The 56,353-nt window shown below is 71.8% G+C and carries 48 protein-coding genes and 2 pseudogenes (2 of these 50 running past the window's edge); 18 read left to right on the forward strand and 32 right to left on the reverse strand.

All coding sequences use genetic code 11. From position 1 onward, the window contains the following. A protein-coding gene (locus ACWCPI_RS20655) for an alpha-L-arabinofuranosidase C-terminal domain-containing protein (protein WP_451039476.1) crosses the window boundary here: on the reverse strand, positions 1-2,299 show its 5' portion. The gene continues 188 nt to the left of window position 1, outside the view; the window shows 2,299 of its 2,487 coding nt (coding positions 1-2,299); the start codon lies at positions 2,297-2,299; its stop codon lies beyond the left edge, outside the window. Positions 2,300-2,436: 137 nt separating this feature from the next. On the opposite strand from ACWCPI_RS20655, the pseudogene ACWCPI_RS20660 reads away from it, so the two are divergent. Continuing rightward, a pseudogene (locus tag ACWCPI_RS20660) lies at positions 2,437-2,874 on the forward strand (DUF6314 family protein); the annotation flags it as partial. On the opposite strand, the gene ACWCPI_RS20665 reads toward ACWCPI_RS20660, so the two are convergent. From ACWCPI_RS20665 to ACWCPI_RS20675, 3 genes are all read right to left on the reverse strand, one after another. Next, on the reverse strand, positions 2,862-3,455 hold the full coding sequence (locus ACWCPI_RS20665) for a histidine phosphatase family protein (protein WP_451039477.1): 594 nt from the start codon (positions 3,453-3,455) through the stop codon (positions 2,862-2,864). The pseudogene ACWCPI_RS20660 and the gene ACWCPI_RS20665 sit on opposite strands and share 13 nt — an antisense overlap. A gap of 156 nt (positions 3,456-3,611) precedes the next feature. Continuing rightward, positions 3,612-4,046 carry a GNAT family N-acetyltransferase gene (locus ACWCPI_RS20670; protein WP_451039478.1) on the reverse strand — a complete coding sequence of 145 codons (435 nt, stop codon included), beginning with the start codon at positions 4,044-4,046 and terminating at the stop codon, positions 3,612-3,614. A 42-nt stretch (positions 4,047-4,088) separates the two neighbouring features. Continuing rightward, positions 4,089-5,591 carry an aminotransferase-like domain-containing protein gene (locus ACWCPI_RS20675; RefSeq protein WP_451039479.1) on the reverse strand — a complete coding sequence of 501 codons (1,503 nt, stop codon included), beginning with the start codon at positions 5,589-5,591 and terminating at the stop codon, positions 4,089-4,091. On the opposite strand from ACWCPI_RS20675, the gene ACWCPI_RS20680 reads away from it, so the two are divergent. Both ACWCPI_RS20680 and ACWCPI_RS20685 read left to right on the forward strand, forming a co-directional pair. After that, a complete protein-coding gene (locus ACWCPI_RS20680) occupies positions 5,590-6,552 on the forward strand; it encodes a DMT family transporter (protein ID WP_451039480.1) in 963 nt (320 codons plus the stop codon). The two genes, ACWCPI_RS20675 and ACWCPI_RS20680, sit on opposite strands and share 2 nt — an antisense overlap. A gap of 93 nt (positions 6,553-6,645) precedes the next feature. Further along, positions 6,646-6,843, forward strand: a complete 198-nt coding sequence (locus ACWCPI_RS20685; protein WP_019757143.1) for a DUF1918 domain-containing protein — start codon at positions 6,646-6,648, stop codon at positions 6,841-6,843. Between the two features lie 31 nt (positions 6,844-6,874). Here the strand turns inward: ACWCPI_RS20685 and ACWCPI_RS20690 are convergent, their stop codons facing one another. Then, positions 6,875-8,134 carry a glycoside hydrolase family 10 protein gene (locus ACWCPI_RS20690; protein WP_451039481.1) on the reverse strand — a complete coding sequence of 420 codons (1,260 nt, stop codon included), beginning with the start codon at positions 8,132-8,134 and terminating at the stop codon, positions 6,875-6,877. A 194-nt stretch (positions 8,135-8,328) separates the two neighbouring features. Here ACWCPI_RS20690 and ACWCPI_RS20695 point away from each other — a divergent pair, with 194 nt between their 5' ends. Then, positions 8,329-9,201, forward strand: a complete 873-nt coding sequence (locus ACWCPI_RS20695) for a 3-hydroxybutyryl-CoA dehydrogenase (RefSeq protein WP_451039482.1) — start codon at positions 8,329-8,331, stop codon at positions 9,199-9,201. Between the two features lie 193 nt (positions 9,202-9,394). Further along, positions 9,395-9,652 (forward strand): hypothetical protein, encoded by a 258-nt coding sequence (locus ACWCPI_RS20700; protein WP_126390312.1) that lies wholly within the window; start codon positions 9,395-9,397, stop codon positions 9,650-9,652. 21 nt (positions 9,653-9,673) lie between these two features. On the opposite strand, the gene ACWCPI_RS20705 is transcribed toward ACWCPI_RS20700, so the two are convergent. The 10 genes and pseudogenes from ACWCPI_RS20705 to infC all read right to left on the reverse strand — a co-directional run bounded on the left by ACWCPI_RS20705 (position 9,674) and on the right by infC (position 20,570). Beyond that, positions 9,674-10,219, reverse strand: a complete 546-nt coding sequence (locus tag ACWCPI_RS20705) for an NUDIX hydrolase (protein WP_388806921.1) — start codon at positions 10,217-10,219, stop codon at positions 9,674-9,676. An 86-nt stretch (positions 10,220-10,305) separates the two neighbouring features. Further along, positions 10,306-11,646 (reverse strand): transcriptional regulator, encoded by a 1,341-nt coding sequence (locus ACWCPI_RS20710; protein WP_451039483.1) that lies wholly within the window; start codon positions 11,644-11,646, stop codon positions 10,306-10,308. Positions 11,647-11,902: 256 nt separating this feature from the next. Next, a complete protein-coding gene (locus ACWCPI_RS20715) occupies positions 11,903-13,000 on the reverse strand; it encodes a PP2C family protein-serine/threonine phosphatase (RefSeq protein ID WP_451039484.1) in 1,098 nt (365 codons plus the stop codon). A 174-nt stretch (positions 13,001-13,174) separates the two neighbouring features. Further along, positions 13,175-15,688 (reverse strand): phenylalanine--tRNA ligase subunit beta, encoded by a 2,514-nt coding sequence (pheT, locus tag ACWCPI_RS20720; protein ID WP_451039485.1) that lies wholly within the window; start codon positions 15,686-15,688, stop codon positions 13,175-13,177. After that, complete coding sequence (pheS, locus tag ACWCPI_RS20725) at positions 15,688-16,809, reverse strand: phenylalanine--tRNA ligase subunit alpha (RefSeq protein ID WP_019755805.1); 1,122 nt, start codon at positions 16,807-16,809, stop codon at positions 15,688-15,690. The genes pheT and pheS overlap by 1 nt, the downstream gene beginning before the upstream one ends. 147 nt (positions 16,810-16,956) lie before the next feature. After that, positions 16,957-18,093: an ATP-binding protein gene (locus tag ACWCPI_RS20730; RefSeq protein ID WP_451039486.1), complete on the reverse strand. Its 1,137-nt coding sequence runs from the start codon at positions 18,091-18,093 to the stop codon at positions 16,957-16,959. Between the two features lie 52 nt (positions 18,094-18,145). After that, the gene (locus ACWCPI_RS20735; protein WP_451039487.1) at positions 18,146-18,994 is read right to left on the reverse strand and encodes a TrmH family RNA methyltransferase; all 849 of its coding nucleotides are present in this window, start codon (positions 18,992-18,994) and stop codon (positions 18,146-18,148) included. Positions 18,995-19,096: 102 nt separating this feature from the next. Next, positions 19,097-19,480 carry a 50S ribosomal protein L20 gene (rplT, locus tag ACWCPI_RS20740; RefSeq protein ID WP_006141703.1) on the reverse strand — a complete coding sequence of 128 codons (384 nt, stop codon included), beginning with the start codon at positions 19,478-19,480 and terminating at the stop codon, positions 19,097-19,099. 111 nt (positions 19,481-19,591) lie between these two features. Beyond that, positions 19,592-19,786, reverse strand: coding sequence for a 50S ribosomal protein L35 (gene rpmI / locus ACWCPI_RS20745; RefSeq protein WP_004933563.1), 195 nt, complete (start codon positions 19,784-19,786; stop codon positions 19,592-19,594). A 111-nt stretch (positions 19,787-19,897) separates the two neighbouring features. Then, positions 19,898-20,570 (reverse strand): annotated as a pseudogene (gene infC / locus ACWCPI_RS20750) (translation initiation factor IF-3). Between the two features lie 347 nt (positions 20,571-20,917). Here infC and ACWCPI_RS20755 point away from each other — a divergent pair. Next, positions 20,918-21,283, forward strand: coding sequence for a DUF1844 domain-containing protein (locus ACWCPI_RS20755; RefSeq protein WP_388806909.1), 366 nt, complete (start codon positions 20,918-20,920; stop codon positions 21,281-21,283). A gap of 83 nt (positions 21,284-21,366) precedes the next feature. On the opposite strand, the gene ACWCPI_RS20760 is transcribed toward ACWCPI_RS20755, so the two are convergent. Next, positions 21,367-22,098 carry an SseB family protein gene (locus ACWCPI_RS20760; protein WP_451039488.1) on the reverse strand — a complete coding sequence of 244 codons (732 nt, stop codon included), beginning with the start codon at positions 22,096-22,098 and terminating at the stop codon, positions 21,367-21,369. Positions 22,099-22,173: 75 nt separating this feature from the next. Here ACWCPI_RS20760 and ACWCPI_RS20765 point away from each other — a divergent pair, with 75 nt between their 5' ends. Further along, entirely contained in the window at positions 22,174-22,929 is a 756-nt protein-coding gene (locus ACWCPI_RS20765; RefSeq protein WP_451039489.1) for a serine hydrolase, read from the forward strand. 29 nt (positions 22,930-22,958) lie between these two features. On the opposite strand, the gene mycP is transcribed toward ACWCPI_RS20765, so the two are convergent. Beyond that, positions 22,959-24,296: a type VII secretion-associated serine protease mycosin gene (mycP, locus tag ACWCPI_RS20770; protein WP_451039490.1), complete on the reverse strand. Its 1,338-nt coding sequence runs from the start codon at positions 24,294-24,296 to the stop codon at positions 22,959-22,961. Then, entirely contained in the window at positions 24,293-25,618 is a 1,326-nt protein-coding gene (locus ACWCPI_RS20775; RefSeq protein ID WP_451039491.1) for a hypothetical protein, read from the reverse strand. Before ACWCPI_RS20775 ends, mycP begins: the two co-directional genes overlap by 4 nt. A gap of 530 nt (positions 25,619-26,148) precedes the next feature. On the opposite strand from ACWCPI_RS20775, the gene ACWCPI_RS20780 reads away from it, so the two are divergent. Further along, entirely contained in the window at positions 26,149-27,351 is a 1,203-nt protein-coding gene (locus ACWCPI_RS20780) for an amino acid deaminase/aldolase (RefSeq protein ID WP_451039492.1), read from the forward strand. Positions 27,352-27,489: 138 nt separating this feature from the next. Here the strand turns inward: ACWCPI_RS20780 and ACWCPI_RS20785 are convergent, their stop codons facing one another. The 3 genes from ACWCPI_RS20785 to ACWCPI_RS20795 are packed head-to-tail and all read right to left on the reverse strand — an operon-like array spanning position 27,490 to position 31,021. Further along, positions 27,490-28,272 carry a 3-oxoacyl-ACP reductase gene (locus tag ACWCPI_RS20785; protein ID WP_451039493.1) on the reverse strand — a complete coding sequence of 261 codons (783 nt, stop codon included), beginning with the start codon at positions 28,270-28,272 and terminating at the stop codon, positions 27,490-27,492. Then, positions 28,269-29,648 carry an aldehyde dehydrogenase family protein gene (locus ACWCPI_RS20790; RefSeq protein WP_451039494.1) on the reverse strand — a complete coding sequence of 460 codons (1,380 nt, stop codon included), beginning with the start codon at positions 29,646-29,648 and terminating at the stop codon, positions 28,269-28,271. Before ACWCPI_RS20790 ends, ACWCPI_RS20785 begins: the two co-directional genes overlap by 4 nt. A gap of 8 nt (positions 29,649-29,656) precedes the next feature. Beyond that, positions 29,657-31,021 (reverse strand): glutamine synthetase family protein, encoded by a 1,365-nt coding sequence (locus ACWCPI_RS20795; RefSeq protein WP_451039495.1) that lies wholly within the window; start codon positions 31,019-31,021, stop codon positions 29,657-29,659. Between the two features lie 86 nt (positions 31,022-31,107). Between ACWCPI_RS20795 and ACWCPI_RS20800 the strand changes: the two genes are divergently transcribed. The 3 genes from ACWCPI_RS20800 (at position 31,108) to ACWCPI_RS20810 (ending at position 34,177) form a co-directional block, all read left to right on the forward strand. After that, positions 31,108-31,854 (forward strand): FadR/GntR family transcriptional regulator, encoded by a 747-nt coding sequence (locus tag ACWCPI_RS20800; protein WP_451039496.1) that lies wholly within the window; start codon positions 31,108-31,110, stop codon positions 31,852-31,854. Positions 31,855-32,022: 168 nt separating this feature from the next. Then, on the forward strand, positions 32,023-33,465 hold the full coding sequence (gene eat, locus ACWCPI_RS20805) for an ethanolamine permease (protein ID WP_451039497.1): 1,443 nt from the start codon (positions 32,023-32,025) through the stop codon (positions 33,463-33,465). Positions 33,466-33,490: 25 nt separating this feature from the next. Continuing rightward, positions 33,491-34,177, forward strand: a complete 687-nt coding sequence (locus tag ACWCPI_RS20810) for a gamma-glutamyl-gamma-aminobutyrate hydrolase family protein (RefSeq protein ID WP_451039498.1) — start codon at positions 33,491-33,493, stop codon at positions 34,175-34,177. Positions 34,178-34,298: 121 nt separating this feature from the next. Here the strand turns inward: ACWCPI_RS20810 and ACWCPI_RS20815 are convergent, their stop codons facing one another. After that, the gene (locus ACWCPI_RS20815) at positions 34,299-35,222 is read right to left on the reverse strand and encodes a LysR family transcriptional regulator (RefSeq protein WP_451039499.1); all 924 of its coding nucleotides are present in this window, start codon (positions 35,220-35,222) and stop codon (positions 34,299-34,301) included. Positions 35,223-35,292: 70 nt separating this feature from the next. Here ACWCPI_RS20815 and ACWCPI_RS20820 point away from each other — a divergent pair, with 70 nt between their 5' ends. Next, positions 35,293-36,417, forward strand: coding sequence for a TDT family transporter (locus tag ACWCPI_RS20820; RefSeq protein ID WP_451039500.1), 1,125 nt, complete (start codon positions 35,293-35,295; stop codon positions 36,415-36,417). On the opposite strand, the gene ACWCPI_RS20825 is transcribed toward ACWCPI_RS20820, so the two are convergent. The 4 genes from ACWCPI_RS20825 to ACWCPI_RS20840 all read right to left on the reverse strand — a co-directional run bounded on the left by ACWCPI_RS20825 (position 36,329) and on the right by ACWCPI_RS20840 (position 41,041). Next, the gene (locus tag ACWCPI_RS20825; protein WP_451039501.1) at positions 36,329-37,048 is read right to left on the reverse strand and encodes a helical backbone metal receptor; all 720 of its coding nucleotides are present in this window, start codon (positions 37,046-37,048) and stop codon (positions 36,329-36,331) included. The genes ACWCPI_RS20820 and ACWCPI_RS20825 overlap by 89 nt on opposite strands. Next, positions 37,048-37,617: a helix-turn-helix domain-containing protein gene (locus ACWCPI_RS20830; RefSeq protein ID WP_019759881.1), complete on the reverse strand. Its 570-nt coding sequence runs from the start codon at positions 37,615-37,617 to the stop codon at positions 37,048-37,050. Before ACWCPI_RS20830 ends, ACWCPI_RS20825 begins: the two co-directional genes overlap by 1 nt. A gap of 528 nt (positions 37,618-38,145) precedes the next feature. Then, positions 38,146-39,972 (reverse strand): ABC transporter permease/substrate binding protein, encoded by a 1,827-nt coding sequence (locus ACWCPI_RS20835; RefSeq protein ID WP_451039502.1) that lies wholly within the window; start codon positions 39,970-39,972, stop codon positions 38,146-38,148. Beyond that, positions 39,965-41,041 carry a quaternary amine ABC transporter ATP-binding protein gene (locus ACWCPI_RS20840; RefSeq protein ID WP_451039503.1) on the reverse strand — a complete coding sequence of 359 codons (1,077 nt, stop codon included), beginning with the start codon at positions 41,039-41,041 and terminating at the stop codon, positions 39,965-39,967. Before ACWCPI_RS20840 ends, ACWCPI_RS20835 begins: the two co-directional genes overlap by 8 nt. Positions 41,042-41,241: 200 nt before the next feature. Between ACWCPI_RS20840 and ACWCPI_RS20845 the strand changes: the two genes are divergently transcribed. The 4 genes from ACWCPI_RS20845 (at position 41,242) to ACWCPI_RS20860 (ending at position 46,175) form a co-directional block, all read left to right on the forward strand. Then, positions 41,242-42,171 carry a 5'-3' exonuclease gene (locus ACWCPI_RS20845; protein ID WP_451039556.1) on the forward strand — a complete coding sequence of 310 codons (930 nt, stop codon included), beginning with the start codon at positions 41,242-41,244 and terminating at the stop codon, positions 42,169-42,171. Between the two features lie 168 nt (positions 42,172-42,339). Next, positions 42,340-43,191 carry a siderophore-interacting protein gene (locus tag ACWCPI_RS20850; protein ID WP_451039504.1) on the forward strand — a complete coding sequence of 284 codons (852 nt, stop codon included), beginning with the start codon at positions 42,340-42,342 and terminating at the stop codon, positions 43,189-43,191. 869 nt (positions 43,192-44,060) lie between these two features. Next, positions 44,061-45,086: a terpene synthase family protein gene (locus ACWCPI_RS20855; RefSeq protein WP_451039505.1), complete on the forward strand. Its 1,026-nt coding sequence runs from the start codon at positions 44,061-44,063 to the stop codon at positions 45,084-45,086. A gap of 147 nt (positions 45,087-45,233) precedes the next feature. Further along, entirely contained in the window at positions 45,234-46,175 is a 942-nt protein-coding gene (locus tag ACWCPI_RS20860) for an RluA family pseudouridine synthase (protein ID WP_451039506.1), read from the forward strand. A gap of 18 nt (positions 46,176-46,193) precedes the next feature. On the opposite strand, the gene ACWCPI_RS20865 is transcribed toward ACWCPI_RS20860, so the two are convergent. The 5 genes from ACWCPI_RS20865 to ACWCPI_RS20885 form a co-directional block, all read right to left on the reverse strand. Beyond that, entirely contained in the window at positions 46,194-47,672 is a 1,479-nt protein-coding gene (locus ACWCPI_RS20865; RefSeq protein WP_451039507.1) for a cytochrome P450, read from the reverse strand. A gap of 179 nt (positions 47,673-47,851) precedes the next feature. Then, positions 47,852-48,472 carry a GTP-binding protein gene (locus ACWCPI_RS20870; RefSeq protein ID WP_451039508.1) on the reverse strand — a complete coding sequence of 207 codons (621 nt, stop codon included), beginning with the start codon at positions 48,470-48,472 and terminating at the stop codon, positions 47,852-47,854. Then, positions 48,453-48,854: a DUF742 domain-containing protein gene (locus ACWCPI_RS20875; RefSeq protein ID WP_451039509.1), complete on the reverse strand. Its 402-nt coding sequence runs from the start codon at positions 48,852-48,854 to the stop codon at positions 48,453-48,455. Before ACWCPI_RS20875 ends, ACWCPI_RS20870 begins: the two co-directional genes overlap by 20 nt. Continuing rightward, complete coding sequence (locus ACWCPI_RS20880; RefSeq protein WP_274237698.1) at positions 48,851-49,258, reverse strand: roadblock/LC7 domain-containing protein; 408 nt, start codon at positions 49,256-49,258, stop codon at positions 48,851-48,853. Before ACWCPI_RS20880 ends, ACWCPI_RS20875 begins: the two co-directional genes overlap by 4 nt. After that, positions 49,255-50,847: a sensor histidine kinase gene (locus tag ACWCPI_RS20885; RefSeq protein WP_451039510.1), complete on the reverse strand. Its 1,593-nt coding sequence runs from the start codon at positions 50,845-50,847 to the stop codon at positions 49,255-49,257. Before ACWCPI_RS20885 ends, ACWCPI_RS20880 begins: the two co-directional genes overlap by 4 nt. A gap of 700 nt (positions 50,848-51,547) precedes the next feature. Between ACWCPI_RS20885 and ACWCPI_RS20890 the strand changes: the two genes are divergently transcribed. Further along, entirely contained in the window at positions 51,548-52,795 is a 1,248-nt protein-coding gene (locus ACWCPI_RS20890; protein WP_451039511.1) for a glycosyltransferase, read from the forward strand. 180 nt (positions 52,796-52,975) lie between these two features. Further along, a complete protein-coding gene (gene helR / locus ACWCPI_RS20895; RefSeq protein ID WP_451039512.1) occupies positions 52,976-55,162 on the forward strand; it encodes an RNA polymerase recycling motor ATPase HelR in 2,187 nt (728 codons plus the stop codon). 84 nt (positions 55,163-55,246) lie between these two features. Here the strand turns inward: helR and ACWCPI_RS20900 are convergent, their stop codons facing one another. Beyond that, positions 55,247-56,353: the 3' portion of a DEAD/DEAH box helicase gene (locus ACWCPI_RS20900; protein WP_451039513.1), read on the reverse strand. The gene runs 1,746 nt beyond the window's last position; the window shows 1,107 of its 2,853 coding nt (coding positions 1,747-2,853); its start codon lies beyond the right edge, outside the window; it ends in the stop codon at positions 55,247-55,249.

Consider the following 56,353-nt stretch of genomic DNA (forward strand, 5'->3'; position numbering starts at 1 on the left):
CGATCGCCGTACGCGCCTCGGCCGACCGGGCGTTGACGACCTTGACGATCAGGTCACCGCTCTTCGCGTCCTCGGTGACGACCTGGCGGAACGGCTCGGCCGGCTTGTCGTCCCGGAAGCTGCCCCATTCCTCGCCGTCCAGGAACAGGGTGACCTGGCGGCCGCGCACCTTGATGTCGATGTCGTAGGCGCGGCCCGTCTCGATCGACCCGGGCTTCGTCATCAGGGTGCCCTTGGCGCCGCCCACGGCCTGCTCGATCGCGGACTGGGTGTTGTTCCAGCCGCCGAGGTTCCACCAGTAGTAGTTGCCGGTGTCCTTGACCCCGAAGGCGAGGAGGAAGCCCTCCTTGCCGGACTTCTTGGTGGCCCTCACATGCAGGTCGTAGTCCTTCCAGGCCGGGTCGCCCGCCGTGACCATGGTGTTCTCGGCGGCGGTGTCGGTCTGGACGTAGCTCCCGTCCTGGATGCTCCAGCTGCCCGCGCCGGAGTGCTTCCACTGCGAGGCGTCACCGGAGAAGTCGTCGCTCAGCAGGGTCGAGCCGTCCGCGGAGGTGACCTTCACGTCGTCGTACGCGGCGCTGGTCGCCCATGTGGACAGGCCGACGGCGCCGGAGATCGGGCCGCTGACGTCGGGCGTCGTGGTGGCCCGCGAGGGGACCACGCGGTCGCCGACGTTGGTCATGAACAGCTTCTGGACCTCGTAGTCGGCCGAGTTCCAGGAGGCCCGGTTGTTGAACCAGATCATGTCCGGGCGCCACTGCACATAGTCCTCGTTGGCGAGGAGCGGGGCGTACGAGGCGAGCTTGACGATGTCCGCGTTGCGCTCCAGTCCGGTCATGAAGGCGGCCTCGGCGAGGCCGTTCTTCCAGGCGTTGCCCTGGGAGGCGTATTCGCCCAGGAAGACCTTGGGGCCGTTCCTGTCGTAGGAGTCGTAGCGGTCGTTGTTCTGCAGGAACCAGTTCGGGCTGTTGTAGTAGTGCTCGTCGACCATGTCGACCTTGCCCTCGCGGTTGAGCTGCCAGGCGGTGTCGAAGGTCGCGCCGGCGTCGTCCGGGCCCGAGTTGGAGATGACGGTGATCTCCGGGTACTTCGCTTTGACGGCGGTCCGGAACCGCTCGAAGCGGGCGAAGAACTCGCGAGGCAGGTTCTCCTCGTTGCCGACCCCGAGGTGGGTCAGGTGGAACGGCTCGGGGTGGCCCATCTCCGCGCGGACCTTGCCCCACTTCGAGGTCGCCGGGCCGTTGGCGAACTCGATGAGGTCGAGGGTGTCCTGGATGTGCCGCTTGAGCAGTGCCTCGTCGTCGGTGGCCCTGTTCTGGCCGCAACCGGTCACCAGGGCCGGGACGACGGGCAGCGGCATGGCGCCGATGTCCTCGGAGAAGCGGAAGTACTCGTAGTACCCGAGGCCGTAACTCTGGTTGTAGCCCCAGAAGTTGGCGTTGGTGGCGCGTTCCTCGACCGGGCCTATGGTGTCCTTCCACTGGTAGCTGCGCTTGCGCTGCCAGCCGGAGGCCTCGCTGTAGTCCTGCATGGAACCGGTGTTGACCAGACAGCCGCCGGGGAAGCGCACGAAGCCCGGTTTCAGTGCGGCGATCTTCTCGGCGAGATCCTTGCGCAGGCCGTTCGGCTGGTTCTTGTACGTCTCGCGCGGGAACAGCGACACCATGTCGAGCGCGGCGGCGCTCGTCGCGGCGACGGTGAGACGCCCGCGGCTGCTGGTGCGGGTGGCGGTGAAGGTGGCCTTGTACTTCGCCCAGCCGGCCTTGCCGACGGCGATCTGACGGGCGGTGGCCAGGGTGCCCGCGGAGTCCTTGAGGGAGACGGCGAGCGTGGTGCCGCTGTCGGCGCGGGCCCACACGGAGAAGTCGTACCGCTTGCCCTGCTCGACCCGGATGCCGGTGTTGTAGCCGGCGTTCGTGACGGACGAACCGGCTTTGAGCGAGAGGTAGTTGCGGTTGCGCTCGTTGAGCCGGCCGGCGTCGTCGACGACCTGGGCGGTGCCGCCGACCGTCCAGGAGGTCAGGGGTGTGTAGGAGCCGTTGTCGGCGGTGGAGTACTCGAAGGAGCGGTTCTGCACGAGCTCGGCGTACAGGCCGCCGTCGGCGGCCCGGTTGATGTCCTCGAAGAAGACGCCGTACATCGTGTCGTCGATCGCCGCGCCCTCGGCGGACGGGTCGACGGTGATCGCGTAGTCGGTGACGTCCTCGGCGTGCGCGGGAGCCGGGACGAGGGTGGCCGCCGTCAGGAGGGCGGTGGCCGTGAGACCGAGCCTCCATCGGGTGCGGACGGTGCGTGGCATGGATACTTCGCGCCTCTCTGGTAGAGGAGTGTTCGAAATATCAGACATTGGTCAACATTGCGAACGGCAAGATAGGGAGGGGGCGGAGGCGCGTCAATGGGTCGCGCAGGAGCGGATGCGACGAAGGAGAGGACGCCATGGGCGAGTTCCGGTCAGTGCCCGACGCACTGGACTACCTCGCCGGGAGCTGGCGGGTGGAACGGTCCGTGCGGGATCTCGCGAGCGGGGAGGAAGGGACGTTCTCCGGTACGACGGTTTTCAGCCCGCTGGACGGCGGCGGCCTCCTGCACCACGAGTCCGGCACTTTCGTCTGGCGGGGAGAGCCCAGGCCGGCCGAGCGGACGCTGCGCTTCCTGCCGGGCGAGGCGGACGGCACGGCGGACGTACGGTTCGCGGACGGGCGGCCCTTCCACGGCCTGGACCTGAGTTCCGGGCGGCACATCGCCGACCACCCCTGCTCGGCCGACCTCTACCGGGGCGAGTTCACCGTCCGGGACGAGGACCACTGGCGGACGGTGTGGCGGGTGCGCGGCCCGGCCAAGGACCTGGTGCTGACCACCGACTACGCGCGCGAGAGTCGAGCGGGCGCTCCGTCGAGGCGGAGGTTCCAGCGACCCGCCCGGCCGGACACGGCGATCGTCGACAGGGGACGTACGTCGATGTTCCAGTAGGTGGAGGGCGGCGCCTTCAACGCGTACACCAGGGCGGCGCGGATCACCGAGGGTTCGGCCACGGCGACGATACGGCCGCCGTCCTCCACGGGCCGGGTGTCGAGCCAGCTGCCGACCCGGCCGATGAACGCCAGCAGCGACTCTCCGCCGTGCGGCGCCGAGCGCGGGTTCGCCAGCCAGGCGTCCACCGCCTCGGGTTCCCGGGCCATCGCCTCACCGAGGGTCAGTCCGCGCCAGCGGCCCATGTCGCAGTCGCGCAGGGCGAGTTGGATCAAGGGTGCGTAACCGAGGGCGTCACCGGTGGCCCGGCTGCGCGGGGTCGGGGAGCAGTAGCGCAGTTCGGCCGCCGCCAACGGCAGCAGGTCACGCGCGACACTCTGCACCTCGTCCCAGCCGGCCTGGTCCAGCGGCCGGTCGTCCTCAAAGCGCTCCGCGAGCGGAGAGGCGCTGCGCGCCGCGGCGACGAAGGTGACCCGAAGTGGCATGCGTGGATGGTGTGCCCGGAAAGTGCGCAGGTCAAGAGGTGTTGTGCAGGAGTCACCGAGGGTGGATGACACCTTACTGCCGGGTCAGGACCAGGCGGACATGTCACTGGAAAACGGCTGTTGGACATTCAAGTACAGCCGCCGCGAGGCGAGCGCCTACGAGAAGAGCGCCATGTACTGGTCCGGCTTCTCCAGCGGCGCGAACCCGAGCTTCTCGTAGACCCCGTGCGCGTCGTGCGTGGCGAGCAGCACGCGCTTCACGCCGTACGGCCGCAGTTGCTCGCGCACGGCTTCGACCAGCGCCGTCCCGATGCCCTTGCCGCGCGCCGACGGGTCGACGTACACATCGCACAGCCAGGCGAAGGTCGCCCGGTCGGTGACGACCCGGGCATACGCCACCTGCTCCCCCGAAACCGTCTCGTACACCCCGAAGTTCAGCGATCCGTCGATCGCCTGGTCCTGCTTCTCCCGCGCCCGCCCGATCGCCCAGTACGCGTCGGTGGACAGCCAGCGGTGCACCCGCTCGCGGTCGAGGCGGTGCGGGTCGGTGGAGATCTCGTGGCCTTCGGGGAGCGGGAGGGTGTCCGTCATGCGACGAGACTCGCAAACCGCGGGCGGCGGAGTCGAGCGATTTCAGCGCCCCCGCGGGGCCTGCGTTCGGACCGCGCCGAGGTCGCGCTCCCTGACCCGCCTCGGGAGCACCTCGTCGCACGCCGCACGCAGCCGCCGCACCCCCTCCACGATCTCACCGGCCCCGGCCACCGCCGCGAAGCTCAGCCGCAGGTGCCCCGCCGGCGGCTCCGCGCTGAAGTAGGGCCGCCCGGGAGTGATCGCGACGCCCGCGCGCAGAGCGGCCGACGTCAGGGCCGCCTCGTCGGTGCCGTCGGGCAGGCGCAGCCACAGGTGGTAACCGCCGGACGGGATGTAGGGAAGGGCGAGTTCGGGCAGGTCGAGGCGGAGCGCGGCCGTCATCGCGTCGCGGCGGGTCTTCAGCTCCGCCGAGACGGCCCGCAGATGGCGTGGCCAGGCCGGCGAACCGACCAGTTCCAGCGCCGCCTCCTGCAGCGGTCGCGGGACGAAGAAGGCGTCGACGACCTGGATGGCACGCAGCCGTTCCAGCACCGGACCGCGGGCGGCGAGCGCGCTCAGCCGGAAGCTCGGCGAGGTCGCCTTGGTCAGCGAGCAGACGTGGACGACGACACCGTCCGGGTCGTCGGCGGCCAGCGGGCGCGGCAGGGGACCGGCGTCCTCGTGCACCAGGCGCCGTACGAAGTCGTCCTCGACGACGAAGGCACCGGCCTCGCGCGCGATGCGCAGCACCTCCGCGCGCCGGTCGGGGGCGAGCACCGCGCCGGTCGGGTTCTGGAAGAGCGGCTGGCAGACGAAGACGCGAGCGCCGGTCGCCCGGAAGGCGTCGGCGAGCAGGGCCGGCCGGACGCCGTCCGCGTCGACCGGCACCGGGACCGGACGCTGTCCCGCCGCGCGGGCGATGGCCAGCATCCCCGGGTACGTCGGTGACTCGACCAGCACCGGGGCGCCGGGCGGGGCGAGCGCCCGCAGCGCGGTCGTCAGGGCCGACTGGCCGCCCGCGGCGACCAGCACCTCGGCGGCCGTGACGGATCCCCCGGCGCCGCCGATGCTGCGCGCGAACCACTCCCGCAGCTCCGGCAGCCCCTCCATGGGCGGCCTCCCCCACGCCCCGGGGCGGCGACCGGCCCGGGACAGCGCGGCTGCCATCGCGCGCTCCGGCTGCAGGGACTGGTGCAGATAGCCGCCGTTGAACTCGATCACTCCCGGGGGCGGGGCGGACAGCGAGACCAGCACTCCGGAGGCGTCCACCGAGCGCGGTACGAGTTCGGCGGCCGCCTCCGCGCTGAGGGTCACCTCCTGCCACGAGGTGTCCCCGGCGGTGGCGACCGGCGTCCGCGCCTCGGCTCGGAACGCCCCGGCGCCGGGCCGGGTGACCACGAGCCCTTCGGCCGCCAGCTGCGCCAGAGCCCGGGAGACCGTCACAGGGCTCACCCGGAACCGCTCCACCAGGGCACGACTCGACGGGAGCTTTCCGCCGGGTGAGTAGCGGTCAAGCTCCCGCCGAAGCTGGTTCGCCAGTTCACCCACGCTGCTACGCTCTTGCATGAGAGCCGAGAATAGCGCTACCAGGCCGACCTCGATAGCAGTCACCTCCCCGACCGACGCCCCGGCCGCCCCGGGCGGCACGGTCGCCGCGACCGCCGGCAGCCCGGCCCTGCGGGGCACGATCCAGGCCGCTCTCGGTGTCGCGGCCTTCTCCCTCACCTTCCCCGCCACCGCCTGGGGCCTGGAGGGCTTCGGCCCGTGGTCCCTCGTCGCCGTGCGCAGTGTGCTGGCCGCGCTGATCGCGGGCGGCTGTCTGCTCGCGCTGCGTGTGCCGCTCCCCGCCCGCCGGCACTGGGCCGGCCTCGCGGTGGTCGCCGCCGGAGTGGTCCTCGGCTTCCCCCTTCTCACCACGCTCGCGCTCCAGACGTCCACGACGGCCCACGCGGCCGTGGTCGTCGGTCTGCTTCCACTGACCACAGCGCTGTTCTCCGCCCTGCGCGTCGGCACCCGCCCCTCGCGCACCTTCTGGCTGGCGGCGCTCGCCGGCGCGGCCGCGGTGGCCGCCTTCACCGTTCAGCAGAGCGGCGGCGCCCTGACCACGGCCGACCTGTATCTCTTCGGCGCGCTGCTGGTGTGCGCGGCCGGTTACACCGAGGGGGGCCGGCTGGCCCGGGTGATGCCGGGCTGGCATGTGATCGGCTGGGCGCTGGTGCTGTGCCTGCCGCTCACCGTGCCGGCCGCCGCGGTCGCGTTGTCGTCCGAGCCCGTGCAGCTGACCTGGCACGGTGTCACCGGACTGCTGTGGGTGGCGGCGGGCTCGCAGTTCCTCGGCCTGGTCGTCTGGTACCGGGGCATGGCGGCCATCGGCATCCCGAAGGCCAGCCAGTTGCAGTTGGCCCAGCCCCTGCTCACACTGGTGTGGTCGGTGCTGCTGCTGGGTGAGCACCTGACAGTGGCCGCCCCGCTGACGGCCGCGGCGGTGCTCGTGTGCATCGCCGTGACCCAGCGGGCGCGTGGCTGAGCGGGCCGTACGACCCACTTCCCGCCACCGCTCCACGCCGTAGACTCAAGGCCACGGACCGCTGCTCCCGTACCTGGTGAGGAGGACCGACAGATGCGTGCAACCGTGGGCGACCAGCTTGTCCAGCACGGCAGGGTGGTCGGGCAACACGACAAGGTCGGCGAGATCGTCGAAGTCCTGGGCCAGGAGGGCAATCCCCCGTACCGCGTCCGCTTCGAGGACGGGCACGAGGGGCTGTGCTCCCCCGGCCCCGACACCGAGATCCGTCACCGGGACACGACGACGCGGTAGGGCGTCGCGTGACTCGGCCGCGCGGGAGCCATCAGCGCGGGAGGGCCGCCGGCTTCTGGTAGTGGTCGGCGACGACCTGCGCCATGGCTCCGATCCGGTCGGCCGCCACTTCCTTCGCGGCGAAGAAGACGTGCCCGCGCGCCTGCGCGTGGTTCTTGGCCAGGGTGAGGTGCCGCGACAACTCGCCGGCGTCCTGCCACGCGGCGGGCTGCGCCGGGTCACCGGCCTTGTAGAGCGCCTCGCCGATGTACAGCTGGGTCCTGCTGCCGCGGGCGACCTCCGCCCACCAGGGCAGCAGCTTGGCGTAGTCCGCCGCGGCGAAGCCGATGTTCCAGTACAGCTGCGGGCAGATGTAGTCGATCCAGCCCTCCCGCACCCAGGTGCGGGTGTCCGCGTACAGGTCGTCGTACGTCTGCACACCGGCCCGTGAGTCGGAGCCGAGCGGGTCGGTGGCGGCGTTGCGCCACACGCCGAACGGGCTGATGCCGAACTGGGTCGTGGGCCTGAGCTTCCTGATGCCGGCCGCCATCTCCTGGATGAGCCGGTCGATGTTGTCCCGCCGCCAGTCGGCCCGGGTCGAGAAGCCGCCGCCGTAGCGGTCGTAGGCGTCCGTGTCGTCGAAGGTCTGGCCCGCCACCGGGTAGGGGTAGAAGTAGTCGTCGAAGTGGACCGCGTCGACCGGGTACCTCTCGACCGCGTCGAGCATCGCCCGCTGCACGAAGGCACGGACCTCGGGCAGCCCCGGGTTGTAGTAGAGCTTGCCGCCGTACGCCACCACCCACTCCGGATGCCGGCGGGCGGGGTGGGACTCGGCCAGCCTGCTGCGGTCGGTGTGGTTGGCGACGCGGTACGGGTTGAACCAGGCGTGCAGCTGCAGGCCACGGGCGTGGGCCTCCTCGACGGCCGTGCCGAGCGGGTCCCAGCCCGGGTCGCCGCCCTGGGTGCCGGTCAGGACCTGCGACCACGGCTCGTGCGGCGAGGGCCACAGGGCGTCGGCCGTGGGCCGGACCTGGAGGATCACCGTGTTCAGACGGGCGTCCGCCGCGTTGTCCAGGTGGTCCGTCAGCTCGGCGCGCTGCCGGTCCGCGGTCAGCCCCTGCTTGGAGGGCCAGTCCCGGTTCGCCACGGTCGCCACCCACACGCCGCGCATCTGCCGGGCCGCCCGGCGCCGGTCCGGCCGTCCGCCCGCCGTGGCGGCGCCCGCGGCCAGCGCGCCACCTCCCGCCACGAGCGCCGACAGGGCGGTCACCGCGAACGCCCGTCGTGACAGCCGTGACTTCCGGTGCAGCATCACTTCTTACCTCCGTGTGCCGTGGTCAAGGGCCCACCCCGGGCCGATCCGTCGGCGCGGACCACACCCCGCGCCAGCTTTTCATGAGGCACCCGAACGATCGATCATGCTGCGCCGAAGGTAACGTGCAGGTTTGGAGCAGGCGTCGAACAACGGCGGACCTGCCGCAGTCGTGGATCAGCGAAGGGGACGATGTGACCGGCATCTCCGGAGATATTGCACGCGTCGGTGTGGTGGGCTGCGGCCAGATGGGAGCGGGCATCGCCGAGGTGTGCGCCCGCTCCGGCCTGGACGTGAAGGTCGCCGAGACCACCGGCGAGGCCCTGGAGATCGGCCGTACCCGGCTGTTCAACTCCCTGGCCAAGGCCGCCGAGCGCGGCAAGATCAGCGAGGAGGAGCGGGACGCCACGCTGTCGCGGCTGTCCTTCACCACGGACCTCGGTGAGTTCGCCGACCGTGACCTCGTGATCGAGGCGGTCGTCGAGAACGAGCAGGTGAAGACCGAGATCTTCCAGGTGCTCGACCAGGTCGTGACCCGCCCGGACGCGATCCTCGCCTCCAACACCTCCTCGATCCCGCTGGTGAAGCTGGCGGTCGCCACCTCGCGCCCCGACCAGGTCATCGGCGTCCACTTCTTCAACCCGGCCCCGGTGCAGAAGCTGGTCGAGCTGATCCCCGCGCTCACCACCTCCGAGGGCACGATCGCCCGCGCCCAGGCCTTCGCCGAGAAGCTGCTGGGCAAGCACGCCATCCGGGCCCAGGACCGCTCCGGCTTCGTGGTCAACGCGCTGCTGATCCCGTACCTCCTGTCCGCGATCCGGATGTTCGAGACGGGCATCGCCAGCCGCGAGGACATCGACAACGGCATGGAGATGGGCTGTGCCCACCCGATGGGCCCGCTGAAGCTGTCCGACCTGATCGGCCTCGACACGGTCGCCTCCGTGGCGCAGAGCATGTACGACGAGTTCAAGGAGCCGCTGTACGCCGCTCCCCCACTGCTGCAGCGCATGGTGGACGCGGGCCGGCTCGGCCGCAAGACCGGTTCCGGCTTCTACACCTACGGCTGATTACAGACCGTCAGATTCCGGCCAAGTACACGTGCCCGGCACCGCTGAGGTGCCGGGCACGTGTCTTTCACACACCGTGTGCGCTCCGGGCTCGCATATGCCCCTCGCACACTCTCCCCACGTGTCCACCAGGCGAGTTCACTTTCCCTGCGCATGCAAGGGATGACTGACGACTACGGAAAGGAGCGGACTCGTGACCGCCGATCCCGAGCATCCGGTCGTATCAGGAGAACTCGCAGAGTTACGGCGTCGCCTCGACGTCGCCTACGCCCGCGTGGAGGGCGGGCTGGCTCTGCTCACCCACCGCACCGAGGAGACCGCGAAGGAACTCGACGAGCTGAACACCCGGATCAACACACTGGAACACGCGCGCTGGCCGCTGCCCGCGGTCGCCGCCCTCACCGCCGTGGGTGCTCTCGTCGTGGCGATCTGGCAGGCGGTCGGACACTGAGCACGGGCAGGGTGACGTCCGTCAGGGCAGGACGTCCTGACCCAGCCTGAGGTGGTGCAGCAGCAGTAACGCGGCCGCCATGTTGGCGGCCGGGACCTCCCCACGGGCGACCATGTCGGGCACGAGCTTGAGCGGGACCCACTCCCGGCGGTCCGACTCGAAGTCGTCCACGGGATGTCCGACGTACTCGCCCTCGTCGGCCCAGTAGATGTGGTGCCGGGCGTCGGTGAGCCCGTTGGAGGGCTCCACGCTCATGAGGTGGCGCAGGGGTCCCGGCCGCCAGCCGGTCTCCTCCTCCAGTTCCCTGGCGGCCGCGCGGACGACGTCCTCGCCGTCCTCGACGACGCCCGCCGGGAGCTCCCACCCCCAGCTGTCGGTGATGAAACGGTGCCGCCATAGGAGGAGGACCTCGTTGGCCTCGTTGACCACCGTGGCCACGGCCACCGGCCGCAGCCGTATGAGGAAGTGGTCCAGGTGCCGTCCGTCCGGCAGCTCCACGTCTGCCAGGTTGACGGTGAACCAGCGGTTTTCATACACAGTTTGTTCGTTCTGTTTCGTCCACTGCACGGTTCTGCCACCTTCCGTCGAGTAAGTGGCAATATCGCAGCAGGGACTATGAAGGTGCCTGTGTACGAGTACCAGCCTGCATCCGCCTAGAGCGGTACGCGCAGCGCCCCGTCGATGAGTTCGGCGGCCTCGGCGGTGCCGGCGCAGCCGCTGCGCACCAGGTGCTGGCGTACCGCGCGGAGTCTGTCGCGCAGACGCTGGGACTCCATGCCGCGCGCCTGCTCGGCCATCTGCACCGCGGTGGCCACCGCCTTGTCGGCATGGCCCTGGCGCAGTTCGATCGTGCTGAGCATGGCCAGCCGGTGCACCCGGCCGCGGTCGTGGGCGGGGTTGTCGACGGCGGCCGCGGCGTGCTCCGCCGCGGCCGTCAACTCCCCGAGGCTGAGCAGTGCCTCCGCCACCTGCACGTTGACGAGGCCGGGCTGGACATAACCCGTTTCGTCGGGTTCGTACCCCCGGCGGATGCGTTCGGCGGCCTGCTCGGCACGCCGGATGCAGGACAGGGCGCTCGTGCCGTCGCCGAGGTGGGCGTACGCCTTCGCCTGCATCGCGTACAGGTCGGAGGCGAGGGCCGGGGTGATGTGCTTGCCGGCGGTCCGCAGCGCGGCTTCCGCGAAGGCGACGGCCTGCCGGAACTCCCGCATGAACAGCGACTGGTTGACCAGCAGAGCGATCACATACGCCCCGAGCCCCCGGTCGCCGCTCGCCTTCGCGAGCCGGAGCGCCTGGTGGAAGTAGCGCTGGGCGAGCCCGTGGGCGTCGGAGTCGTACGCGCAGATCCCGGCGACGGCCACCAGTCCGCCCGTGGCGCGGTGCAGTTGCCGGCCGGTGGCGTCGGTGTAACTGCCGCGCAGCAGCGGCGCGGCCTCGGCGTTGAGGAAGCCGACGATCCGGGTACGGGTCGCTATGCCGCCGGCCTTGCGGTACATCTGCTCGTAGTGCGTGCGTGCGGCCCGCAGCATCTCGATGTCGGCGGGGGTGACCCGGTGCCGGCCGCCTCGTGAGACGTCGACGTCCTCGGGCGGGTTCTCCCACTCCCACACGGGCATGACCGCGGGCGTGCCGGTGACCGCGGGCGCGCCGAGGATGTGCGGCCGCTGCTGCTCGTCGGAGCGCCACAGGGCGGTGGCCCGCTCCACGAAACCGGACAGCGAGGTGGTGTGCGCGGCGGACGGATCGCCGGGGACGCCGAGGCCGATGTCGTCGAGCGTGACGGTGCGGTGCAGCCGGGCGGCGAGCACCTCGCAGATCAGGTCGGGCACCTGGCCACGCGGCCGCTGCCCCTTCAACCACCGGGCGACCGCGGTGTGTTCGTACCTCAGCGCGAGACCGCGCGCTCGCCCCGCCTGGTTCACGTGTGCGGCCAGCCCCGCGTGCGAGATCCCGGCCTCGTCCAGGATCGCGTCGAGCAAGGTGTTGGGCTGCATGGATGCCCCCCGGGTGGCTCGGTGCCGTCAGAGTAGTGCCAACCGCTTCACACGGGGTGTGAACGGAGTGCTCGAATCCGTAGCGTGCGCGCGCTGTCGCGCACAGTGGTGATCCGGTTGACTGAAATGCCTCGCAAGAGGCCGGCCGGGCCGCCGGCTCCCCCTCGTACACAGCGGCGGCCCGCATCCGCGCCGTCCGCCCAGCCGCCTGCCCGACACTCCGTGGCTGGGCGGATGGCGACTGAACGCCGTCGCGTCAGGGGTGGTTGGACGGCTGCGGGTTGCGTGCGGCCGCTCGCGCCCCGGCGGCGGAGCCGTCTCGGTCACGGGCCCGCGCCCCTGGGGAGCCGCGGTCGGCCCTTGTCCGATCGTTCCGCAGGACCAGGAGCGCTATGTCGTCCGCCTGCCTTCCTCGCGTGTGGCGGACGAGCGCCGTGAACAGGGTGCGCAGGACCGTCTGGGGGGTGGGCGGGTCGTGTCGTACGACTCCCGTGAGCGCCGCCTGCAAGGAGAAGAACCTGCCCCGTGCGTCCCTCGCGTCCTCGACACCGTCCGTGTACAGGACCAGGGAGTCACCGGGCTGCAGCGGCCCGCACCGCACGGGGGCCAGATCGGCCGGGAGCGGGAACGGCCCCAGCGGCGGGAGAGGATCGGCGCGGGCCAGCGGCTCGACGCCGTCGCCGCTCAGCAGATACGGCCAGGGGTGACCGCAGTTGAGGGCGGTGACCTCACCGTCCCTGCCGATCTCCAGCAGCAGGACGGTGACGAACTCCTCGGCGACCGGGGTGTCCGGCGCCAGGCCGGACGACGGGTGCTCGTCGCGTGCCCGCTCGCGCAGGTGGCGGGCCAGGGCACGGTCCAGTCTGCGCAGTACGCGGCCCAGGTCGGGTTCGTCGTGGACGGCCTCGCGGAAACTGCCGAGGAGGGCGGCGACCGTGCCCAGGGCGGCGATGCCATGGCCGCGTACATCGCCCATCACCGCCCGTACGCCGTGCTCGGTGGCGATGACCTCGTACAGGTCACCGCCGACCGAGGCGCCGCGATCCGCGGAGAGCTGGGCGGCGGCGACGTTCAGCCCGTCGATGCGCGCGGGCAGCGGCCGCAGCAACGCGCTCTGCGCGGCACCGGCGACCTTGCGAGCCTGCCGGAGCTCGCGCAGCAGGGCCTGCCGGACGTGGAGGATGAGCCCCGTCCCCACCGCGAAGAAGACGGCGCTGGTGACGACCCGCGCGCCGAGGCCGTCCTGCTGGGCCAGTGGACAGGCCAGCTTGTACGAGATCGCCATCGCACCCCAGGCGGTGGGCAACCCCATCGCCAGCACCCTGTGGGGAACCCGAGCCTTGATGCGGAACATGCCGATGGCCCCCCAATAGGCCCTGACAACGCAGACGGACCGGCCTCGAAAGGCCGGTCCGATTCTGTCGGCAGATCGTCCGGAAGTACCGGATCACCCGGAGAAGTCACCCTATTGAGTGAGGTGACCTCAACGCCCGAAGAAGTGCGGGGACTTGCACCCGTCAGGGGCGCGCTATCCCCTGAGCACCGCGCCCGTACGCTCGCCCGCCAGGGCGACCGCGGCGTCCCGAGCCGCCGAAGCCTCGTCCACGGTCAGCGTCCGGTCACCCGCACGGAAGCGCAGCGCGTACGCCAGCGACTTCTTCCCGTCGCCGAGCTGCTCGTCATTGACGTACACGTCGAACAGCCGGATGCCCTCCAGCAGTTCACCCGCCCCCGCACGCAGCGCGGCCTCGACCTCGGCGGCCGGCACCGGCTTGTCCACGACCAGGGCGACATCCTGCGTGGCCACGGGGAACGTGGAGATGCTCGGCGCCTGCGGGGTGCCGTCCCCGACCTGCTCCAGGGCGTCCAGGTCCAGCTCCATCGCGCAGGTGCGCGCGGGCAGACCCAGCGTCTTGAGCACCCGCGGGTGCAGCTCGCCGGCGTGGCCGACGACGCGCTCGGCGCCGTCCGCGGTGATCGCCAGCTCGGCGCACCGCCCCGGGTGCCACGGCCCGTACTGACCGGCCTTGACGATCAGCTCGGCCCCGGCCTCACGGGCCACGAGCCGCGCCGTCTCGACCGCGTCGGCCCAGTCGGCCGGACGGCCCTTGCCCCACCAGCCGGCCTGCTCGCGCGCACCGGCGAGCACGACGGCCACATGCCGGGGCTGCTCGGGCAGCACGGCGTTCAGTCCGGCGAGCTCCTCGTCGGTCGGACGCCGGTCGACGGGCAGGTGCCCGGCGGCACCGCGCTCCTCCCTCGGCTGGAAGACCAGGCCGGTCTCGAACAGCGCCAGGTCGTGCGAGCCCCGCCCGTCGTTGCGCCGCAGCGCGCCGAGCAGACCCGGCAGCAGCGACGTGCGCAGCGCGGGCTCCTCGTCGTTGAGCGGGTTGACCAGCTTGACGACGCGGCGGGCCGGGTCGTCGGCCGCCAGAGCGAGCTGGTCGAAGACCTGCTCGCTGACGAAGGGGTAGTTCGGCGCCTCGACGTAGCCGGCCCCGGCCAGCGCGCGGCCGACCCGGCGGTGCAGCCGCTGGCGGTGGGTCAGGCCACGGCCGGACGGCGGCTTGGGCAGCGTGGAGGGCAGGTTCTCGTAGCCCTCCAGCCGGATGACCTCTTCGGCCAGGTCGTTCGGCTCCAGCAGGTCGGGCCGCCAGGACGGCACGGTGACGATCAGCTCGTCCTGCCCGTACACGTCGCAGCCGATCTCCTGCAGCCGCCGTACGACGGTCTCGCGGCCGTAGACGACGCCCGCGACCTTGTCCGGATGGTCAGCCGGGGTCGTGATGGTGTGCGGCGCGGAGGGCGCGATGACCTCGGTGACGCCCGCGTCGGCCGTACCGCCCGCGAGCAGCACCAGCAGGTCCACCGTGCGCTGGGCCGCCGCGGCGGCGGCCGCCGGGTCGACGCCGCGCTCGAAGCGGCGGGACGCCTCCGACGACAGCTTGTGGCGGCGGGCCGTACGCGCGATGGCGACCTGGTCGAAGTGGGCGGCCTCGATGACGACGTCGGTCGTCGCGTTCTCCACGTCCTCGTGGTCGGCGATCTCGGTGTTGGCGCCGCCCATGACGCCCGCGAGGCCGATGGGGCCGCGCTCGTCGGTGATGACGAGGTCCTCGGCGTGCAGCTTGCGCTCGACGCCGTCGAGGGTGACGAGCTTCTCGCCCTCCTCGGCCCGGCGCACACCGATGGTGCCCTGGACCAGACCCCGGTCGTAGGCGTGCAGCGGCTGCCCGAGTTCCATCATCACGTAGTTGGTGATGTCCACGGCCAGCGAGATCGGGCGCATGCCGACCTTCTGCAGGCGCCGCTGCAACCAGATCGGGGAGCGCGCCTCGGGGCTCAGGCCGGTCACCGTACGGGCGGTGAAGCGGTCGCAGCCGATCGGGTCCGAGACCTGCACCGGGTAGCCGAAGGCGTTCGGGCCGGGCACGTCGAGCAGCGCCGGGTCGCGCAGCGGGATGCCGTAGGCGATGGCGGTCTCGCGGGCCACGCCGCGGATGGACAGGCAGTCGCCGCGGTTGGCGGTGACGGCGATGTCCAGGACCTCGTCGACCAGCTCCAGGAGCTCGATGGCGTCCCTGCCGACCTCGGTCTCCGGCGGCAGCACGATGATGCCGTGGGTGCCGTCGTCGCCCATGCCCAGCTCGCTGCTGGAGCAGATCATGCCGTGCGAGACACGGCCGTAGGTCTTGCGCGCGGCGATCGAGAAGCCACCGGGCAGCACGGCCCCCGGGAGCACGACCACGACCTTGTCGCCGACCTGGAAGTTGCGGGCGCCGCAGATGAGCTCCTGGGGCTCGCCGGTGCCGTTGGCCTGGCCGACGTCGACGGTGCAGAAGCGGATCGGCTTCTTGAACTCCGTCAGCTCCTCGATGGTCAGCACCTGGCCGACGACCAGCGGGCCCTTGAGGTCGGCGCCGAGCTGCTCGACGGTCTCCACCTCCAGGCCGGCCGAAATGAGCTTGGCCTGGACGTCGCGGCCGGTCTCCGTCGCCGGCAGGTCGACGTACTCCCGCAGCCAAGAAAGCGGGACCCGCATCAGATCTCCATCCCGAACGGCCGGGTGAACCGGACGTCACCCTCGACCATGTCTCGCATGTCTTCGACGTTGTGGCGGAACATCAGCATCCGCTCGATGCCGAACCCGAAGGCGAAGCCGCTGTACTTCTCCGGGTCGACGCCGCAGGCGGTGAGGACCCGCGGGTTGACCATGCCGCAGCCGCCGAGCTCGATCCAGCCCTCGCTGGAGCAGGTGCGGCAGGGCCGGTCGGGGTTGCCGACGGACTCACCGCGGCAGACGTAGCACACCATGTCCATCTCGGCGGACGGCTCGGTGAACGGGAAGAAGTTCGGCCGCAGCCGGGTCTTCATGCCCTCGCCGAACAGCGACTGGACCATGTGGTCCAAGGTGCCCTTGAGGTCGGCCATGGTCAGGCCCTCGTCCACCGCGAGGAGCTCGACCTGGTGGAAGACCGGGGTGTGCGTGGCGTCCAGCTCGTCGGTGCGGTACACACGGCCGGGGCAGATCACGTAGACCGGCAGCTCGCGGTCGAGCAGGGAGCGGATCTGCACGGGCGAGGTGTGGGTGCGCAGCACGACACCCGACTCGGAGCCGCCGTCCGGGCCCTGCACGAAGAAGGTGTCGGCCTCGCCGCGCGCGGGGTGGTCCGGGCCGATGTTGAGGGCGTCGAAGTTGAACCACTCGGCCTCGACCTGCGGGCCCTCGGCGACCTCGTAGCCCATGGCCACGAAGATGTCCTCGATGCGCTCGGACAGCGTGGTGAGCGGGTGGCGGGCCCCCGACGGTACGCGGTCGTAGGGCAGCGTGACGTCCACGGCCTCCTCGACCAGCACCCGCTGGTCCCGCTCGGCCTCCAGCTCGGCCTGCCGGGCCGCGAGGCCCTTGTTGACCGCGCCACGGGCCTGGCCGACCCGCTTGCCGGCCTCGGCCTTGGCATGCGGGGGCAGGGCGCCGATCTCGCGGTTGGCGAGAGCCAGCGGGGAGGTGCCACCGGTGTGGGCGACCTTGGCCTCCTGGAGCGCGTCGAGAGAGTCCGCGGCGGCGAAGGCGGCGAGCGCCTCGTCCCGCATGCGCTCGATCTCTTCTGGTTTCAGTGCCTCGACCTCGACAGGGTCGTACGACTTATTCGGTGCCGACATCTCTTCCCGTGCTTCCGGTTGGCTGGCTGAAGGTCCCCGTACCGACTCGTGGACGGCTCGTCGCGGTTTTTGGGACACAAAGGTGCCAAAGGCCGAGTCTAACGGGGCTGGGGTAGGCGGATGCGCCCGCGGGGCTCGGACCGGATCTCAGACGAGATACGCCGGTGCCGCCACGGGCAACGTAAATCGGAACCGCGCGCCGCCGCCGGGGGCGCGGCCGACCGTGATGGTGCCGCCGTGGGCCTCGACGATGCCCTTGACGATATAGAGCCCGAGGCCCGTGCCACCGCGCTTGCTGCCCCGCCAGAAGCGGGTGAAGACGCGGTTCATGGACTCCTCCGGGATGCCGGGCCCCTCGTCGCTCACCGTGACCGACGTGCCGGCGTCCTCACCCTCGCGGGGGGACGCCGTGGCCGTGATGTCGATGGTGACGGTTCCGTCGCCGTGGCGCACGGCATTTTCGATGAGGTTGCTGAGCACCTGGTCGATCTTGTCGGGGTCGGCCCACAGGTCGGGAAGGGGCTGTTCGACGCGCAGCAGGAAGCGGTCGGCGGGCTGTCCGGCGGCGACGTACGCCTGGATGTGCCGTCCCACGGCGGCGCCGATGTCGACGGGCTGGCGCCGCACCTCCAGCCTGCCGCTGTCGATCCGCGAGATGTCGAGCAGCTCGGCGATGAGCCGGGTGACCCGGTCGGCGTCGGCGTCGACGGTCTCCAGCATCAGCCGCTTCTGGTCGTCGGTGAAGCGTTCCCACTTGGCGAGCAGCGTGGCGGTGAAGCCCTTGACGGAGGTGAGCGGGGAGCGCAGCTCGTGCGCGACGGTCGCGATCAGTTCGGCGTGGCTGCGCTCGGTTCGACGGCGGGCCTCGGTGTCGCGCAGCGAGACGACGACCCGGCACACCGGGCCGGTGGGTTCCCGGCGGACGTACCGCACCGAGACGAGCAGCTCCCGTCCACCGGGCAGCAGCAGGTTGCGCTCGGGCTGGCGACGGCGGATGGCGAGGCCGCCGTACGGGTCGGTCAGCTGCCACCAGCGCCGTCCGTCCAGATCCTCTAACGGCAGTGCCCGCTCCAGCCGCTGCCCGAGGGCGTCTGCGGCCGGGACGGCGGTGATGCGCTCCGCGGCGGCGTTGAAGCAGATGACGTGCCCGTGCTCGTCGGCGACGACGAGGCCGTCGGGCAGGTCGTCGGGATCGACGCCGAGCTCGGCGAGGTCACCGGGACCGGCCGCGGACGGCGGCCGCACGTCCCGTGCTCCCGGCGCGCTGCTCGTGCCGACACTCATCCCCGTACCCCACCTCTCACCACGGTCTGGGGGCCCCGAGCTGGTCACCCTACTAGCTCGCGGTAACCGTGCGGCACCCTCCCGGCGCGCGCTGTGCACGGGCCGAGGCATAGAGACATACGGCGGCCGCGGTGGCGAGGTTCAGGCTCTCGGCCTTTCCGTGGATCGGTACGCGCACGACGGCGTCGGCCAGCGCGCGGGTCTCCTGCGGAAGCCCCCAGGCCTCGTTGCCGAACACCCAGGCGGTCGGCCCGCCCATGGTGCCCTTGTCGAGCTCGTCGTCGAGGTCGTCCGTGCCCGCCCCGTCGGCGGCGAGGATCCGCACCCCGGCGTCCTGCAGCCCCGCCACGGCCCGCTCGACGGGCACTCCCACGGCCACGGGCAGATGGAAGAGGGAACCGACGGAGGCACGTACGGCCTTGGGGTTGTAGAGGTCCACGGAGGCGTCGGTCAGGACGACGGCCTCGGCCCCGGCGGCATCCGCGCACCGCAGGACGGTGCCGGCGTTCCCGGGGTCGCGTACGTGGGCCAGTACGGCGACCAGCTTGGGCCGGGCGGCGAGGATCTCGTCGAAGGGGGTGTCGATGAAGCGGCAGACGCCGACGAGCCCCTGCGGGGTGACGGTGGTGGAGATGTCGGCGATGACCTGCTCGGCGGCGAGGTGCACCCGTGCGCCGGCCGCGCGGGCCTCACCGATGATGTCGGCGTACCGCTCCGCCGCCTCGACGGTCGTGAACAGCTCGACGAGCGTGGACCCGTACGCCGCCGCCTCCCGTACGGCCTGCGGCCCCTCCGCGAGGAACAGCCGCTCCTTGCCCCGGAAGTTCCGCTTGGCGAGCCGCCGGGCGGCGGAGACGCGGGGGGAACGGGAGGAGATCAGCTCGGGGCTGGCGGGAGGCATGGGGGTCACCTTGAGGTTGTGAGGTTCACGGACACAGCAGGACCCGCAGACCTCGTCGGCCTGCGGGTCCTTCAGTCACGTCTGCTTGAGGCAGCCGGAGCGTCACGCAGCCTTCGGCGCGTTGACGTCGCTCGGCAGCGCCTTCTGGGCGACCTCGACGAGCGCGGCGAACGCGTTGGCGTCGTTGACGGCCAGCTCGGCCAGGATCTTGCGGTCGACCTCGACGTTCGCGGCCTTCAGACCCTGGATGAAGCGGTTGTACGTGATGCCGTTGGCGCGGGCGGCGGCGTTGATGCGCTGGATCCACAGCTGGCGGAAGTCACCCTTGCGCTTCTTGCGGTCGTTGTAGTTGTAGACCAGCGAGTGGGTGACCTGCTCCTTGGCCTTGCGGTACAGGCGCGAACGCTGACCGCGGTAGCCGGAGGCCTGCTCGAGGATCGCCCGGCGCTTCTTGTGGGCGTTGACTGCCCGCTTGACGCGTGCCACTTGTTAACTCCTTGTAGCGGGGCCGTGGTTGGACTCACACGACCCGGTATCGATTGGGTCCCGGTCAGAGATCAGGCGCGAGGACCGAGGTGATGCGGTCCGCGCCCGATGTCACTTGCCGAGAAGCTTCTTGATCTTCGCGGCGTCGCCCGGGGCCATTTCGGCGTTGCCGGTGAGGCGACGCGTCACGCGGGACGACTTGTGCTCAAGCAGGTGGCGCTTGCCGGCGCGCTCGCGGAGCACCTTGCCGGAGCCGGTGACCTTGAAGCGCTTGCTGGCACCGCTGTGCGACTTGTTCTTCGGCATAGCGCCGTTCTCTCCTCGTAGATGGCGCTCCGATGCCCGGTCGTGAAACCGGGCACGGTGGAGCGTCGCTCTTGTATCGATTACTGCCGTGGGGACTCGCGTCCCCCGGGATCACGCCTCGGCGGAAGCCTCGGCAGGGGCCTCGGCGATCTCGGCGTCCGCGGCGTTCTGCGACTTGCCGGGGTTGGCCTTCGCTTCAGCCTTGCGGGCCTCCTGCGCCTGGCGAGCCTCGGCCATCGCCTCGGTCTTCTTCTTGTGCGGACCGAGAACCATGATCATGTTCCGGCCGTCCTGCTTCGGGTTCGACTCGACGAAACCGAGGTCCTGGACGTCCTCCGCGAGACGCTGCAGCAGCCGGTAGCCCAGCTCGGGCCGGGACTGCTCGCGACCACGGAACATGATCGTGATCTTGACCTTGTCGCCCTGCTTGAGGAACCGGACGACGTGACCCTTCTTGGTGTCATAGTCGTGCGGGTCGATCTTCGGCCGGAGCTTCATCTCCTTGATGACCGTGTGCGCCTGGTTCTTGCGCGCCTCACGGGCCTTCATGGCCGACTCGTACTTGAACTTCCCGTAGTCCATGAGCTTGCACACGGGCGGACGGGCGTTCGCCGCGACCTCGACCAGGTCCAGGTCGTACTCCTGCGCAAGCTCCAGGGCCTTGGCCAGCGGGACGATGCCCACCTGCTCGCCACTGGGACCGACAAGTCGCACCTCGGGAACGCGAATCCGGTCGTTGATGCGGGGCTCGGCGCTGATGGATCCTCCTCGGTTAGCACCACACGACCGTCTGGCGGACAGCCGCGTACGTCTGTTTTCGTAAGACCTAACCGCGCCGAAGCACAAAAAATGCCCCGGACGATCACAGGCGGGGCTCCAAAACACTTCCGGAGCACCGCCGCGATGGCCGCGGGGCGCGATTTCGGGCGACTCCATCGTCCGTACGGAACGATGGTGGCCGCCTGACCGGGTGACCCGCCGTCCCGGGGGACGATCAGGTGGGAGATCGGAGCCTCCACTTGTGGGCCGGGCCCTGGTGTTCGCCTGGGTGTCCGGCCGGTCGTCACACCAGGTTAGCAGCTACCCGGGGGCGGTGCTAATCCGCGTGCGCCGGGGCCTATCGTGTGGGACATGAGTGACACCCCTTCTGAATCTGCCGAGTCTCCCGACTTCGACGAGATGACCCGGGACATCGCCGAGGTCCCCGCCGTCGAGGTGATCGTGACGGTCGCCGTCAACCTGATGAGCGCCGCCGCGGTGAAGCTCGGTCTGACCGAGGAGGGCGAGAAGCACAAGGACCTGGACGAGGCCCGCAAGCTGGTGCACGCCCTCGCCGGTCTGCTGGACGCGAGCACGACCGAGATCAGCTCGTTCCACGCGGCGCCGCTGCGCGACGGCCTGAAGTCGCTGCAGCTGGCGTTCCGCGAGGCGTCGATCGTGCCGGACGAGCCGGGCCAGGGGCCGGGCGAGAAGTACACCGGCCCGGTCTACGGCTAGATCGTGTCCGCGGAGTCCCGGTGTCCCGGGGCTTGCCACCCAGGGCCCGCGACGCCGGCCTGATCCGGACGACAGGTCCTGGTTCACCCGCGTACGTACAGGGGCTCGCCCGGTGGCGTCGCCTCGGCCGGCAGCAGTGCCAGGTCGAGGCCGCGCACCAGGCGGGCCCTGAGCGTTTCGTCGGCGGCGAGGCGCTCCGCCACCGCCCGCGCGGCCCGGGCCGGGGACGCGGCCGGGTCCAGGACCAGGGCGAGGGTGCCGTCGGCCTGACCGGGGCCGAGGTGGGCGCGCAGGACGTCGGGTTCGGCTGCGACGGCGGCGCGGACGGCCGCCACGACGGCCGGGTCGGCCAGCGGGTCGGTCGTCGTACGGCCCTCGGCGAGCGCCAGCAGCGCGTGGCCGGTCAGCTCGTACGGCACCGGACCGGCCATGTCCAGCACGATCGTGTCCGCCTTCTCGTGTGCCGCGGCCTGCAGGGCCTGGTGCAGGGGTACGGCGACGGGACGTGCCGACGGGTCCCAGCGGGAAAGGGCGTCGGTGGAGGTGAAGGCGGGCAGCGCGGTCCGGGCGCCGGCCTTCAGGGTCGGTACGGCCATGTCGCTGGTCTTCTCGCGGCGCAGTCCGTTCTCGTCCTCCTCGACCTCGCCGAGCACGGCCACGACGGGGACGAGCAGCCGGGCGTCCTTGAGGGCGGCCAGGACGGGCCCCTCGGCGCTGCGGTCCTCGGCCCAGGCGGCGAGCGCGGCACTCAGCCGGGGGTCGGCGCAGCCGTCGTCGTCGGAGAAGGGAGAGTCGGGAATGTTCTTGTTCGCCACGGTCACCGACCCTATCGGGGGGCTCACGCCGCGCCGGTGCGAGCCCCGGGTACGTGGCGGCGCGAGGAGGTTGCGGTGGAGCGTGCGGCCCGGTCGGCCAGGGACCGCGACGGGCGGTTGGCGGCGGCCATGCAGGCGGTGCCGGTCCCGGAGGGTGCCGACGTGGCGGTGGCCGTGCTGGAAACGGAGTCGGGTGAGAGCGCCTCGTACGGGGACGGCGGCTTCGCCACGGCGAGCATCGTGAAGGTCGACATCCTGGCGACGCTGCTGCTCCAGGCGAAGGACGCGGGGCGGCGGCTCACGGCGACGGAGCAGGCGCACGCGACGGCGATGATCGAGCACAGCGACAACGACGCCGCTTCGGCGCTGTGGCGCGCGATCGGGCGGGCGGAGGGGCTCGACGCGGCGAACGAGCGCTTCGGGCTCACTCGGACCGAGGGCGGCGAGGGGACGCTGTGGGGGCTGACGCGGACCACGGCAGTCGATCAACTCACACTGCTGCGGCAGGTGTTCGGACCCGGCTCGGAGCTGGCCGGGGTGTCCCGGACGTATCTGAGCGGGCTGATGGGGCGGGTGGCGCGGGGGCAGCGGTGGGGGGTCTCGGCGGCGGGTGACGGCTCCGGGTGGGCGCTGAAGAACGGCTGGCTACCGCGTGAGGCGACCGGGCTGTGGGTGGTCAACAGCATCGGGCGGGTGACGGTCGGCGGCCGCGGCTGTCTGGTGGCCGCGCTGTCGAAGGGCAACCCGACGTGGGCGGCGGGAATCGCGCTGGTCGAGGGGGCGGCGGTGGCGGCCGTGTCGCTGTTCGGCGAGGGGGATGCGGCGGGGTAGCGGTGTCCGGCGCGGCAGCCGTCGTGGCGTCAGTGGAAGTCGTGGGTTTCGCGGCGGCCGCGCACCAGGGCGACCGCCGAGATCAGCAGGAGGCCGCCGGCGCCGCCCGCGAGCACGGCGGTCCAACTGGTCGCGTCCTCCTCCGACTTGGCGGCGTCGGGCCCCGAGCCGAAGTACTTCTCGCCGTACGCCGCCGGCTTCAGGTTCTGCGGTTCGACGCGGGCGGCCTTCTCGATGGCGGCCGCTGGGTCGATGAAGCCGTAGCCGCGGGAGTCGTCGCGGCCGTCGGCGGGGGCGTCGCGTGCCGTGTCCTCAAGGAGCTTCTTGATCTGGGCCGGGGTGAGGCCGGGGTGGGCCGCCTTGATCAGGGCCACCGCTCCGGAGACGAAGGCGGCGGCGGCGCTGGTGCCCCAGCCCTCGTAGTACTTGTGGTCGGGGTCGGCGATGACGACGTCGACGCCGGGGGCGCTGACCGTCGCGTACCAGCGGCGGGTGGAGAAGGAGGCACGGGTGCCGTAGCGGTCGACGGCGGTGACGGCGATGACGCCCGGGTAGGCGGCCGGGTAGGAGATGTGGTCGCCCTTCTCGCCGCCGTTGCCGGCCGAGGCGACGACGACGGCGCCCTTCTTCAGGGCGTACTGGACGGCCTCGTCCTCGCCCGCCTCGGGGTGGGCCGACTTCGAGTCGTCACCGAGGGAGAGGTTGATGACGTCGGCGCCGTGGTCGGCGGCCCAGCGGATGCCGTCGGCGAGGGCGTTGCCACGGGTGCTGCGGGCCTTGGCGCGGGCCGGGTCGCCGTCCTCCAGGATGACCCGGACGGGGAGGACCTTGGCCTCGGGGGCGATGCCCATCACGCCGTCGCCGTTGCCGGAGCCGTGTCCGTGGCCGGCGATGATGCCGGCCATCGCGGTGCCGTGCCGGGCCCAGGCGCGGTCGCCGGGCTCGGCGCCGAAGCCGACCATGTCCTTGCCGTCGAGGACGTTCCCGGCCAGGTCGGGGTGGTCGGCCTCGACGCCGGTGTCGAGGACGGCGACGGTGACACCGGAGCCCTTGGTCGTCCGCCAGGCCTCCTGGGTGTGCATGGCGCTCAGGGCCCACTGCCGGGCGCGTATCGAGTCGGCGTGCGCGGTGGTGGACGGGAGGACGGCGAGGCAGGCGCCGAGCAGGACGGCGAGGGGGGCGGTCCGACGCGGTATGAGGGTGCGCACGGTCCTGCGGCCGCCGTTCGGGGCGGTGGCCGCAGCGCTGCCGGTGCGGGTGACGGTGGTCGCCACGCCGCTCGTGCCGGTGGCCGGGGTCCCGCTGCTCGTGCCGGTGACGGTGGTCGTGCCGGTGGCCGGGGTCCCGCTGCTCGTGCCGGTGTTCATGACGACTGCTCCGTGGACGGGCCGACGTTCTTGCGCAGGGCGCGTTCCACGCGGTCGGCGAGGCCCCGGGCCTCGTGGCCGAGGCCGGCCTGGGCCACGGACGTGGTGGCGCCGGACTGCATGGCCTCCTCGGCGGGCTCGGGCTCGTCGACGGTGCGGTCGTCGGTCCAGCCGGAGACGGCGTAGACGACGACGGGGGCGTCGGTGAGGACCGAGACGGTCCAGGAGGCCCGCTGTTCGTCCCCGAATCCGGCGGCGGGGCCGGTCTTGGGGGCGTACGGGCGGGGCATGAGGTCGGTGCGGCGGTCGAGGCCTTCTTCGGTGAACCGGGAGTCGAGCTGGCGCATCGCGGTCGCGTCGGCCTTGGTGAACAGCAGGCCGACGGTGGTCACATGGCTCTGGGTGGCGTCGGTGTAGGTGGCGCGCAGCAGGCGCCGGCAGCCGACGGGGGCGAGGGCCTTGCGCAGCAGCGGGTCGAAGGCGTCGGCGCAACCGGTGTCCGGGGCGACGGCGACGCGCGTCCAGGTACGGTCGGCGCCGCCGGGGCCGGCACCCTTGCCGTTCACCGTGGCTGGGAACAGCTGGTCGACGGGCACGCTGTGCCACAGGCCTCCGGCCGCGGCGAAAGTGTCCCGCGAGCCGTCGTCACCAGGTTCCCCGACCAGCCAACTGCCGGTCACAGCACCACCGATGAGTCCGATCCCGAGGACGACGCAGGCGGCGGCCATGGCGATCCGGGGCCGGGACCGCGCTCCGAGGGGCCGCGGTCGCGCCTGCTCGTCGTAGCCCTCGGGCTCTCCGAACGACACGAGGGGCCGGCCGGCTCCCGGGGTCCCGCCCGGTGCCATGGGGGCGCTCCAGGAGAGGGACGGGTCCGGGGCGAACGCGGCGGGGGCGGTGCCGGGGCGGGCCGCCGGAACGGCCGCGGATCCCTGAGTGGAAGCGGTGCTCTGCCGGGGGAGCGCGCCGGGGCGGCCCGGCGCGGGGGTCGGGCGGCCGACGGGGCGGGCGGAGGGTTCGCCGGCGACCGGGCGGAGTCGGAAGGTGGTCTCCGCGGCGGTCTCGGCGGGGGCGCCCGTGCGACGCGACGGCGAGGGCCGCTCGGCCGGGCGGGGCGGTATCCCGCCGCCGGGTGCGGGCCGTGCGGTGTCCTCCTGGGGCAACGATCCGCCGGATCCGTCGCTGTCCCCGCGTCCGGCGCCGTCGTCCGGCTGCCCCGCGGTGGGCGGCACGTCCGGGAACCGGGCCGAGGCCAGGGGCGGGGGCGGGGAGGCGGGGGTGGCGTCCGGGGCCGGGGGGCGGGGCGGGGCCGCGGGGGGCATGGGGCCGGCGGGTCGCACGGGGCCGCTCCGGTCGGTGCCCGAGGCAGGGGGCGTGTCGCGGGTCACGCCGCCGTCGCGGTGCGGGGACGACGGGGCGGCGGAGTCGGCCGCGCCCGCCGACCCGGCACGGACGGCGTTTGGGGTCGTAGGCGGCTGCGCGGGGCGCGGCGGGGTCGCCGGGCGGGGCGGGGCGGCAGGCGGCGGGGGTGTGGTCGGGCGCGGAGGGACGGGTGCGCGACGCGCTTCCGTGCTCATGCACCCCCCGTTTCCTCATGTCCGGGCCCGTGCTCGTACGTGGGCCGTCGCTCTGGTCCTTCCGCCCGGCCGACTCGGACTCGTCCGACCAGGCACCCATACCCGCACGGATGGAGCGTCATCCCGGCGCGGCGGTCGGCCGGGGACTTCCACACATGCGTGCGCGTCACTCTACGGGTTGATCCCGGGCGAGCGGGAACCAGTCCGCGACCCCGTGTGCATCTGCCCGGAACATCCCCCTACCCTGCGGTAATCCTGCATGGCAGGCTTCGTTCATGACTGCGCGCGCCGCCGACCGGGCCCTTTACGACCGGGCCACCGCCCATCTCGACGCCCCTCTCGCGATCGTGGACCTGGACGCCTTCGACGCCAACGCGGACGACTTGCTCCGCCGCGCCGGCGGAAAGCCGATCCGCGTCGCCAGCAAGTCCGTACGCTGCCGGGCCCTGCTGGAGCGGGTGCTCGCGAAGGACGGGTTCGCGGGCGTCATGTCCTTCACCCTCGCCGAGTCCCTGTGGCTCGCGCGCTCCGGGTTCGACGACGTCCTGCTCGCCTACCCGTCCGCCGACCGCGCCGGGTTCGCCGAGCTGACCGCCGATCCCAAGCTCGCCTCCGCCGTGACGGTGATGATCGACGACCCGGCGCAGCTCCGGCTGATCGACGACGCCCGGGACGGCGGCCGGGAAGTGGTGCGGGTCTGCCTGGAGTTGGACACGTCGCTGAAGCTGCTGGGCGGCCGGGTGCGGGTCGGCGCCCGGCGTTCCCCGCTGCACTCCCCCGCGCAGGTCGCCGACATGGCCCGTCTGGTCGCCCGGCGTCCGGGATTCGAGGTCGTGGGGATCATGGCGTACGAGGGCCACATCGCCGGCGTCGGTGACGCCCTGCCGGGGCGGCCGCTGCGGTCGCGTGCCGTACGGCTGATGCAGGCCACCGCGCGCCGGGAACTCGCGGAGCGGCGGGCCGAGGTGGTGCGGGCCGTGCGGGCGGTCGCGCCGGAGCTGGAGTTCGTCAACGGCGGCGGGACCGGCAGTGTGCAGCACACGGCCGCCGAGGACTGCGTCACCGAGATCGGCGCCGGGTCGGGGCTGTACGTGCCGCGGCTGTTCGACAACTACACGTCCTTCAGCGGGCGTCCGGCCGCGCTGTTCGCCCAGCCTGTCGTGCGGCGGCCGGGGGTGGGCGTGGTGACGGTACTCGGCGGCGGGTATCCGGCCTCGGGTGCGGCCGGGCCGGACCGGTTGCCGGTGCCGTACCTGCCGGAGGGGCTGCGCTACGACCCCCAGGAGGGGCCCGGCGAGGTGCAGACGCCGCTGCTCGGCTCCCCCGCCGACGATCTGCTGATCGGCGACAAGGTGTGGTTCCGGCACGCCAAGGCCGGGGAGCTGTGCGAGCGGTTCGAGTCGCTGCACCTCGTCGAGGGCGACTCGGTGACGGCGACCGTGCCGACGTACCGGGGTGAGGGGCACACGTTCCTGTAGCGCACCGGTTCCGAGTCGGTCCACGACGACGGCCGGGGCGTGGGCGGTTCATCTCGGTGCCCCGCCCCCCCGGCCGGGCGGCGGCCCAGGCCCGGCCGGGCACCGGCGGTCCCGGAGCCGCGGCCACCGCGGGGCGCCCTACAGGGGTGTCACGTACGCCCCCGCGATCCCACCGTCGACCAGGAAGTCGGTGGCGTTCACGAAGGAGGAGTCGTCGCTGGCCAGGAAGGCGACGGCGGCGGCGATCTCCTCGGCCTCGGCGAAACGGCCGACCGGGATGTGGACGAGCCGGCGGGCGGCGCGCTCCGGGTCCTTGGCGAACAGCTCCTGCAGGAGCGGGGTGTTGACCGGGCCGGGGCACAGGGCGTTGACCCGGATGCCGTCGCGGGCGAACTGCACGCCCAGTTCACGGGACATGGCGAGGACGCCGCCCTTGGAGGCCGTGTAGGAGATCTGCGAGGTCGCCGCGCCCATCCGGGCGACGAAGGACGCCGTGTTGATGATGGACCCCTTGCCCTGCTGCCGCATGTAGGGGATCGCGGCCTTGCAGCACAGGTAGACGGAGGTGAGGTTGACCTCCTGGACCCGCTTCCACGCCTCCAGGCCGGTCTCCAGGATGGAGTCGTCGTCGGGCGGTGAGATGCCGGCGTTGTTGAAGGCGATGTCGACGCTGCCGTAGGTGTCGTACGCCGCCTTGAACAGCGCATCGACCTGCTCGGGGTCGGTGACGTCGACCTTGACGAAGATCCCGCCGACCTCCTCGGCGACCGCCTTGCCGCGCTGCTCGTCGACGTCGCCGCAGACGACGCGGGCGCCCTCGGAGGCGAGTCGGCGGGCGGTGGCGAGGCCGATGCCGCTGCCGGCTCCGGTGATGACTGCCGTGCGGCCGACGAGGCGACGGCACACATTCTGTTCGGTCACTGTGCGGGGCCCTCCGTGCTGATGAAGACGTTCTTGGTCTCGGTGAATGCGGTCAGGGCGTCCGGACCCAGTTCGCGGCCTATGCCGGACTGCTTGAAGCCGCCGAAGGGGGTCCAGTAGCGGACGCTGGAGTGGGAGTTGACGGACAGGTTCCCGGCCCGGACGGCTTGGGAGACGCGCAGGGCGCGGCCGACGTCCCGGGTCCAGACGGAGCCGGAGAGGCCGTAGTCGGTGCCGTTGGCCAGGGCGACCGCCTCGGCCTCGTCCTCGAAGGGGAGGACGACGGCCACGGGTCCGAAGACCTCCTCGACGGCCACGCGCGCGTGCGGCTCGACGCCGGTGAGGACGGTGGGCGGGAACCAGAAACCGGGGCCCTCGGGGGCCTTGCCGCGGATGCCGTCCAGGTCGTCGGTGACGTACGAACGGACCCGGTCCAGCTGGGCCTTGGAGATGAGCGGGCCCATGTCGGTCTTCTCGTCGGCGGGGTCGCCCACCGTCACCGCCTCGATGGCCGGGCTCAGCAGCTCCAGGAAGCGGTCGTGGACGGAGCGCTGGACGAGGATGCGGGTGCGGGCGCAGCAGTCCTGGCCGCAGTTGTCGAGGAAGGACATGGGGGCGGCGGCCGCGGCGGCTTCGAGGTCGGCGTCGGCGAAGACGATGTTGGGGCTCTTGCCGCCGAGTTCCAGGGTGACGCGCTTGAGGAGTGCCGAGCCCTTCGCCAGCACCTGTCTGCCCACGGTCGTCGAACCGGTGAAGACGATCTTCGCGACGCCCGGGTGCTCGACGAGGGCGTTGCCCGCGACGGGGCCGTGGCCGGGCAGGACCTGGAACAGGCCCTGCGGGAGCCCGGCCTCCAAGGCGAGCTCCGCCAGTCGCAGCGCGGTCAGCGGGGTCGTCTCGGCGGGCTTGAGGATGACCGCGTTGCCGGCCGCGAGCGCGGGGGCGGTACCCCAGGCGGCGATCGGCATCGGGAAGTTCCAGGGAGCGATGACGCCGACGACGCCCAGCGGTTCGAGGATCGTCACGTTCAGGCCGCCGGGTACCGGGATCTGATGGCCGGTCAGCCGCTCGACTCCGCCGGCCGCGTAGTCGAGCAGGTCGCGGACGTTGCCGGCCTCCCAGCGGGCGTTGCCGATGGTGTGCCCGGCCTCGCGGACCTCCAGCTGGGCGAGTTCCTCCAGGTGTTCGTCGACGGCGACGGCGAACCGGCGCAGCAGCCGGGCGCGTTCGCCGGGCGCGAGGGCGGCCCAGGCGGACTGCGCCCTCGTGGCGCGTACGACCGCGGTGTCCACGTCGGCCGCGGTGGCGGCCGGGACGGTGGCGACGACCTCCTCGGTGGCGGGGTTCAGTACCTGCAGTTCGTGCTCGGAAGACAACAAGGGCCTCACATGCGTTCGAAGGAGCGGCGCAGCTCCCAGTCGGTGACCGCGGCGTCGAAGGCGTCCAGTTCGACGCGCGCCATGTTGCGGTAGTGGGCGACGACCTCGTCGCCGAAGGCGGCCTTGGCGATCGGGCTGTTCTCCCAGAGTTCGGCGGCCTCGCGCAGGGTCGTGGGGACGTGCGCGAAGTCGGCGGTGTAGGCGTTGCCGGGGCAGGGCTCGGGCAGTTCGAGCTTCTGCTCGATGCCGTACAGCCCGGCCGCGACCAGTCCGGCGACGGCCAGGTGCGGGTTGACGTCACCGCCGGGCAGCCGGTTCTCGAAGCGCAGGGAGCGGCCGTGGCCGACGACGCGCAGGGCGCAGGTGCGGTTGTCGTGGCCCCAGGCGACGGCGGTCGGGGCGAAGGAGCCCGGCTGGAACCGCTTGTAGGAGTTGATGTTGGGGGCGTAGAGGAGGGAGAAGTCGCGCAGCGCGGCCAGTTGCCCGGCGAGGAAGTGCCGCATGACCTCCGACATGCCGTCTTCACCGTCGCCGGCCATGGCGTTGGAGCCGTCGGCGTCCGCGAGGGAGAGGTGGATGTGGCAGGAGTTTCCCTCGCGCTCGTTGTACTTGGCCATGAAGGTGATCGAGACGCCCTCCTGGGCGGCGATCTCCTTGGCGCCGGTCTTGTAGACGGCGTGCTGGTCGCAGGTGACGAGGGCGTCGTCGTAGCGGAAGGCGATCTCGTGCTGGCCGGGGTTGCATTCGCCCTTGGCGGACTCGACGGTGAGGCCGGCGCCCGCCATCTCGTTGCGGATGCGGCGCAGCAGGGGCTCGATGCGGCCCGTGCCGAGGACGGAGTAGTCGATGTTGTACTGGTTGGCGGGGGTGAGGCCGCGGTAGTTGGCGTCCCAGGCCTGCTCGTAGGTGTCCTTGAAGACGATGAACTCCAGCTCGGTGCCGACGTTCGCCGTGTAGCCGTGCTCGGCGAGGCGCTCCAGCTGGCGGCGCAGGATCTGGCGGGGTGCGGCGGCCACGGGCGAGCCGTCGTTCCAGGCGAGGTCGGCGATCAGCATGGCCGTGCCGGCGTTCCAGGGCACGCGGCGCAGCGTGGCCAGGTCCGGGTGCATGGCGAAGTCTCCGTAGCCGCGGTCCCAGGAGGACATGGCGTAGCCGTCGACGGTGTTCATCTCGGTGTCGACGGCGAGGAGGTAGTTGCAGCCCTCGGTGCCGTGGTGCAGGACCTCGTCGAGGAAGAAGCGGGCGGCGAACCGCTTGCCCTGGAGCCGTCCTTGCATATCGGGGAAGGCCAGGACGACAGTGTCGATCTCACCGCCGGCGACGAGGGCGTGCAGCTCCTCGACGCTCAGCGGGGGTGTGCGGTCTGCCACGGGAGAGCCTCCATTCGGCTACTTCGGTCAGCCGGGAGCCATAAGGTATTGCCCAGGACCATTGATTGGGAAGGGGGTCCGGCCACATGTCGCAGGAGGGCTGGGAGCACGGGGCGCCGGAGGCGGACGACCGGCTGACGCCGGTACTGCGTCCGGTGCGGGCGGGCAACGGCTTCGAGGAGGCCCTGGAGCAGATCCTCCAGGTCGTCCGGCTCGGCCTGGTGCCGGGCGGGGAGCGGCTGCCGGCCGAGCGCGAGCTGGCGGACCGGCTCGGGATCAGCCGGGTGACGCTGCGCGAGGTGCTGAAGGTGCTGCAGGACCAGGGACTGGTGGAGTCGCGGCGCGGGCGCTACGGCGGCACGTTCGTGCTGCCGCGCCCCCAGACGCCGGACGAGGAGGAGCTGCGCCGGCGCCTGAAGGACGTCGACGTCGAGGACACGCTGCGGTTCCGCGAGGTGCTGGAGGTCGGCGCGGCCGGGCTGTGCGCGGCGCACGGGCTGGACGAGGAGCAGGCCGACCGGTTGCGCGAGGCCCTGGCGCGCACGCACGACGCCCCGCTCGCCGACTACCGCCGCCTGGACACGCTGCTGCACCTGACGCTCGCCGAGCTGTCCGGCTCCCCCACGCTCACCGCCCAGTACGCGGCCGTCCGCGCCAGGGTCAACGACCTGCTCGACTGCATCCCGCTCCTCGTGCGCAACCTGGAGCACTCCCAGCGGCAGCACACCGCCCTGGTGGAGGCCGTGATCGAGGGCAACGCCGAGTGCGCGCGGGAGATCATGCGCGAGCACTGCGGGGGCACGGCGGCACTGCTGCGGGGTTTCCTCGGCTGAGGCGTGCCACCGGGCCCGGCAGGGCAGGGATTTACGGGCTGTTCACGCACGGGTATTGCCATCACCCGGTCGGCACCGCAAAGGTATGGATCCATTCCATTGAGCCGGGGCTCGGTCGACCCCACTGTGCCCGGCTCCGTGTCCGCCGCCCCCGTGGGGAGTCCGCCCATGTCCCTGGAATCCACCAACACATCGTCCGCCGAGACGGACGACTATCTGGAACGCAGGGCGCTGCGCCGCGGCAGCGCCGGCTGGGTGCTGCTCACCGGCCTCGGCGTCGCCTATGTCGTCTCCGGCGACTACTCCGGCTGGAACTTCGGCCTGGCCGAGGGCGGCTTCGGGGGCCTGGCGATCGCCATGGTCCTCATGGGCGCGATGTACGCGTGCATGGTCTTCGCCCTCGCCGAGCTGTCCTCGATCCTGCCCACGGCGGGCGGCGGCTACGGATTCGCCCGCCGGGCGCTCGGCCCCTGGGGCGGCTTCCTGACCGGTACGGCGATCCTCATCGAGTACGTCCTCGCGCCCGCCGCGATCGTCATCTTCATCGGCGACTACGTCGAGTCGCTGGGCCTGTTCGGACTGGAGTCCGGCTGGCCGCTGTACCTGGTCTGCTTCGCGATCTTCCTGGGCATCCACCTGTGGGGGGTGGGCGAGGCGCTGCGCTTCAGCTTCGTCGTCACCGGCATCGCGGTGGTCGCCCTGGTCGTGTTCGCGCTGGCGGCGCTGCCCCACTTCTCGTTCGGCTCGCTGGACGACATCCCGGTCGACCCGTCCGCGGCGGGGTCCGGTTCGTGGCTCCCGTTCGGGCTGCTCGGCATCTGGGCGGCCTTCCCCTTCGGCATGTGGTTCTTCCTGGGCGTCGAGGGCGTGCCGCTCGCGGCCGAGGAGACCAGAGAGCCGGCTCGTACGCTGCCGAAGGCGATCCGCTGGTCGATGGGCATCCTGGTGGTGCTGGCGGTGGTCACGTTCTTCGCGGCGGCGGGGGCACGGGGCTCCGCGGCCGTCCAGGACGCGGGCAACCCGCTGGTCGAGGCGCTCCAGCCCGACGGCGAGGCCACGACACTGAGCCGGATCGTGAACTACGCGGGTCTCGCGGGCCTGGTGGCGTCGTTCTTCTCCCTGATCTACGCGGGCTCCCGCCAGCTGTTCGCCCTCTCCCGCGCGGGCTATCTGCCCCGCTTCCTGTCCCTCACCAGCCGCCGCAAGGCGCCGTACCTGGGTCTGCTGGTGCCCGGCACGATCGGTTTCCTGCTGGCGGCGGTGTCGGGCGACGGTGCCCGCATGCTGAACATCGCGGTGTTCGGCGCGACGATCTCCTACGCGCTGATGTCCCTGTCGCACATCGTGCTGCGCCGTCGCGAGCCGGAGCTGCCGCGGCCGTACCGTACGCCGGGCGGGGTGCTGACCTCCTCCGTCGCCCTGGTGCTGGCCTGTGCGGCGCTGGTGGCCACGTTCCTGGTGGACGTGACGGCGGCGTTCATCGCCCTCGCGGTGTACGTCGTGGCCGTCGCCTACTTCGGTCTGTACAGCCGTAAGCGGCTGGTGGCGAAGGCACCGGAGGAGGAGTTCGCGGCGCTGGCGGCGGCCGAGGCAGAGTTGGCACGGGACTGAGACGTCGAACGTGAGGGAGTTCTCCGTGGCCAGGCCGTTGATCGGCGTCAGCACCTATCTGGAGTCCGGTGCACGCTGGGGCGTGTGGGAGCTGGAGGCGGCGCTGCTGCCGGTCGGCTATCCCAGGCTGGTGCAGCGGGCCGGCGGCCTGGCCGCGATGCTGCCGCCGGACGACCCGGCGCACGCCCCGGCGACCGTGGCCCGGCTGGACGGGCTGGTCGTGGCGGGCGGTCCCGACGTGGAACCCGTTCGCTACGGCGCGGAGCCCGACCCGCGCACCGGCCCGCCGGCGCGGGAGCGGGACGCCTGGGAGCTGGCTCTGATCGACGCGGCGCTCGCCGCACGGGTCCCGCTGCTGGGCATCTGCCGCGGGATGCAGCTGCTGAACGTCGCGCTGGGCGGCACGCTCGTCCAGCACATCGAGGGGCACGCGGAGGTCGTGGGCGTCTTCGGCGGGCACGCCGTCAAACCGGTGCCGGGAAGCCTGTACGGCACTGTGGTGCCGGAGGAGACCTTCGTGCCGACGTACCACCACCAGGCCGTGGACCGCCTGGGTGAGGGGCTCGCCCCGTCGGCGCACGCGGCGGACGGGACGGTGGAGGCGGTGGAACTGCCGTCGTCCGCCGGCTGGGTGCTGGGCGTGCAGTGGCACCCGGAGATGGGTGATGATCTGCGGGTCATGCGGGCCCTGGTACGTGCGGCCGGGGGCTGACAGAGGGATCTCGCCCCGCCGCCCCTGCCCCGTCCGCGTCCTGAGGACCCGCCCCTGCGCCTCCCAGGGGCTCGGCCCCTCGTACGCCGGAGCTGGTCGATCCGGCGGCGAGCGCGAGGAACTACCCCCGCGTCAGCGACAGCAGATCCCGGGCCGGGCCCACCGGGCGGTGGCCCGTCGGCCACACCGCCCGCAGGTCCCTCGCCAGGGACACGTCCGCCACCGGCACGCTCACCAGCCGCCGCATCGACAGCTCCTCCCCCACCGCGAGTTCGCTCAGCACCGCCGGCCCCGCCCCGCTGACCGCCGCCGCCTTGACCGCGGTGGTCGAGGACAGTTCGATCAGGGGCCGGGCCAGCCCGCCCAGCGCCGCGTCCAGGACCTGCCGGGTGCCCGAGCCCTTCTCCCGCAGGATCAGCGGGGTCACCGCCAGCTCCGAAGCCTCCAGTGGGCGGCCGCGGCGGGACCAGGCGTGCCCCGGCGCGGTCACCACGATCAGGTTGTCGTGGGCGATGACCACGGAGTCCAGCCCGGTCGGGGCGGTCAGCCCCTCCACGAACCCCAGGTCCGCCTCGTCCGCCAGAAGCCGCTCCGCCACCGCCGCCGAGTTCCCGGCGAGCAGCGACACCGCCGTGTCCGGGCGCTGGGCACGCAGCGCGAGCAGCCACCCCGGCAGCAGGTACTCCGCGATCGTCATGCTCGCCGCGACCCTCAGCCGCGAGTCACGCCGGTCCCGCAACGCCTGCGCGCCCGCGTCGAAGGCCTCCGCCGCCTCCACGACGCGCCGCGCCCAGTCCGTCACCAGCGCGCCGGCGTCCGTGAGCCGCGATCCCCTCGGTGACCGGTCCACCAGAGCCACGCCCAGCTGCCGTTCCATCGACCGGATCCGGCTGCTCGCCGCCGGCTGGGTGATCCCCAGCTCACGCGCCGCCCCGCCCAGACTGCCGAGCCGCGCCACCGCCAGCAACAGTTCCAGCGCGCCGAGATCCGGGACACGGTGTGCCAGGGTTCCCGCGCGAAACTGCCCCTCCGCCGCTTGAGTCATAAGCCCAGTTTATGTCGCCATAGAGGCACACTCCCTGGTGGTGAGTGGCCCCCGCGGCGACGCTGAGCGCATGGTCACCGCCGTCCGTCATCTCGGCCCCCACTGGTACGCCTCCGTCATGGGCACCGCCGCCGTCGCCACCGCCGGAGCGGCACTGCCGGCCCCCGTCCCGGGCCTGCGTACCGCCTGCGCCGCGGTCTGGGCCCTCTCGCTCGCCTTTCTCGCCGCCCTTCTCGGCGCCCGCGCCCTGCACTGGGCCCACCACCGTGACCAGGCCCGGGCCCACCTCCTCGACCCGGCGACGGCGCCCTTCTACGGCTGCCTGTCCATGGCCCTGACGGCTGTGGGCGGCGGTGCCCTGACCGTCGGGCGGGACTGGCTCGGCACCGGGGCGGCGGTCGCGCTCGACGCCGTGCTGTTCACCGCCGGCACGGTCGTCGGGCTGGCGGCGGCCGTCGCCGTCCCGTACCTCATGGCCGTACGCCATCGCGTCGAACCCTCGCAGGCCACGCCCGTGTGGCTGCTGCCGCTCGTGGCGCCCATGGTGTCCGCCGCGCTCGGCCCGCTCCTGGTGCCGCATCTGCCGCCCGGTCAGGCGCGGGAGACGCTGCTGCTGGCCTGCGTGACGATGTTCGGGCTCAGCCTGGCCGGCACCCTGCTGATGCTGCCGCTGGTCTTCGCCCGCCTGATCACCGGCGGGCCGCTGCCCCTCGCGCTCACCCCGTCGCTGTTCCTGGTCCTGGGTCCGCTCGGGCAGTCCACCACCGCCGTCGGCGCGTTCGCGGACGCCGCTGCGGGCGTGGTGCCGGCCCCGTACAGCGACGGGTTCGGGGTGCTCGCCGTCCTCTACGGCGTCCCCGTCATGGGCTTCGCGCTGCTGTGGTTCGCCTTCGCCGGCGCCCATGTGCGGCGGGCGCGCCGGCACGGCATGGGGTTCGCCATGACGTGGTGGGCGTTCACGTTCCCGGTCGGCACGTGTGTCACCGGTGCCGCGGCGCTCGCCCGGCACACCGGGCTCCTCGTGTACGACTGGCTCGCGATCGGGCTGTACGGCGTGCTGGTCGCCGCCTGGGCCGCCGCTTCGGTGCACACCGCGCGCGGGCTGCTCAGCGGTGTGCTGCTCGCAGCGCCTCGGACAGCACCCTCGGCGCCTCGGCCAGTGACGGGCCGTACCACGTCAGGTGCCGTCCGCTGACGAGCGCGCAGGGCAGGCCGGGGAAGGCCTCGGGGCCGTCGTCGGCCGTGAAGCGGTACGGCTCGTCGGGAAGGACGACCAGGTCCGGGGCCGCCGCGAGCAGGGCGTCCAGCGGGATGCGCGGGTAGCGCTCCTGGTGGGTGGCGTACCGGTGGTCCACGCCGAGGCGGGCCAGGACGTCGCCCGCGAACGTGTCCCGGCCCAGCACCATCCAGGGGCGCCGCCAGACGGGGACCACGGCCGTCGTACGGCGTTCCGGTTCCGGTGGTGACGCCCAGGCCCGCTCGGCCTCGTCCAGCCACCGCGGGCGTGCCGGGACACCGCAGGCCGCCAGCACGCGGGTCAGCTCGCCGAAGGCCTGCGGAACGTCTCGCACCTCGGTCACCAGGACCTCGGCACCGGCCGCGCGCAGGGCGGCGAGGTCGGGCTCGCGGTTCTCCTCCTCGTTGGCGATCACGAGGTCGGGTGCGAGGGCGATGATCCGCTCGATCGCGGGGTTCTTGGTGCCGCCGACCCGGGTGACGTCCAGGTCGGCGGGGTGGCTGCACCAGTCCGTGGCGCCCACCAGGACATCGGGGGCGGAGACGGCGACGGCCTCCGTCAGGGACGGCACGAGGGAGACGACGCGCATCAGCGCCCCGGCCGGTCCCGGACCGCCTCGATGTGCTCGGCCACCGCGACGACGACCACGCGGGTGTCCGGCACGGTCGCCCGCCAGCGGTGGCGCACCCCGCCGGTGAGGTACAGGGTGTCGCCGCGGCCCAGCCGGTAGGCGCGGCCCTCCGCCTCGATCTCCACGGCGCCGTCGGCGACGTACATCAACTGGTCGTTGCGGTACTGGAATTCGCGGCCCGCGTCATGGTCGCCGGTGAACTCCGAGGCGTGCATCTGGTGGTGACCGCGCACCAGGGAACGGGTGCGCGGTTCCGGTGCCAGTTCGGTGGTGTCGGCGCGTACGACGTCGACGCTGCACGCCGGGTCGGCGGCGGCGAGGAGCTCGACCGCGGTCGTGCGCAGGGCGTCGGCGACCTTCTCCAGCGAACTGCGGCTGGGGCGGGCCCGGTCGTTCTCGACCTGGCTCAGGAAGGGCACGGACAGGCCGCTGCGCTCGGCCACGACGGCGAGGGTGAGGTCCAGCGCCCGGCGACGCCGCCGCACGGCCGCGCCCACGCGGAGGGGCTGTTCCTTGTGGTCGCCCATGGCTCCGGCTCCCTCCTTCGCTCGTCGGTCCGCCGCCCTCACGCCCGTCGCCGGGCGCGGGCCTTGTGTCGAGTTCTCTGCACCCTACGCATGTTCGGCAAACCGTTGCATGCGCCCGTCGCATCGACGACACGTAGGGGGGAGTACGACCCATCGGTTCGCGCCAGTGGATCCACGCCCCGCACCCCCGTGTTCCCACCTGCCGCCCCTGACTCCCGCTCAGCACGAAAGCGGCCTCTTCTTGTCCCATGCGCCGCGAGCTGCCTGTGTTCCCTCGTCCGGCCCGGGCGGAGGGCCTGGTCACGGAGATCTTCGAGGGCTCCTTGCCGGGGCGTCAAGGCGCGGCGCGCGGCGCGGAGTTGACGTGGCCGGGCACGGGGCCGGGTAGCGCTGTGTGGTTGGCCGGATCCCGTTCGTAGCGCTCCGGCAGCCGGAGGCGGACAGACCACGAGGGGTGGGCCCGCCGGTACGTGAGGGGAAAACGTACGGCGGGACCCACCCCTCGGGCGGCGGTCCGGGCCCGTCAGGTCACCCGGCCGCCTGGTCCTTGTGCTCCGATCCGGCGACCGGGGCCCACTTGTCCACGAGACCGGGGTTCCGCTCCAGCCAGGCGCGGACGGCGTCCTGCTCCTTGCCCTTGCCCGCCTTGGTGATCCGGGACTCCAGGCCGGTGAGCTGCTCCTCGGTCATGGAGAAGTTCTTCAGCCACTCGCCGACCTCGGGGTTTTCCTCGGCGAAGCCCTTGCGGGCGAGGGTGTGCACGCCGTCGCCCTTGCCCCAGGCGCCCTCGGGGTCCTTGAGCTTCCTCAGGTCGTAGTCGCTGTACGCCCAGTGCGGCGACCAGAGCGTGACGACGACCGGCTCCTTCTTGGCGTACGCGCGCTTGAGTTCGGCCAGCATCGCCGGCGTCGAGCCGTCCACGACCTCGTAGGTGCCCTTCAGGCCGTACTTCTCAAGGACGGTGTCCTTGAGCAGGCCCATCATCCCGGCGCTCGGCTCGATGCCGATGATCTTGCCCTTGAACGTGTCGGCCCTGCCCTTGAGGTCCGCCAGGGAGTCGACGCCCTTCACGTACGAGGGGACGCTGAGCTCCAGGGAAGTGGGGCCGTACCAGGAGCCGAGGTCGTCGAGCTGCTTGCCGTACTTCTTCCAGTACTCCGCGTGGGTGGTGGGCAGCCAGGCGTCGGTCTGGAAGTCGATCTGGCCGGTGGCGACGCCGGTGTAGAGCGGCCCGGCGGCGTACTGGGTGGTGTCGACCTCGAAGCCGCGGCGCTCCAGCAGCTCCTTCCACAGGAACGTGGAGGCGATGCCCTCGTCCCACGGGATGTAGCCGATGGTGATCTCCTTGCCCTTGCCGACGTCCGAGGCGGATGCCTCGGCGGTGCCCGAGGAGGGGCCGAGGACGCTCATGCCGCCCGCGACCAGCGCCAGGGCGGCCACGCCGGCGACCGCGACGACCGGGCGTGGGCGGTGGTTCCACGCCTTGACGCCGCCCACGGCGCGGGCCTTGGCCAAGGCCCGGCGGCCGAGCGGGGAGATCTGGGCGCCGAGGGCGCCGGTGACGCGGTCCAGGTAGATGGCGAGGACGACGATGCCGACGCCCGCCTCGAAACCGAAGCCGATGTCGAGCTGGCCGATGGCCTCGTTGACCGCACCTCCGAGGCCGCCGGTGCCGACCATGCCGGCGATGACGACCATCGACAGGCTCAGCATGATCACCTGGTTGACGCCCGCCATGATCGTCGGCAGGGCGAGCGGCAGCTGCACGCGGAGCAGGGTGTCGCGCGGGGTGGTACCGAAGGCCTCGGCGGCCTCGACCAGCTCGGCGTCGACCTGGCGGATGCCCAGTTCGGTCATGCGGACGCCGGGGGCGAGCGCGAAGATCAGGGTGGCGATGACGCCGGCGGCGGTGCCCAGGCCGAAGAAGAGGATGGCCGGGATCAGCAGCACCATCGACGGCATCGTCTGGAGCAGGTCCAGGACGGGCCGCACGGCCGCGCTGACCGTCCTGGAGCGGGCCGCCCAGATGCCGAGCGGCAGCGAGATCACCAGGGCGATGACGGTGGCGACGAGCACCAGGGCCAGTGTCGACATGGCCCGGTCCCACAGGTCGAGCGAGTCGACCAGCACGAACCCGGCGAAGCCGAGGACGCCCGCGACCAGGCCGCGCAGCCACCAGGCGAGAACGGCGAGGATGCCCGCGAGGACCAGCGGGGCGGGGGCGGTCAGGACGGCGTCGACGACGCCGTACATGCCCTCCACGACGGCCTTGACCGCGTCGAAGAGCCAGCCCATGTGGGTGACGAGCCAGTCGACGCCGGAGTCGACCCAGTCGCCCAGACGCAGCCTAGGCATGTGCGATCACCTTCCCCTCCGGGTCGCCGCAGGGCGTCGGACCGGCCGTCTCGTCACCGAGGAAGGCAAGCAGCCGCTGCCGCGGCACGACTCCGACGACCCGGTTCGCCTCGTCGACCACCGAGACCCGGTGGGAGAGCCGGGCACTCATCGCGCACAGGTCCACGAACGGCGTCTCGGGGGTCGCGGTCTCGCAGGCGCAGAGGGGGGCGTCGGCGGTGACCGAGGTGTCCATCAGGGCGCCCGCGGTGAGCACGCGGGAGCGGTCGACGTCCTGGACGAAGGAGGCGACGTAGTCGTTGGCGGGGCGGACGAGGATGTCCTGCGCCGAGCCGGTCTGGACGATCCGGCCGTCGCGCATGACCGCGATGCGGTCGCCCAGGCGCATGGCCTCGTTGAGGTCGTGGGTGATGAAGACGATGGTCTTCTTCAGGGTGCGCTGCAGTTCGAGGAGCTGGTCCTGCATGTCCCTGCGGATCAGCGGGTCGAGGGCGCTGAAGGACTCGTCCATGAGCAGCAGGTCGGCGTCGGTGGCGAGGGCACGGGCCAGGCCCACGCGCTGCTGCATGCCGCCGGACAGCTCGTCGGGCCAGGACTTCTCCCAGCCGGCCAGCCCGCACAGCCGGAGGGCCTCCAGGGCACGCTCCTCGCGCTCGGCGCGGGGCACACCCTGGACGGCGAGGCCGTAGGCGGCGTTCTCCAGGACGCTGCGGTGCGGGAAGAGCGCGAAGTGCTGGAAGACCATGCTGATCTTCCGGGCGCGGACCTCGCGCAGCTCACGGTCGCTGAGCGCCGTCAGGTCCTGGCCGGCGAAGCGCACATGGCCCGCGGTCGGTTCCAGCAGGCCGTTGAGCATGCGCAGCAGCGTGGACTTGCCGGACCCGGACAGGCCCATGACGACGAAGATCTGGCCCGGCTCCACGGTGAAGGAGGCGTCGATCACGGCGGCGGTGGTGCCGTCGGCGCGCAGCTCCTCGCGGTCGGCTCCCTGGCGGAGCCTCGTCACGGCCTCGTCCGGTCGTCTGCCGAACACTTTGTACAGATGCTCGGCCTCAAGCCTGGGTGACACGGGTACCTCTTGTCTCGACGGCAAAGGAAGGGAGTGACGGGCAGGCAGTTGAATGCGCAACCGGCGTCACTCCGAGGACGCGCCTGCCCCGGCCCCCCGGCCACAAACGCACAAGTGGTCGAGACCACAGGAGCAGCACGGAGCGCAACGCGTTGCGCACCGAGCGCACCGAAGGGCCGCTGTCAGTGGCGTGCGGCATGATGCGAGACGTGACCGGACGACTGATGCTCCTCGACACCGCCTCGCTCTACTTCCGCGCCTACTTCGGCGTCCCGGACTCCGTGAAGGCGCCGGACGGGACACCGGTGAACGCCGTGCGCGGACTCCTCGACTTCATCGACCGCCTGGTGAAGGACCACCGCCCGGACGCGCTGGTGGCCTGCATGGACGCCGACTGGCGCCCCCGGTGGCGGGTCGAGCTGATCCCCTCCTACAAGGCGCACCGCGTCGCCGAGGAGCACGAGACCGGGCCCGACGAGGAGGAGGTTCCCGACACGCTGTCTCCTCAGGTGCCGGTCATCGAGGCGGTCCTGGACGCGCTCGGCATCGCGCGCGTGGGGGTCGAGGGCTACGAGGCGGACGACGTGATCGGCACGTTCACCGCGCGGGCGAAGGGCCCGGTCGACATCGTCACCGGCGACCGCGACCTGTACCAGCTGGTGGACGACGCGCGCGGGGTCCGGGTGCTGTACCCGCTCAAGGGCGTGGGCACCCTTCAGCTCACCGACGAGGCGTGGCTGCGTGAGAAGTACGGCGTGGACGGCCGGGGGTACGCGGATCTGGCGCTGCTGCGCGGCGACCCGAGCGACGGCCTGCCGGGCGTGCCCGGGATCGGCGAGAAGACGGCGGCGAAGCTGCTGGCCGAGTTCGGCGACCTGGCCGGGATCATGGCGGCGGTCGACGACCCGAAGGCGAAGCTCACACCCTCGCAGCGCAAGCGCCTCGACGAGTCGCGGCCGTACGTCGCCGTGGCGCCGACGGTCGTGCGGGTCGCGGCCGACGTTCCGCTGCCGCAGGTGGACGTCGCCGTACCGCGGGCCCCGCGCGATGCCGCCGCACTGGACGAGCTGGCGGTGCGCTGGGGACTGGGCGGGTCACTCCAGCGGCTGCTCATGACGCTCGGTGCGTGAGGTTCAAGGGCGCACAGGGTGCCCCGTGCGGGCGCATGGGGCTTTCGATGCGGGGAATCCGTCTATTGATGCGCGACATACGCCGTTTCATGAACGAGTCCTAGCGGCATTCGCCGGGCGGAGGTGCTAACTTAGGTAAACCTAAGCTTGGAACGAGGGAGGCCTGTGATGGCACTACGCCCTGCCCGCAAGCCGCGGAAGCCCTACTCCGCGCAGGTCATCCGTACCGAACGGCTGACCCCGCACATGCAGCGTGTGGTGCTGGGCGGTGAGGGACTCGCCGACTTCGCGGCGGACACCTGCACGGACCATTACGTGAAACTCCTGTTCTCCCCCGAGGGCGTGAGTTACCCCGAGCCTTTCGACCTGGAGCGCATCCGCGAGCAGCTGCCGCGCGAGCAGTGGCCGGTGACGCGGACGTACACGGTACGGGCCTGGGATCCCGAGCATCGTGAGCTGACGCTCGACTTCGTGCTGCACGGCGACGAGGGCCTGGCCGGGCCATGGGCCATGCGCGCCCAGCCGGGCGACACCGTGCGGTTCCTGGGCCCCGGCGGCGCCTACGCCCCCGACCCGGACGCAGACTGGCATCTGCTCGCCGGCGACGAGAGCGCGCTGCCCGCGATCGCCAGCTCCCTGGAGTCACTGCCGGACGGCGCCCGGGTCCACGCGTTCGTGGAGGTGGCCGGGCCCGAGGAGGAGCAGAAGATCGACTCCGATGTGGAGATCGTCTGGCTGCACCGCGGGTCCCGCCCCGTCGGCGAGGCCCTGCTCCAGGCCGTGCGCTCGCTGGACTTCCCCGAGGGCCGGTTGCACGCCTTCGTGCACGGCGAGGCGCACTTCGTGAAGCAGCTGCGCCATCTGCTGCGGGTCGAGTGCGGTGTACCGCGGGAGGACCTGTCGATCTCCGGCTACTGGCGGCTCGGCCACAACGAGGACGGCTGGCAGGCCTCCAAGCGGGAGTGGAACGCACGGATCGAGACGGAGCAGGAGGGGGCGGGAGCGGCACCGGCCGCCTGAGGCCCGGTTGTTCAGATCCACCGAAGGGGCGGCGCCCGCGATGGCGCCGCCCCTTCGGTGTGGCCGTCGGCACGGCCCGCATCACCGTCCCCGACGTACGCGAGGGTCACCGGTCTGCTCCTGGTGGGACCCGCTGCTTCCAGCGGGCGCCCCGCGCATGCCGTGCCCCGGCAACGAACTGCTGTCCCAGCCACCGCGAACGGGCGGTGCCGGCGTGAGACCGCGCGTGCGGTCGCCACGAAGTCCGCCCCACGCGCCCGGGTGCACGCCCTTACCGGCGTCCGGAAACCATCGCATGGTGCAAGGCAGGGCTATCAGGGAGAGGCGACGGCATGAGCAGTGCCTCGGGTCCGTGGGGGTGGTGTCCGGATGCCCGCGACGGTCGGCAGAGCGCCCGAGACGCTGCCCGACATGGTCCGGGCGAGGCGTCGCGGCGGCGCCCCCACCAGCTCCATCCGCTTGAACAGTTGACGAAACCCGCGGGGGCACTGGAAGGTGGAGGTGATCCACGACCGCGTCGCCGATGCCGCGGTCGTGGCGGTGGTGACCACCGATCCACTGCACCGTCCGGCGGTCGCCTCGAAGGCCACGTCCGACGGTTCCTCCGCCAGGCCCCCTTGGTGCACGATTCAGCCACGCCGTAGCCGCGGCGTATGGAGCACAGCGCGTAGTTCTTGGACCCGGTCGACTCCGTCACCCGGAGGGCATCGTGAAAGGCTCTGCTCGCGCCCAGGTTGCCTCGGGCCCTCCCCGTGGGCGGGCACCCGGCTGTCGCGGACGCTGCCCCGGAGACGTCGGCGGAGCGACATCGGCGACCAGCCGCCCCTTCGGGCCGACAAGCACGCTGAGGCAGAAACCGGGAGAGAGTCATGCCCCAGAACGTCACCATCAAGTTACCCGTTCCGTCACGGCTGAACCCCGGTCTGGCAGCTGCCAGGGAACGGCATCTGGAATGGATGCGCCGACAGAATCTGGTGCTGGGACATCAGGCCGCCCGTCGCTACCTGTTCTCGGCGGTGGCGGACCTGGCCGCCTACAGCTACCCGGACGCCGAAGGCGACGACCTCGACCTTGCCTTCGACACGATGGGCTGGTTCTTCCTGTTCGACGATCTGTTCGACGTCCCCGAGGGGTGCGAGGCCCATGAGGCCGTCGAGGTGTGCCAGCAACTCATCGCACTCGTCAGCCACTCCTCCGCGCGCCGGGTCGATCATGAAGCGCCCCTGGTGAGCGCCTTCGCGGACATCTGGCGCCGAGCGAGGTCGGGGATGTCCGAGGAATGGCAGCAACGGGCGGCTCACAACTGGGCGGACTACCTCGCGGGCAACCTCACCGAGGAGATCGACCGCCGCACATGGGTCCCCCAGGACTTCGCCACCCGGATGCGGATCGGACACCGCACGCTGGGGCTGATCCCCTCGCTCGATCTGGCCGAAAGAGTGGGGCACTTCGAGATCCCCCGGATCATCTGGCACAGCAGCCAGCTGGAGTCGATGCGACGGGCGGCTGTCGACGCCGTCAAGCTCATCAACGAGGTGATGTCCCTGGAGAACGACGACGCGCGGGGAGATCCCAACCTGGTGCACTGCCTCATGCGGCAACGCCACTGCTCCCGACAGGAAGCCATCCTGCTGGCCGTGGCCCTCGTACAGACAGCGGTCGGTCAGCTCTTCGAACAGGCGCGACGCATCCCCCTCTTCTGCTCCCGGCTCGGGCTCACGAGCGCCCAGTCCGAGAAGGTCCAGCGCCACGCGAACGCCATGCTCACGTGGATACGCGGCAGCTACGACTGGAGCCGCAGCAACGGCCGCTACTCGCCACGCACCGCCAGCGCACTCAGCCCGGATGTGACCGGCGAGCTGCACCCCGACAACCTCACACCCGTGTCTCCGTAGCGTCCCAGGGCACACCCTGTTCCGTGGGACGGTGCACACCACCGCCGCTGTGCACCGTCCCTTGAAACAGTGCGGGCGGTGACCGCCGCCCCGGATGCGGGTGCTGGGCGGGGGTGCCGTCGGCGCCCCCTCGTAGGCTTGGTGACGATGAGACGCCGTACTGCGCCCCCGCCCTCTCCCCTGCCACAGCGCCAAGGGGTGGACCCGGTGCGCGTACGGTTGCCGGCCGGGGAGGCGTGGGCGACCGTACGGGATCATCTCGTGGCCCGGCTCGCACCCGGGGCCGGAGTGATCGACGGGATGCTCGACGCGGGACTGATCGTGGACGCCGCCGGACGCCCGGTGGCACGGGACACGGCGTACGTGCCGGGAATGTACGTGTGGTTCCACCGGGAGCTGCCCGCCGAGGAGCCGGTGCCGTTCGCGGTCGACGTCGTGCACCGGGACGAGCACCTGGTGGTGGCCGACAAACCGCACTTCCTTGCGACCACGCCCCGCGGCAGCCATGTCGCCGAAACCGTCCTTGCCCGGTTGCGGCGCGAGCTGGGCATCCCGACACTGAGCGCGGCCCACCGGCTGGACCGGCTGACGGCCGGGCTGGTGATGTTCACCGTGCGACCCGAGGAGCGCGGCGCCTACCAGTCGCTGTTCCGCGACCGGCTGGTGGCGAAGGAGTACGAGGCGGTGGCTCCGTACGACCCCGCCCTGGACCTGCCGCGTACCGTGCGCAGCCGCATCGTCAAGGAGCGCGGGGTGCCGGCGGCCCGCGAGGTGGAGGGCGAGCCCAACGCCGTCAGCCGGATCGAGTTGCTGGAGCACCGGGAGGGCCGGGCCCGGTACCGGCTGACACCGCGTACCGGGCAGACACACCAACTGAGAGTGCACATGAGCGCCTTGGGCGTGCCGATCCTCGGTGATCCTCTTTATCCGATGGTCACCGCTCCCGTGGCGGCCGGTGACTTCCGGCGTCCGCTCCAACTGCTGGCGCGGACACTGGAGTTCACCGATCCAGTCACGGGGCGCGAACACCGGTTCACCAGCCCGCGGGTGTTGAGGGCCTGGTCGTCGTACGACGACTGGCACGGGTAGCACCGCCGCCCGGGCCGCTCAGTCGCCCCGCCACCAGCGCATGAGGCGCCGGAACACCCCGCGCCCAGCGGTCGGTGCGGGCTGCGGCGCCGGCGGCGCGGCGACGGGCGGAGCGGCGGGTTGCGGAGCAGTCATCTGCGGTTCCGGCGTGCCCACCTGCCAGTTGGCCGCGCGCTGCGGCGAGGCAAGCGGGTGCATGGGCATCGCCATGACGTCCTGCTGGGGCTTGGGCGCGAACTTCACCGGCAGTTCCACCAGGTGACGGTTGGAGATGGAGGACCGCCAGCGCAACTTGTCCTCGTCGCAGGCGAGTTGGACGTCGGGCAGACGGGTCAGCAGCGCGTCGACTCCGACCTCGGCGATGGCACGGCCGATGTCCTGACCCGGGCACTCGTGAGGGCCGCCACCGAAGGCGAGGTGGGAGCGGTTGCCCTGCATGTGGGCCGTGAGGTCGGGCCGGACGCGCGGGTCGACGTTGCCCGGCGCGATACCGAGGATCAGGCCGTCGCCCTTGCGAATGCGCTGGCCGCCCAGCTCGGTGTCCTGCTTGGCGACGTAGGGAAGGACCGTGCTGAACGGCGGTTCGTCCCACAGGGACTGCTCGACCGCCTCGGGCACCGTCATCTGGCCGCCGCTGAGCTGGGCACGGAACCGCGGGTCGGTGAGTACCACCCGCAGCACGTTGGCAATCAGGTTGGCGGTGGCCTCGTACGCCGCTACCAGGATGATGCGCAGGTGCTGGCCGACCTCGTCGTCGGTGAGCCGCGCCGGGTGGTTGATCAGGTGGCTGGTGAAGTCGTCCTTGGGCTCGGCCCGGCGGCGGGCGGTGAGCCGCATCAGGACGTCCATGAGGTACGCGTTGCTGGCGATCGCGGTCTCGGTGCCCTTGGGCATGTCACGGGCGGCCTGCACGATCTGGTCGTTGTACTCGTCGGGCATGCCGAGGATCTCGCACATCACCACCATCGGCAGGTGCTCCGCGAACTGGCTGACCAGTTCGGCCGCGCCCTCCTCGCAGAAATCGTTGACGAGGAGCTGGGTCGCGCGGTTGATGTAGCGGCGGATACCCCGGTGGTCGATGGTCGACATGGCGCCGGTGACCGCGCCGCGCAGTCGCAGGTGCTCGTCGCCCTCGGCGTGACTGCAGATGGGCTGCCAGGCGAAGTGCGGCATGAGGGGGTGATCGGGCTTGACCGTGCCGTCCTGCAGGGCGGACCACAACCGGGTGTCGCGGCAGAACTGGGAAGGGCTGCGCACCATGTGCATGTTCTCGGCATGGCCGAGCACCATCCAGATCGGCACGTCGTCGTGCAACAGCACGGGGGCCGCAGGGCCGTACTCGGCCCGGAGCTTCTCGTACAAGGCTCCCAGGTCCTCCGCCTCCGGGCCGTACAGCCGGCGCAGCCCTCCGGGGCCGATGCCGTGCGCGGGGCAGCCGGGGGGCGGGGTGGCCATGGGCTCGTCCGTACCGGTCGGGAAGAGGGGTTCAGGCGTCACGATGGTCGCTCCGAAGCTGAAGTGGTTCCGGTGTACAGGAGGTGATGAGGTCCCCCGGTTCGGACGGTTCAGCGAAGCCGGGAACGTGGGGGAGGTCGTGCGCGGAACGCACACGCCGTGCGGGGCCGTACGGCTCGCGGACGGGATGGCGCGGCCGTACGGCCCGACCGGCACAGGGCTCAGGCGGGGGCCTTCGCCGTCGCCAGCGCGTGCAGGAAGTGCATCAGGGTCATCAGGACGTCGCGGCTGGAGGCCCGGCGGCGTACGTCGCACTCGATGATGGGGATCTCCTCGGGCAGATCGAGTGCCGTGCGGAGTTCGGAGACGGCGTGACGAGGCGCGTCCGGGAAGGTGTTGACGGCCACCACGAAGGGCACGCCGCACTCCTCCAGTCGCCCTATGACGTCGAAGCTGACTTCGAGACGACGGGTGTCGACCAGCACGACCGCACCCAGCGCACCCTCGAACAAACCGTTCCACAGGAACCAGAAGCGTTCCTGGCCGGGCGTGCCGAAGAGGTACAGCACCAGCTGCTCGGTGATGCTGATGCGACCGAAGTCCATCGCGACGGTGGTGGCCGTCTTGGTGTCCGAGCCGTAGTTGTCGTCGACGCCGATACCGGCCTGCGTCATGGTCTCTTCGGTGGTCAGCGGCTTGATCTCGCTGACCGAGCCCACCATGGTCGTCTTGCCGACGCCGAAACCGCCCACGACCACGATCTTGACCGCGGCCTCGGCCGTGTGCGGCAGCTGGTCCTCGGTGCGCGGGCCGGGGACGATGTCAGAGCCTTTGAAGTCCATGCATCACCGCTTCGAGAATTGAACGGTCGGCGACGGCCTGGCGCACGATCGGGGCGCGCGCCGTCACCAGTCCGGCCGTCAGCATGTCGGTGAGTACGACCGTCATCATGCTGAACGGCAGGCTGAGATAGGCCGAGAGCTCGGCCACGGACAGGGGGGTGGTGCAGAGCCGGAGCAGCGCCGATTGTTCCGGCGTGGCGGAAGGCGGCGGTTCGGCGCGCGCCACGATTAAGGTGACCAGGTCGAGGTCCCCGTCGCGCTCGCCCCCGTCCGGTCCGGCCACCACGAAGAGCCGTTCCGGGTTCTTCTGCTTCCCGGTCTGGGCCGGTGGTGGAGGCGGTAGGTCCTTGGGTTGTCGCCGCTGGCGTTGCGGAGGAGTCATACGGTCTGCCCGTTGCGCCGGGGCGGACTGGTGAGGTGGGCACCGATCCGGGCGACGAGGTCGGTCATGCGGTTGCTCATCCGGCCGGGTTCGGCGAAGGTGTCGGAGAGCACCGCGAGATACGCGTTCGCGCCGGCGGCCATCAGGTAGAAGTAGCCGCCGTTGATCTCGATCAGGACCATCTTCATCTTGCCGTCGCTCTTCGGGATCTCCTGGGCCACAGCGCTCGCCAGGCTCTGCAGCCCGGCGCAGGCCGCGGCGACGCGGTCGGCGGTGTCCGGATCGCCGCCGTAGCGCGCGATGCGCAGGCCGTCGGCGGAGAGCACCACGATCATCTGGATGCCCGGTACGCCGTCGTGGAGCTCCTTGAGCATCCAGTCGAAGTTGGCGCGCTGCTGGATCACTTGAGGTCCCCCTCCTCGTCGGCCTCGGGGCGGGCCGGTTGGGTTCGCGGTTTGAGTGTGAGCGGGTCCGGACCGTCCTTGAGTCCGTTCCAGAACGCCTCGACCCAGGCTCCGGGGGCGGGCTCGTCCTTCGCCGGCTCGGGGTCGGGCTCGGACTTGCCCGTCGACCAGATGGTCGGCCGGCCCTCCCGTTCGGCCTGCTCGATGGCGGCCTGCTCGGCGAGCCGCTTGCTGAGCGGGGTCTTGACCCGGCTGCGGCGCTGGGGCAGCCCGCCCGCGGTCCACTCGGTGACGACGGGGACGTCGTCGCCCATGGAGAGCGCGGCGGCGATCTTGGGGCTGGTGGGACGACGCTTCTTGGGCGCGCGCTTGGGGCCTTCGAGGAGGTCGGGGTCGTCGGCCTTGGGCGCCGATCCGGCGCCGATGCCGTGCGCGAGTCCGGGCGCGGGGTCGGTGGTCATCATGTCGCGCGGCACCACCAGGACGGCACGGACGCCGCCGTACGCGGAGGACCGCAGCGAGACCTGCATGTTGTAGGCCGTGCAGAGGCGGCCGACGACAGCCAGGCCCAGCCTCGGGGACTCGCCGAGGTCCTGCAGGTCGGTGCCCTGCTTGGCGCGTTCGAGCATGCCCTCGACCCTGGCGCGGGCCTCTTCGCTGAGGCTGACCCCGGCGTCCTCGATCTCGATCGCGACACCGGTCTGCACCTCGGTGGCGGTGACGTGGACCTTGGTCTGCGGGGGCGAGTAGCGCGTGGCGTTGTCGAGGAGTTCGGCCGCGGCGTGGATGATCGGCTCGACGGAGATACCGGCGATGTTGACCTTGGCGATGGAGTCCAGGCTGATGCGGCGGTACTCCAGGATCCGGGACATGGCACCGCGCAGCACGCTGTACAGCGGGACGGGTTCGGGCCACTGGCGGCCGGGGCGGCCGCCGCCGAGCACGGAGATGGAGTCGGCGAGGCGGCCGATCAGCATGGTGCCGTGGTCGATGCGGAGCAGGTCGTCGAAGACCTCGGGGTTGCGGCCGTGGTCCTCCTCCATCTCCCTCAGTTCGACGGCCTGCTGGTGGACGATCGACTGGACGCGGCGGGCGATGTTGACGAAGGAGCGCTGGGCGGAGTCGCGCAGTGCCTCCTCGTGATCGACGAGTTCGACCATGTTCCGCACGAACTCGACCTGGACCGGCGGGAGTTGGGCGTAGGACGGGTCGATCTCGGAGAGGTCGCGCATCACCTCGTAGGGTGAAGCGCCACAGCGCAGCCGGTGGATCGCGGCGGGGGTGATCTCCCTGGCGAGGCGGACGATCTCCTCGTCGTGGGCGGCGACGCGCCTCTCCAGATACGCGGTGTGACGAGCGTGCTCGGCTCGCGCGTCCCGAAGGGCGCGACCGCGGCGCACGACTTCGGCCGCGGACATCAGCACCAGCACCAAGGCCACGGCACCGCACACGCCGACGGCCGTCCGGGCCGGTTCCGCCACCACGGCGACGGCGGCTCCGGTCGCCGCCGCCATCACTATGGCCGGCAGCAAAAGCACACGCACGTAAGGGAGTTCGCGCCGACGGGGCGGGGATTGAACGCTCACCATGTGGGCCCTCTGAAATGAATCGGGTGGGTGTAGGGGGAGCTAGCAGGGGGGTACGTCATGGGTATGCCGGAATCTTCTGCATGTTTGGGAACAAGCGCACGAATACACCTCAAGTCGGTGCGCTGCGGGCGAGCTTAGTCCGAGCGGATCATCGCTGTGTCATATTCAGCAAGCGCCTGAAATGGCGGGTGTGACAGGAGTACGCTCGGCTCTTTTATACGCTCGGCATACAATCGAACACGACGCGTCACGTTGTTCGGGCGTACGAAAACCACTCACCGTGACGAGTGAGAATCCGGGTTCCCGCACCGTCCGGCCCTGAGATCTCTGCGAAGCGCTCGGCACGCACCCCGGGCGGCGAGCGCACCCACCGAGGCCGTGCCGGCCGCCGCACGGCCGCTGCGCCCCTCTCGGCCGTACCCGAGTCAGTCAGTGACCGTGAACTCCGGCAGTCCGGTGCGGAGTTCCTCCTGGTCGGCAGCCATGGCCCCGGGTTCCTGGGCGGATCTCACCGACGGCGACTGCCGGTGTCGCAATCCGCGGAGACGACGAACTCCCCGGAAACAACGAAGGCAAGGAGGTCACCAGCACTCCTTGCCAGTCTCAACGTATAGCGCACCGGGGGCCTTGCGGCAAGGCCCCCGTCGTGCCGCAGAATCTCCGGCCTGAGCCGGAATCTACGGAAACGGGGAATCGCGCCATGCGTGCTTTGCTGGTGACCTACGGATCGCGCGGGGACGCCGAACCGATGGCGGGACTCGCGGTGGCGCTGCTGGCACGGGGCGCCGACGTGCGGGTGTGCGCACCGCCGGACTTCGCGGAGCTGTTCGCGGACATCGAGGTACCCATGGCGCCCATCGGCCGGTCGGTGCGCGAGATGGTCAAGGAGAGCGTGACGGGTGCGGCACCGCTGCCACCGGAGAGCCTGCCGGAGCGTGCGGCCCGGGTGTTCACGGCGACGTACGACGCGGCCATGGAGATCGCCGAGGAATGCGACGTGGTGGTGGCCACCGGCCTCATCCCGGCCGCGGCAGGCGCGCGGTCGGTGGCCGAGAAGCTGGGCGTCCCGTACGTCTTCGTGGCCTGCTTCCCGACCTACCTGCCCTCTCCGCACCACCCGCCGCTCACGTGGCCGGGCCGCCCCACGCCACCGGACGTGACCGACAACCGGGCGTTGTGGGACCTGAACGCCGAGCACCTGAACGCGCTGTTCGGCGAGGCGGTCAACACCCGGCGGGCCTTGCACGGGCTGCCCCCGGTGGACCACGTACGCGATCACGTGCTCACCGACCGGCCGTGGCTGGCGGCCGACCCGGCCCTGAGTCCGTGGCCGGAACCGGCGGACGGCACGGTGGTGCAGACCGGCGCGTGGATCCGCCCCGACGAGCGGCCGCTCCCGGCGGATCTGGAGGCATTCCTGGACGCCGGCGCTCCACCGGTGTACGTGGGCTTCGGGAGCATGGCGCTCCAGGACGCGCAGGGCGTGGCGCGGGCGGCCGTTGCGGCGGTCCGCGCGCGCGGGCACCGGGTGCTCGTCGGGCGCGGCTGGGCCGACCTGGGCCTCGCCGACGACCAGGACGACTGCTTCGCCGTCGGCGAGGTCAATCAGCAGGCCCTGTTCCGGCGGGTGGCCGCCGTGGTGCACCACGGTGGCGCCGGCACCACGACGACCGCCGCCCGGGCCGGCGCGCCCCAGGTGGTCGTCCCCCAGCTCGCGGACCAGCCGTACTGGGCCGGCCGTGTGGCCGAGCTGGGCGTGGGTGCCGCGCACGACGGCCCCGCTCCCACCTTCGAGTCCCTGTCGACCGCGCTCGGTTCGGCCCTGTCCCCCAAGACCCGCGCGCGAGCGGCGGCCGTCGCCGCCACGATCCGCACCGACGGGGCCACGGTGGCCGCGCAACTCCTCCTCGACACCAACAGCCGCGCCGGGAGGCCTGCATCCCCATGACCCGCGGTGCCACCGCGGCACGGCTCATGACACCCGGACACGACAGTCCGCACACGCCGACGACCTGACCGCCCCTGGGCCCGGCATGCGCCCGGTCACCGGTTCACCCCCTCGTCACCCCGGTCCGGCCCCCTCGCCACAAGCGAGGGTCGTCAGCGACCCAGATCGGAGCAGTACGCCGTGAACCCCCTCACCGCCACCACCGTGTTCGCCCTTCCCCATCGCCTCCGTGCCAAGGCCGACCCGGCGCTGATCGCCGCTGACGAGCAGCACTTCGCGGCCCTCGCGCAGTGCCTGGAACAGTCCGCCGCGGAGGTGTCCGAGCGCCTCGACGCCGAGCGCAGGGCGCCCGGTGGCCTGGGCCGGCACGCGATGGACCGGGACGCCGAAGTCCACCGGCTGACCGCCCGCCTGCGTACGCTGCGCCGCTTCGGCCTGGACCTGTGCCTCGGCCGCATGGTCGGCGCCGACGGCGCCGAGCCGGTGTACGTGGGGCGGCTCGGTCTCACGGACAGCACCGGCCGCCGGCTGCTGGTCGACTGGCGCTCCCCCGCCGCCGAGCCGTTCTTCGGAGCCACCCACGCCAACCCCATGGGTCTGACGAGCCGCCGCAGGTACCGCTGGAGCGACGGCCGGATCAGCGACTACTGGGACGAGGTGTTCACCTCGGACGGCTTCGCCGGGCACGCCGCGCTCGACGACCAGTCCGCCTTCATCGCCGGGCTGGGCAGCAGCAGGTCGGAACGGATGCGGGACGTGCTGGGCACCATCCAGGCCGACCAGGACGCCATCATCCGCGCGGGGTCCCAGGGCGCCCTGGTCGTCGACGGCGGTCCGGGCACCGGGAAGACCGTGGTCGCCCTGCACCGCTCCGCCTATCTCCTGCACTCCGACCCCCGCCTCGGGCAGCGTCGGGGCGGCGTGCTGTTCGTCGGACCGCACCGGCCCTACCTGTCCTACGTCGCCGACGTCCTGCCCAGCCTCGGTGAGGAGGGCGTGCAGACCTGTCTGCTGCGGGACCTCGTCGAAGAGGGGGCCGGGGCGGGCGTCGAGGCGGACCCCGAGGTGGCCCGCCTGAAGTCGTCGGCGGCCCTGGTGAAGGCGATCGAGACGGCCGTCCGGTTCTACGAGGAACCACCCGCCGAGGGGATGACGGTCAGCACCCACTGGTCCGACATCCGGCTGAGCGCCGAGGACTGGGCGGTGGCCTTCGACGCGGCGGAGCCCGGCACCCCGCACAACGAGGCCCGCGACCAGGTCTGGGAGGAGTTGCTCACGATCCTGGTCGACAAGCACGACGACGAGGCCTCGGCGCACGACGGCGACGTCCCGCCCCACCTGCTGCGCAGGTCCCTGGCCCGGAACCGGGACCTGCGCACGGCCTTCGACCGCGCCTGGCCCCTGCTCGAAGCGGCCGACCTCGTCTCGGACCTGTGGTCGGTGCCGGCCTATCTGCGGATGTGCGCTCCCTGGCTCGGCCCCGACGAGGTACGACGGCTGCAGCGTACGCGGCCGCAGGCCTGGACGGTGTCCGACCTACCGCTCCTGGACGCGGCACGGCAGCGGCTCGGCGATCCGGAGGCGGCCCGGCGCAGGCGCCGGCACGAGGCGGCCATCGCGGCCCAGCGTGAGCGGATGACGCAGGTCGTGGACAACCTCATCGAGGCCGCGGCCGTCTCGGGCGCCGACGGTGACGACGGGGAGGGCCTGGTGACGATGTTGCGGGGCGCGGACGCCCGGGTCAGCCTGGTCGACGAGTCCGAACTACCGCCCGCCGACCCCGATCTGCTGGCCGGCCCGTTCGCCCACATCGTCGTGGACGAGGCTCAGGAACTGACCGACGCGGAGTGGCAGATGCTGCTGCTGCGGTGCCCGTCCCGCAGTTTCACCATCGTCGGCGACCGCGCCCAGGCCAGGCACGGCTTCACGGAGTCCTGGCCAGAACGCCTGGAGCGCGTCGGGCTCGACAGGGTCACCATGGCCTCCCTGAGCGTCAACTACCGGACGCCGAAGGAGATCATGGCGCAAGCCGAGCCGGTCATCCGCGCCGTGCTCCCGGACGCCAACGTGCCGACGTCGATCCGCAGCGGGGGCGTCCCCGTCGTACGGGGCCCGGTCTCGGATCTCGACGCGATTCTCGACGCATGGCTCGCCGCGCACACCGACGGGATCGCCTGCGTCATCGGCGATCCCACGTTCCGCCCGACGGACCGCGTCCGCTCGCTGACCCCGGAGCTGTCCAAGGGCCTGGAGTTCGACCTGGTCGTCCTGGTGCGCCCGGAAGCCTTCAGCGAGGGAATCGAGGGAGCGGTGGACCGCTATGTCGCGATGACCCGGGCGACCCGGCAATTGGTCGTCCTCGGGTAGGTCCGCGCCATGGGGCCGGGGCCGCACGAAGCTGCGGCCCCGCCGCGGGCGGACGCCGCGAACCCCGCGCCCGCCCGCGCACGCTCACCCCACCGACGAGTAGGCGACGACTCCCCGCAGCAGCCCGTCCACGGCCTTCCGCGCGTTCTTCGCCACGGTCGATCCCTCCACAGGAGAAGCCGCCGAGATCTGCCCCAGCACATCGATCACCTGCTTGCACCACCGCACGAAGTCACCCGCCGGCATCTCCGCCTCACGCAGTACCTCGTCCAGCCCCTTGCCGCTGGCCCACATGTAAGCGGCCCAGGCGAACCCGAGATCCGGCTCGCGCTGCCCGACGCCCTCGGTCTGGTTGATCCGGAACTCCTCCTCCAGGGCATCCAGCCGGCCCCAGATCCGCACCATCTCACCCAGCGCGGCCTTGGCCTTGCCCGAAGGCAACTTGGGGGCCATCGCGTCGTCGCCGACCCGCGCCTCGTACACCAACGCCGAGACGCAGGCCGCCAGTTCGGCCGGTCCGAGCCCCTCCCAGACCCGTTCCCGCAGGCACTCACTGGCCAGCAGGTCGAGTTCGCCGTACAGCCGCGCGAGCCGCTTGCCGTGCTCGGTGACCTCGTCGCCGCGCAGATAGTCCAGCTCGGTCAGCAGGGCGACGATCCGGTCGAAGGTGCGCGCGATGGTGTTCGTGCGGCCCTCGATACGGCGCTCCAGCTGCGAGGTGTCCCGCAGCAGCCGGTGATAGCGCTCAGCCCAACGGGCGTGGTCCTCGCGGTCGTTGCAGCCGTGGCAGGGGTGCGCCCGCAGCGCCTTGCGCAGCCGCTCGATCTCGCGGTCGTCCGCCGCCTGGGAGCGCCGCTTGCGCTGCCGCTCCGGCGGGATGTGCCCGGCCTTGGTACGCAACGCGGAGGCGAGGTCCCGACGGGACTGCGGGGAGCGCGGGTTGAAGGACTTCGGGATCCGCATCCGCTCCAGCGCCTCGACCGGCACCGGGAAGTCCATCGACGCCAGCCGCTTGACCTGCCGTTCGGCGGTCAGGACCAGGGGGCGCGGGCCGTCGTGGTGCTCGAAGCCGCGGTGGCCGTTGGAGCGCCCGGCCGGCAGCCCGGGGTCCAGCACCAGCGCGAGACCGGCGTACTTGCCCGTCGGCACATGGATGACATCGCCCGGCTTGAGCCTCTCCAGGGCGACCGC

Source organism: Streptomyces sp. NPDC001920 (assembly GCF_053594495.1).

Excerpts from the sequence above, each read along its gene's own strand:
- ACWCPI_RS20780 (WP_451039492.1), top strand. The coding sequence starts at position 26,149 with ATGACTGCGCGCGCCGCCGACCGGGCCCTTTACGACCGGGCCACCGCC.
- ACWCPI_RS20735 (WP_451039487.1), bottom strand. The coding sequence starts at position 18,994 with ATGCCTCCCGCCAGCCCCGAGCTGATCTCCTCCCGTTCCCCCCGCGTC.
- ACWCPI_RS20890 (WP_451039511.1), top strand. The coding sequence starts at position 51,548 with ATGCGTGCTTTGCTGGTGACCTACGGATCGCGCGGGGACGCCGAACCG.
- ACWCPI_RS20830 (WP_019759881.1), bottom strand. The coding sequence starts at position 37,617 with ATGGGCGACCACAAGGAACAGCCCCTCCGCGTGGGCGCGGCCGTGCGG.
- rpmI (WP_004933563.1), bottom strand. The coding sequence starts at position 19,786 with ATGCCGAAGAACAAGTCGCACAGCGGTGCCAGCAAGCGCTTCAAGGTC.
- ACWCPI_RS20775 (WP_451039491.1), bottom strand. The coding sequence starts at position 25,618 with ATGCCCCCCGCGGCCCCGCCCCGCCCCCCGGCCCCGGACGCCACCCCC.
- ACWCPI_RS20845 (WP_451039556.1), top strand. The coding sequence starts at position 41,242 with ATGCGAGACGTGACCGGACGACTGATGCTCCTCGACACCGCCTCGCTC.
- ACWCPI_RS20800 (WP_451039496.1), top strand. The coding sequence starts at position 31,108 with ATGTCGCAGGAGGGCTGGGAGCACGGGGCGCCGGAGGCGGACGACCGG.
- ACWCPI_RS20715 (WP_451039484.1), bottom strand. The coding sequence starts at position 13,000 with ATGTTCCGCATCAAGGCTCGGGTTCCCCACAGGGTGCTGGCGATGGGG.
- ACWCPI_RS20675 (WP_451039479.1), bottom strand. The coding sequence starts at position 5,591 with ATGCAAGAGCGTAGCAGCGTGGGTGAACTGGCGAACCAGCTTCGGCGG.
- ACWCPI_RS20875 (WP_451039509.1), bottom strand. The coding sequence starts at position 48,854 with ATGACTCCTCCGCAACGCCAGCGGCGACAACCCAAGGACCTACCGCCT.
- ACWCPI_RS20825 (WP_451039501.1), bottom strand. The coding sequence starts at position 37,048 with ATGCGCGTCGTCTCCCTCGTGCCGTCCCTGACGGAGGCCGTCGCCGTC.
- ACWCPI_RS20710 (WP_451039483.1), bottom strand. The coding sequence starts at position 11,646 with ATGCAGCCCAACACCTTGCTCGACGCGATCCTGGACGAGGCCGGGATC.
- ACWCPI_RS20665 (WP_451039477.1), bottom strand. The coding sequence starts at position 3,455 with ATGCCACTTCGGGTCACCTTCGTCGCCGCGGCGCGCAGCGCCTCTCCG.
- ACWCPI_RS20870 (WP_451039508.1), bottom strand. The coding sequence starts at position 48,472 with ATGGACTTCAAAGGCTCTGACATCGTCCCCGGCCCGCGCACCGAGGAC.
- ACWCPI_RS20885 (WP_451039510.1), bottom strand. The coding sequence starts at position 50,847 with ATGGTGAGCGTTCAATCCCCGCCCCGTCGGCGCGAACTCCCTTACGTG.
- ACWCPI_RS20755 (WP_388806909.1), top strand. The coding sequence starts at position 20,918 with ATGAGTGACACCCCTTCTGAATCTGCCGAGTCTCCCGACTTCGACGAG.
- ACWCPI_RS20855 (WP_451039505.1), top strand. The coding sequence starts at position 44,061 with ATGCCCCAGAACGTCACCATCAAGTTACCCGTTCCGTCACGGCTGAAC.
- ACWCPI_RS20860 (WP_451039506.1), top strand. The coding sequence starts at position 45,234 with ATGAGACGCCGTACTGCGCCCCCGCCCTCTCCCCTGCCACAGCGCCAA.
- pheT (WP_451039485.1), bottom strand. The coding sequence starts at position 15,688 with ATGCGGGTCCCGCTTTCTTGGCTGCGGGAGTACGTCGACCTGCCGGCG.
- ACWCPI_RS20835 (WP_451039502.1), bottom strand. The coding sequence starts at position 39,972 with ATGCCTAGGCTGCGTCTGGGCGACTGGGTCGACTCCGGCGTCGACTGG.
- ACWCPI_RS20680 (WP_451039480.1), top strand. The coding sequence starts at position 5,590 with ATGAGAGCCGAGAATAGCGCTACCAGGCCGACCTCGATAGCAGTCACC.
- ACWCPI_RS20730 (WP_451039486.1), bottom strand. The coding sequence starts at position 18,093 with ATGAGTGTCGGCACGAGCAGCGCGCCGGGAGCACGGGACGTGCGGCCG.
- ACWCPI_RS20685 (WP_019757143.1), top strand. The coding sequence starts at position 6,646 with ATGCGTGCAACCGTGGGCGACCAGCTTGTCCAGCACGGCAGGGTGGTC.
- ACWCPI_RS20820 (WP_451039500.1), top strand. The coding sequence starts at position 35,293 with ATGGTCACCGCCGTCCGTCATCTCGGCCCCCACTGGTACGCCTCCGTC.
- ACWCPI_RS20670 (WP_451039478.1), bottom strand. The coding sequence starts at position 4,046 with ATGACGGACACCCTCCCGCTCCCCGAAGGCCACGAGATCTCCACCGAC.
- mycP (WP_451039490.1), bottom strand. The coding sequence starts at position 24,296 with ATGAACACCGGCACGAGCAGCGGGACCCCGGCCACCGGCACGACCACC.
- eat (WP_451039497.1), top strand. The coding sequence starts at position 32,023 with ATGTCCCTGGAATCCACCAACACATCGTCCGCCGAGACGGACGACTAT.
- ACWCPI_RS20690 (WP_451039481.1), bottom strand. The coding sequence starts at position 8,134 with ATGCTGCACCGGAAGTCACGGCTGTCACGACGGGCGTTCGCGGTGACC.
- ACWCPI_RS20815 (WP_451039499.1), bottom strand. The coding sequence starts at position 35,222 with ATGACTCAAGCGGCGGAGGGGCAGTTTCGCGCGGGAACCCTGGCACAC.
- pheS (WP_019755805.1), bottom strand. The coding sequence starts at position 16,809 with ATGTCGGCACCGAATAAGTCGTACGACCCTGTCGAGGTCGAGGCACTG.
- ACWCPI_RS20850 (WP_451039504.1), top strand. The coding sequence starts at position 42,340 with ATGGCACTACGCCCTGCCCGCAAGCCGCGGAAGCCCTACTCCGCGCAG.